The sequence below is a fragment of the Variovorax sp. Varisp41 genome, assembly GCF_047325085.1.
In the GTDB taxonomy this organism is placed as follows: domain Bacteria; phylum Pseudomonadota; class Gammaproteobacteria; order Burkholderiales; family Burkholderiaceae_C; genus Variovorax.
This window is the reverse complement of the sequence record NZ_CP168541.1, coordinates 1,778,853-1,833,702: the sequence shown is the minus strand read 5'-3', so window position 1 is coordinate 1,833,702 and position 54,850 is coordinate 1,778,853. Positions and strand designations below refer to the sequence as shown.

Below are 54,850 nucleotides of genomic sequence, written 5' to 3'. Positions count from 1 at the left end.
GGCATCGAGGCGCCCTGCGCGAAACGGTCGCGCACGCCCAGGCGCACCAGCCGCGTGCCGGCACCGGCCTCGGCCAGCACCTCGGCCACGGCCGAGCCCAGGCCGCCGACGATCGAGTGGTTCTCCACCGTCACGATCAGGCGCCGGCGGGCGAGCTGCCGCTGGATGAAGGCCTCGTCGAAAGGCTTGAGCGTGTGCGCGTTGGCCACGGCGACCGCGATGCCCTGCGCGCGCAGCGCGCGCGCCGCCGCCTTCGCGGGCTCGACCATCAGGCCGCTCGCGACGATCAGCGCCTCGCCATCGCCGTCGTCCAGCGGCTGGATGCGGCCGAGCTCGAGCGGCTCCCAGGGCGTGCCCTCGGGCAGGGCCGCGGACGCGCGCAGCAACCGCAGGTACACCGGTCCCTTGTGGTCGGCCGCGGCACGTACAGCGGCCGGCACCTGCGCCGGGCCCGAGGGTTCGATCACCGTCATGTTCGGCAGTGCCCGCATCAGCGCGATGTCGTCGATCGCCTGATGGCTCACGCCGAGGATGGTCGACAGGCCCGGCAGGAAGCCGACGATCTTGACGTCGGTGCGCGGATAGGCGACCTGCATCGCGATCTGGTCGAAAGGCCGGCGCGTGGCGAACACGCAGAAGGTATGGACCCAGGCCTGCAGCCCGCTGCGCGCGAGGCCGCCGGCCACGCCCACCATGTTGGCCTCGGCGATGCCGGGGTTCAGGAAGCGCTCGGGGAAGGTGTCGCGGAAGATGTCGGTCTCGGTCGACGAGGTGAGGTCGGCCGAGAGCGCGACGATGTTCCGGCGTTCGCGCGCAAGTGCGAGCAGCGCCTCGCCGTAGTAGCGCGGCACCGCCGATGCACCCGCCGACTGCGCGGCTGACATCGCGGTGTGGGCACCGCCCTGCGTGAAGTCCTCGACCTCGAGCGTGCGCGCCGGCGCCTTGATGTTCGCGTTCATGCCATCTCTCCCAGTTCACGCAGCGCCGCGTCGGCCACCTCGGCCGGCAGCTTCGCGTTGTGGCTGATCACGCCCTCGAGCAGGCTCACGCCCTTGCCGGGCACCGTGGTGGCGACGATCATGGTCGGCCGCGCGCTCTGCCCGCGCGCGGCGGCGAAGGCCGCGAGCAGCGCCTCGAGGTCGTGGCCGTCGAGCTCGATCACCTGCCAGTTGAAGGCGCGGAACTTGTCGGCGATGGGCGAGAGGCGCAGCACGCTGTCGGTATGGCCCTCGACCTGCATCCAGTTGAGGTCGAGCACCACGCAAAGGTTGTGCAGGCCCTCGGAGCCCGCGAGCATCGCGGCCTCCCAGACCTGACCCTCCTCGAGCTCGCCGTCGCCGAGCACCACGTTCACGCGGTAGTCGATGCCGCGGATGCGTGAGGCCAGCGCCATGCCGGCGGCCACCGACATGCCCTGGCCCAGCGAGCCGAAGGTGCCTTCGACCACGGGGCCGAGCCGCTCGGAGACGTTGATCTCGAGCGCCGAGCCGTCCTTGACGTAGTCGTCGAGCGAGGCCGAGGGGATCATGCCGCGCAGCGCGAGCGCCGCATGGAACAGCGCGGAGTTGTGCGCGGTCGAGAGGATGCAGCGGTCGCGCTCCTCCCAGCGTGCATCGGCGGGGTCGATGCGTGCCTCGTGGAAATAGAGGCTCGCGAAGATCTCGGCGGCGCCCAGGCCCTGCTGCACATAGCCCTGGCCATGGCGGCGCACGAGCTCGATGACCTGGCGGCGCAAGGTGTGCGCCACGCGCCGGAGTTCCGGCACGGGCAGCGCGAGGCGGTCGCGGCGTTGCCAGTCGGGAGGGAATGCCGTGGGATGCAGGGCGCTGCCGGGGTCCGTCATGTCGGGCTTTTCTTTCTGCTGGAAGGGGGTGGCTGGTTGCGCAGCGCGAGCAATTCCTCGGCGCGCGCGGGATTGGCGTCGATCTCACCGAGCACGCGCACGAAGTCGCGCCCGCCTTCGATCAGGTCGTCCTCGATGGCCTTGCGCACCATCGCCGTGTCGCGCAGCTGCAGGCCGCGCAGCACGTTCACGTGCTGGTGCTCGGCGTCGTAGGTCGGATGGCCGTGCGGGTAGAGGAAGTTCAGCATCGGTCCGACCTGCACCCAGATGCGGTCCAGCAGCTCGGTGAGCTGCGGCATGCCCGAGTGTCGGTAGATGCCGAAGTGGAAATCGAAGTTGTGCTGCAGGGCCGCGCGGTAGTCCTTGGTCTTCTCCGCGCGCACCAACAGGCGATGGCTTTCCGTCAGCTGCTTGATCGTGGCGTTATCGAGCAATGGCACCGCGCGCTCGGCGGCCAGTGGCTCGAGCGCGAAGCGGATGTCGCGCAGCTCGAGGTACTCGGCCAGCGTGAGCTGGCGCACGCGGATGAAGTAGCCCTCCTTCATCTCGAGCGCGCGGTCGCGCACGAGCTGGATCAGGGCTTCGCGCACCGGCGTCTCGCTGGTGCCCATGGTCTTGGCCAGGTCGCGGATCTTCAGGCGCTGGCCCGGCTGGAAAGTGGCCGACATCAGCTGCTCGCGCAGATGCTCGTAGATCTGGCTCGCGAGGTTGGTGCGTTCGACCACGTTGATGACGGGGGTTGCCATGGCTTCTCTCTCCTTGAGTGCGGGTGCGTGAATCGCGCGGCTATTGTGGCGTTCGCGTTTCGGGGACTCGCACGGGAGCGGCTCAGCGGAAGCGTTGGGCGACGGCGGCGAAGGCCGCGTCGGTGGCCTGCAGGGCTGTGTCGATGTCTTGCACGGTGTGTGCCAGCGACAGGAACATGTTGTGCCTGGGATGCAGGTAGACGCCGCGGCGCAGCGCCTCGACCGTGAACACCGCCCCCTTGTCGAAGCCCGGGTCTTCGTCGAACAGGATCAGCGGCAGCGCCGCCGGCCCCGTCTGGCGCACCGGCACGCCATGGCTCGCAGCCTGCGCGGCGATGCCGTCGCGGAAACGCTGGCCCATGGCTTGCACATGGCCCACCACGTCCTGCGCATCGGCCACTTCGATGGTCGCCAGGCCCGCGGCCATCGCCACGCCGCCCGACCAGAACGAGCCTGTGGTGTAGATGCGCGTCGCCGCTTCGCGCAACGCGTCGACCCCGGTCACGGCCGCAAGCGCGTAGCCGTTGGCGATCGACTTGCTCCAGGCGCTGAGGTCGGGGCGCACGCCCACGGTCTCCCAGCTGCCGCCCGCATGCACGCGAAAGCCCGCGCGCACCTCGTCGAGGATCAGCGCGGCACCGGCCCGGTCGCAGAGTTCGCGGGCACGGCGCGCGAACTCGGGCGTGGGCAGCTCCTGGTCGATGCCCAGGTCGTGCTTGAAGGCCGCGCAGACGATGGCCGCGAGGTCCGTGCCTGCCTGGGCCACGGCAGCCTCGAGGCTCGCGATGTCGTTGTAGGTGTAGTGGATCAGGTGCGCGCGGTCCTCGGGCGTGATGCCCTGCGGGATCGGCGTGCACCAGGGGTCTGCGCCGTGGTAGGCCTTGGTCGCGACCAGCACCTTGCGCTTGCCGGTGGCCGCGCGCGCCACCATCAGGCAGACGGTGGTGGCATCGGTGCCGTTCTTCTGGAACAGCACCCAGTCGGCATGGGCGCTGCGCGCGACGAAGCGCTCGGCCAGCTCGACGAAGCGCGCCGTGGGACCGTCGAGGCAGTCGCCCAGCGTCTGCTGCCTGCGCGCCGCTTCATCGACCACCGGATGGTGATGGCCCAGCAGGTTCGGGCCCCAGCTGCACATGAAGTCGATGTATTCGTTGCCGTCGACGTCCCAGACGCGGCAGCCCTGGCCGCGCTCGAAGAACTGCGGGTAGCCCGCGGGCAGCGAGGCCGCGTTCAGGTGCCCCGTCATGCCGCCGGGCACGACCTTGGCGGCGCGTTGCCGAAGCTGGAGATCGTGACGGTTCGACAGGGGAGACGAGGCGGCGGAAGACACGGACGGCATGCGGGATCCTTGGCTGCTTTTCTCGAAGTTTGACACATGATATATCATGTTTGATGTAGTACAAACCCCGGATTCGCAGCCCCGCTCAACGCCCTGGGCCGGCGCGCCCTCCCCTCGCGCCCGGCTCAGAAGGCGTGCCGCACGCCCATCACGCAGCCAGTCGAGGTCGCGGGCACATAGCCCGCGGTCGCCGTGAACGCGGGCGCCCCGCCGACGATCAACGCAGCTCCGTTGCGATTGCGCACCCGCGCCGCCGTGACATACAGCGCCGTGCGCTTCGAGAGGTTGTGCACATAGCCGATCGCGAGCTTCGACGCCGAGGGGTCGGCCGCGGGGAACGCCGCGTTCAGGTCGTAGCGCACCCGCGCATAGGACGCGCGGAACAGGCCCGGCCCGATCGGCACCTGCACGCCGAGCAGATAGCCCGAAAGCTCCGTGTCCGGCACCGCGCCCACGGCTGGCGGCTGCGCGTACCTGCGCACGCGCTCCACGCGCGAGAGCTCCGCCGTGAGCTTGGCCACCTCGAAGTCGTAGGCCACGCCGAGATTGGCCGTGCGCACGCTGTCCGTGGTTCCCGCATAGAAGCTGTCGGCCACGGTGTTGGTGCTGTAGGCCAGGGCGATGTCGAGCGGGCCGCTCGCATAGCCGAAGCGCCCGCCGAGATAGCGGCCGGCACGCACCGCCGGCACCGCGCCGGCGTTGAGCCGGCCGGAAGGCCCGATGCCCGGCGGCGTGCTGTCGCCCGGCGTGTAGCGCGTGTTCTCGTGAAAGCCGTACATCAGCTGCCCATAGAAGCCGCCGAGATCCTTCGGCAGGAAATAGCCCACCGAATTGCCGACGCGCGCGTAGTTGCCGTTGGCACCGAAGCCCGGCTCGCTCGTGCTGGCCGCGAGCAGCAGGTTCGTTCCCGGCCCGACCTGGCCGAAGGGGTCCATCACCGAGTCGTTCCAGAAGGTGGGCGTGTAGTCGCGGCCCAGGCGGATCTCGCCGAAGCCGCCCGACAGGCTGACGGTGGAGCGGCGCGAGAACGAGGCGATGCCGGTCTGGCCGTCGTCGTTCGAGATCGGTGCCTCGAGCCAGAAGCTCGCGGCCAGGCCGCCGCCGAGGTCTTCCGTGCCCCGAAAGCCGAAGCGGCTCGAGTTGTGGCCCGAGTTGATCATCGCGTTGCGGCGCAGGCCGATGGCGCCGCGCGCGGCCGCCGCGGGATCGCTGGCGAGCGTGCGCAAGGAAGGCTCGGCGCGGCTCGAGAACGTGCCGATGGCCGTGTCGACCACGCCGAACATGAGGATCGACGACTGCGCCGAAGCGGCGGAAGCGGCGCAGGCCGCAGCGACTGCCGCGGTCGCGGCAAGGCTTGGTTTCATGGGTTGTCTCCAGTGGTTCTTGTCTGCCTGCTCGCACCGCCGGTGCGAGGGCCACTGGAATTTAGAAAGAAGGGCGGCGGCGCGGTTTAGCTTCGAGGGCGGACGCCCTTCGCCGCTGGAGAAAGCCTCAGCCGGGCGGGCGCGCGGCCGCCTCGATGCAGTGCGCGAGAAAGGACTGCGCGGCTCCCGACAAGCCGTCGTCGCCCGAACGGATGCCGATCAGCAGCTGGCGCCGCGCCCAATCGTCCTCGAGCGCCACCAGCTCGACAGGCGTGGCCGACACGTAGTGCCGCACGATCAGGTAGGGACTCACGCCGATGCCCAGGCCCTCGGCCACCATGCGGCACAGCGCATCGCAACCGCGCACGTTGATGCGCACCTTGAGCTTGCCGCCGCTCGCCGCCATCAGGTGCTGCGCGATCGAGCTGCTCGGCGACAGGCCGATGAAGTCCTCGTCCAGCGTGTCGGCGAAGCGCACGCTGGGGCGCGCGGCCAGCGGGTGGCCCTTGGGCACCACCAGGCACAGCCGATCGGTGTGGTACGGATAGGTGGCGATCGCATCGTTGCCGCTGGGCCCGATGAAGATGCCCATGTCCACGCGTCCGTCGAGCACGGCGTCGACGATCTGCTCGCTCGTCCATTCCGACAGGTCGATGGCGATGTTCGGATGCAGGTCGCCGAAGCGCTTGAGCTCGCCCGGCAGGAATTGCGTGACCGCCGAACCCGTCGCCGCCACGCGCACCAGCCCCTTCGCGCCGAGCGCGTACTGGCTCAGGTCCATGTGCATGCGATCGACGCCGAACAGGATCTGCCTGGCGTGCTGCAGCAAGGCGCGCCCCGCGGGCGTGAGCGTCATGCCGCGCGCATGGCGATGGAAGAACTGGCTGCCCGTCGAGCTCTCGAGATCGCTGATGCGCTTGCTGACCGCCGCCACCGCGATATTGCTTTTCTCCGCGGCCGCCGAAAGGCTGCCCGCCTCCGCGACGGCGGCGAAGAGCCGGAGGGTGGTGAACTCGAGTTGCTTCATGGCGGCCGCCTCGTCGGCTGGGTGAAGGGTTCGCCGGTGGCGCATCGCAACCGGCGGCTGCCGGCCCTTCGGCGCGGGCGGCGCCTCAATTCTCGGGCTTCAGGCCGATGCGACGCGACAAGTCCGCATAGCGCGCGATGTCGCGCGAGATCAGCTTCGCGGCCTCCGTCGGCGAACTCGCCACCACCTGGCTGCCCTGCTCCTCGACGAAGCGCGAGACCTCCTTCGACTTCAGCACGCGGACGATCTCGGCGTTGAGCCGCTCGAGCGCCGGCGCCGGAATGCCGGCCGGCGCGATCATCGCCTGCCAGCCGCCGAGATCGAACCCGGGCAACCCGGCCTCGGCCATCGGCGGAACCTCGGGCAACAGCGCCAGCCGCCTCGGCGTGGTGAGCGCCAGCGCGCGCAGGCTGCCCTGCCTGATCAGCGGCATCGCGACGCCCGCCGCGATGAAGCCGGCATCGAGCTGCCCGCCGACGAGGTCGGTGGTGAAGTTGTTGTTGCCCTTGTAGGGCACATGCAGCAGCTTCACGTCGGCCGACGTCGCCATCAGCTCGCCCGCGAGATGGCCGACGGTGCCCACGCCCGCGCTGCCGAAGCTCAGCGACTTCTCGGCCGGCCGCGACTTCGCGAGCGCGATGAAATCCGCCAGCGTGCGGGCCGGCAGCGCGGGATGCGTGACCAGCACCATCGGCCCCGTCACCAGCAGCGACACCGGAACGATGTCCCTGGCGGGGTCGTAGGGCAGCCGATAGAGGCTGGGACCGATCGCATAGTTGTTGGCCACCATGCCGATGGTGTAGCCGTCGCGCGGCGCGCGCAGCATCTGGCTGATGCCGATCAGCCCGCCCGAGCCGGGCACGTTCTCGACCACGATCGACTGGCCGAGCGCGGTGCCGAGTCCGACCGCGAGCTGGCGCGCCATGTTGTCGACCGAGGAGCCCGGCGCATTGGGCAGGATCAGCCGGATCGGCTTCGTCGGATAGCCCTGCGCCCAGGCGAAGGGGACGGGCAGGAACGCGGCGGCACCGATGGCCAGCGCGCGACGGCGCCGCGGGTTGAAAGGGATGGTCGTCGTTGGCATGTCGTGTCTCCGGCAGGCCGCATCGGACGCGGCCTCTTGTCGTTGTTCGAAAGGCAGGTCGGCGCGCGCCTCAATCGCGCGCCAGCGATTCCTGCACGAGATGGGCCCACTGCGCGCCGTGCAGGTCGCGGTCCTCGAGCGAGCCCTGCACCACCGGCCTCGGCAGGCTGATCTTGATGACGTTGAGCGCCCCGATGCGAAACACCTTCACGCTGGCGGCATCGCCGCGCAGCAGCCGGGCGATCTCGTCGGCCTGCACCCGAGGCTCGTCGCACAGCGCCCGGAAGGCCCCGGCATCGTGGCAGAAGATGTCGATGGTGAGCCAGAACGGCCCGGCATTCTTGGAGCGTACGTCGTAGCTGGAAGGATCGGGACGGGTCACAGCGGTTCTCCGAAGGTGGCGTAGTCGAAACGGAACGGCGACAGCGGATCGGACACCGTCATCACGTGGTTGAGCACGAACTCGTAGACCACGCCCCGGTTCATCGAGGCGGGCGACAGCGGGAAGCAGTGCGTGGGCAGCTCCTCGTCGTCCGGCAGCGGGAAGTGCAGCATCGGCGAGTTCAGGATCGCCAGCAGTTCCCGGGTGCGCTCCTGCGTGGGCGAGGTGACGATCGCCATCACCCCGATCTCGGTCGGGTTGCCCGGGAGCGATTCCAGCGCCCCGAGCGTCGCGTCGCGGCCGATGGCGCGGAACTGCAGATGGTAGTCGCCGCTCTCCAGCTTGAGCTGCAGCGCGATCAGTTCGCGCGAGCGCCGCTCGAGATTCCCGATCCATTCGTCGAAGCGGTCCTTGTAGCGCGACGCGCGCAGCAGGCACATGATCAGCGCCTGATGTCCGGCCGGCGCGGCGCCCTCGAGCTTGACGGTGTAGGCATCGGCCGGCGTCCAGGTCGAGCCCTCGACACGCACGCGCTGGTCGTCGATCGATTCGTAGCGGGCCCGCTCGACCTCGAGCGTGCCGCCCGGCTCGACCAGCACGTGCGGGTTCGAGTTCTCGTAGAGCATGTGCGCCAGCACGGTCCGCGGCGTGGCGCGCGCGCCCTCGGCCAGGGCCTGCACGGTGAAGCCGGTCTGGTCGATGGTCGCCATCACGGCGCCGGCCATCGGCTTGGTGGTGCAGTGCGCGCCGCACTCCAGGATCTTGCCCGCATGCCAGGCGGCCCCGGCATGGACGCCGCGCATCAGCGGCACGGCCGCCATCAGCGCTGTGTCCGTCGCTCGCCCGGCGAGCACGATGTCCACGCCCTGCCCGAGCGCATGGATGATCGGCTCCACGCCCATGGCCGCGACGATATGCGAGCAGCGTTCGATCAGCGCGTCGTCGATCGGCAGCAGTGGCTGCAGACCGGAGATGCGGCCCTGCGCGAGCGCCGTCTTCACCGCCGCGGCCGATTGCTCGCTGTAGATGCAGGCCACGCGCACGGTCTGCCCGAGCTCGATCGCGATCTCGCGGCACAGATCGCGCATGAGGTTCACGCCCGCATCGGAGCCGCAGGTACCGCAACTGCCCACGATGAGCGGAATGCCGAGCTCGGCACGCGCGACCATCAGTTGCCGCAGCTCGTAGCGCAACGCGCCCACCGAGCACTTGGCCTGGCCCGATCCCAGGTAGTGCGGACCGGAATCGGTGGAGCCGCCGTCCACGGCGATCACGTCGGGACGCTCGCGCATGCCGCGCTCGAATGGCTGCTGCGATCGCGCGCCGGCGCCGATCGAGCCCGAGGGGACCAGGACTTTCACGCTTGTCTGCATCGTTCTTCTTTCATCGGGAGAGGTTGGGAGAGCGGCCATCGGCCAGAAGACATTCGGCGGCGGGCGTCTGACCATCGAGGACCTGCACCACGCAGCGCGCCGCGATCAGGTTCGTGCGTGCGAGGCTCTCGGCCGTCGACGCCCCCGCATGCGGCGTGGCGACCACCTGCGGAAGCCGCAGCAGCGCGTGCGTCACCGCCTGCAAGCCGGGATCGGCCTCGCTTTCGAACACGTCGAGCCCGGCGCCGCCGAGCCGCCCCTCCTCGAGCGCGGCCAGCAGCGCGGCATCGTCGACCAGGCCGCCACGCGCGGTGTTGACCAGGATGGCGCCGCGCTTCATGCGCGTGAGCGCCGCGGCGTCGATCAAGCTGTGGGTCGCCGGCGTCAGCGGCGCGTGCAGGCTGACGATGTCGGCGCAGGCCAGCAGTTCGTCGAGGCTGGCGAAGCGCGCGCCCTGCTCGGCGGCGAAGGCTTCGTCGCGCTCGGGCGTGGCGATCAGCACCCGGGCCTCGAAGCCGCGCAGGCGCCTCACCACGCCGCGGCCGATGCGCCCGAGCCCCACCACACCGACGGTCTTGCGGTAGAGCTCGGTGGCCAGCGGAATAGACCAGTCGCCGACGACGAGTTGTGCCCGCGCTTCGTGCAGGCGGCGGCCCACCGCCAGCATCAGCGCGATCGCATGGTCGGCCACCGCGGCGTCGTTGCCACCCGCTGCGATGGTCGCCACCTTGCCGTGGCGGCGCACCGCATCCTGGTCCACCCGCTCGTGCCCCACGCCGCGCCGCGCGATGACCCGCAGCGCGGGCAGCGCACGCAGCAACTCATCGTCGACGCGCGCATGGCCGACGATCCAGCCCTGCGCGCCCTCGAGATGGCGCCGCAGGACGTCGACGCCGAGATCCCCGTCGGCCACGCCAGCCGGAAGCTCGACCTCGCTCACCGTGCACCCGTGCTGTTCGAGAAAGGCGCGGGCCTGCGCATCGAAGAAGCGCTGCGTGACGACCACGCGCCGCGCCGACAAGAGCGTGCTCATGGCGCGGCAGCCTCCTCGGCCACGGCGCCCCGGCTCGCCGCCACTTCGGGCGCGGCACCGAGCTCGATGACCAGGTTGAAGTGCCGGTCGATGGAGAACACGCAATCGGGACCGAAGCTGCAGCTCGATTCGCGCTCCTCGACCACGGCCGGCCCCTGGAAACGGTCGCCGGGCTTGAGCGCATAGCGGTCATAGACCCGCGCCGGCAGGTCGCCGAATTCGGCGAAATTTACCACCCGCACGCCACGCAGCGGATCGCTTTGCACCGGTGCATGCGCGAGGCTGATGTCCTGCGCGGGCAGGCTCGCCGACAGGCGCCAGTTGATCGCCTCGATGCCGACGTCGCGCACCGTGCGGTCGAACCGCGCCGCGTAGGTGGCCACGAAAGCATCGCGGATCGCGCCGCGATCGGCCGCGCCCAGGGGGCCGCGCGGAATGTCCACGGTGATCTCGAAGCCCTGGCCCAGGTAGCGCATGTCCACCGACCAGCGCAGCGAGATCTGGCCCGCGTCGCCGCCGGCCCCCAGCAGCAGCGCGCTGGCCGAGGCCTCCATCTCGGCATAGATGCGGTTGACGTGGTCCCAGTCGACCTGCTCCAGGCTGGTCACGTAGCCACGCACCTCGTCGACCGCAGGTGCCGCCACCAGGAACCCGAGCGCCGAGATCACGCCGGCCCCCATCGGCACGATGATCCTGCGCATCTTCAGCAGCCGGGCGAGCGCATAGGCGTGGACCGGACCGGCGCCACCGAAGGCGAACAGCGTGTAGGCGCGCGGGTCCTTGCCCTTCTCGGCCAGGTGCATGCGCGTGGCCGCGGCCATGCTCTCGTCGACGATGCTGCGGATCCCGCGCGCCGCCTCCTCGCTGCCGATGCCCAGCGGGCCGGCCAGCTTCTCGCTCACGGCCGAGCGGACCTTGTCGATCGACAGCGCCATCTCGCCGCCGAGGAAGAACGCGGGGTCGAGGCAACCGAGCAGCAGGTCGGCGTCGGTCACCGTCGGCTCGGTGCCGCCGCGGTTGTAGCAGACCGGCCCTGGCACGGAGCTCGCGCTGCGCGGGCCGACCTTCATCAGGCCCACCGCGTCCACCGCGGCGATCGAGCCGCCGCCCGAGCCGATCTCGATCATGTCGATGACCGTGACCTTGAGCGGCAGGCCCGAACCCTGCTTGAACTTGCGCAGGCGCCCGGCCTCGAAGTCGTGCTTCAGGTGCGGCTGCCCCTGCTCGATGAGGCACATCTTGGCGGTGGTCCCGCCGACGTCGAACGACACCATGCGCGGCTCGCCGGCGGTGCGCGCCACGAAGGCAGCCGCCATCGCGCCAGCCGCCGGGCCCGACTCGATCAGGCGCACCGGATAGCGCTTGGCCTCGTCGACGGTGGTGATGCCGCCGCCGGACAGCATGATCCGCAGGTCGCCCTCGAAGCCCAGCGCCGCCAGGTCGGCGCCGAGCCGGTCGAGGTAGCCGTGCACGCGCGGCTGCACGTAGGCATTGACGCAGGCGGTGGTGGTGCGCTCGAACTCGCGAATCTCGGGCGCGACCTCGGCCGACAGGCTCACGAGCAGGCCGGGGTACAGCCCGTGCACGATCTGCCGCGCGCGCCGCTCGTGCGCTGGATTGCGGTAGGCATGGAAGAAGGCGATCGCCAGCGCTTCGATGCGATGTTCCTCCACCAGCGTGCGCACCGAACGCGCCACGCCCTCTTCGTCGAGCGGGGTGCGTTCGCTGCCGTCGGCGAGCAACCGGCCGCCCACGCCCAGGCGCAGCGAGCGCGGCACGATCAGCGGCGCCGGCTGCAGGAACAGGTCGTCGACGTCGTAGCGGCTCTCCCGCCCCATCTCGAGCACGTCGCGGAAGCCCTCGGTGGCCAGCAGCCCGACCTTGGCGCCGGTGCGCTCGAGCACGGTGTTGGTGATCAACGTCGTGCCATGCACGATGCTGGCGATCTGGCCGGCTCGCGTGCCGGTCTCGGCCAGCAGCCGCTCGATGCCCTCGACGATGGCCTGGCTCGGTTGCGCCGGCGTGGTCAGCCGCTTGCCGGTGCGCGTGATGCCGCGTGCCTCGTCGTGCAGCACGAAGTCGGTGAAGGTACCGCCGATGTCGACGCCGATGCGGGTGGTCTTTCTCATTGCATCGCTCCCTCGTCCTGCCCGTAGCTGGCCAGGGCCGCCGCCGGCGACACGAAGCCGTCCGACACATCGCGGCGCAAGCGCGCCGGATCGCGCTCTCGCGGCGGGCCGTAGCCTCCGCCGCCCGCGAACAGCAAGGTCACGCATTCGCCGGGCGGGAACTCGACCTTCGACTTCAGCGACAGCACCGCGCCGTTCGAGAGCAAGGCGGCCGTGGGCGCGCCGGGCTGGCCGCCGAGGATGCCGAGCGCGGGATGGCGCTCGCGGTCGGCGAGCAGCGCCAGCTGCATGGGCCGCCCGGTGATGTTCTCGACCTCGCAGCGCTGCCCCAGCCCGCCACGGTGCCGGCCCGCGCCGCCGGAGTCGGCCCGGTATTCCTTGCGGCGCACCAGCACCGGCGCCACCGCTTCGAGCGCCTCGATGCTGCCGGCGCCCGAGTTGGTGGGGAAGGCCGTGGTCGACAGCCCGTCGCCCCGCGCCGACGCCCCCATGCCGCCGCTGGCGAACAGAATCTGCGCGAAGCGCGAGCCCGAGCCGGTGGCGCCGCTGAAGCGCACCCGCATCGCCGGCGTGCCGCCGCTGTCGGCCAGCACCTGGTCCGGGATCACGCGCGCCAGCGCCTGGTAGATCGCGCAGCACAGCATGTGGCCGGTGAGGTGGCGCGCCGCCACCGCCGCCGGATGGCGCGCGTTGAGGATGCTGCCTTCGGGCGCCTTGACCAGGATCGGCCGGTACGAGCCCTCGTTCCTGCGCGTCGCGGGATCGAGCACGCACTTGATCGGATAGACCGAGTAGGCCTGCGTGTAGTTCATCGTGCAGTTGGTGCCGCGGTCCACCTGGGGCGAACTGCCTTCGTAGTCGACCGTCATGGAGTCGCCGCTGATGGTGATCGCGCACCGGATGTGCGTGGGCCGGTGGGCGAAGCCGTCGGCATCGATGGCGGATTCGTAGCGGCCGTCCGGGATCGCTGCGATCGCCTTGCGCACCGCCATCTCCGAGCGCTCGTGCACCGCCTCCGAGAGGGCGTCGAGCGAGCGCAGCCCGGCGTCGGTCATGAAGTCCACGGTGCGGCGGCGGCACACCTCGTTGGCCGTGACCTGCGCTTCGATGTCGCCGAGCACCTGCTCGGGCAGGCGCACGTTGTTGAGGAACAGCTTGAGCATGTCGTCGTTGCGACGCCCGGCGCGGTAGAGGTGCATCGGCGGGATGCACACGCCCTCCTCGTAGAGCTCCTGCGCCCCGGCGCCCGGATTGCCGCCGATGTCGGGCGCGTGGGCCACCGATCCCGCGAAGCCGGCCAACTCGCCCGCGAAGAAGATCGGCGTGACGATCGCGATGTCGGGCAGGTGGCCGGTCGCCAGCCAGGGGTTGTTGGTGATCAGGCAATCGCCCTCGCGCCAGCCGGACGCGGGGTAGGTTTCGAGCATCGCCTTGGTGGTGCGCGGCACGATGCCGGCGAAGGCGGGAATCCCGCCGGTGCTCTCGGCGATCGACTGGCCATGCCGGTTCATCAGCACCGTGGCGAAGTCGTTCGATTCGCGCACGATGGTCGAGAAGGCGGTGCGAAGCAGCGCGGTGGCCGCCTCGTCGGCGATGGCGACGAGCCGGCTCCACCAGATTTCGAGGGTGATCGGGTCGATGGTTTCTTTGTCTCGGGAAGGCATCTTTTTCCTGTTCGCGGCCATCGGCTGTGGCCCGTGGCGCAACTTTAGGAACGCGAGCCCGCGCTTGGTTTAGCTTCGAGGCGCGTAGCTTTCGCGGCGAGCGAAAGCGCAGCGCGGCAGGCGCCGTGCCGGCAGCTACCGAAAACCAGGGATGGCCGCCCATGCCGGCTGAGCAACAATCGATGCTTTTGCGGTGGATCACCTCAGGCGAATGCGCGCTCCCTCCCTCTCGGTCCGGCTCCTGCTGGTGGCCTCGGCGGCCCTGCTGCCGCTCGCCGTCGTCTGCGGCTTCGCGCTCAACGGGCTGCTGCAGGCCCAGCGCGCGCAGACCCAGACCTCCACCACGGGCGTGGCGCGCGCGCTCGCCACCTCGGTCGACAGCGAGCTGCGGCTCACGATCTCCGCGCTGCAGGCGCTGGCGCTGGCCGAACCGCTGGGCGCCAGCGAGGACAGCGGCCTGATCGACGCACTGGTGCTCGCCAAGGCGCTGCGCGCCACCCATCCCGAATGGCGCGGCGTGCTGCTGATCGCGCCCTCGGGCAAAGTGGTCTTCAGCAGCGAGGGCTCGGTGGCCGGGGCCGACGGCGAGGTGGTCGAGGCCGCCAGCCTGGCCGAGGTGATCCGCACGCGCCAGCCCGGCATCGGCGTGCTGGCGCCGGGGCCGCGCGGCAACCTGGCCTTCGCGGTGCGGGTGCCGGTGGTGCGCGACGACACGGTGCGCTACGTGCTCACCGCCATCGTGCGCCCCGAGGCGATCGGTGCCGTGCTGGCGCGCCAGCGCGTGCCCGAGGGCTGGGCGGTCTCGGTCTTCGATTCGGCGCTGACGCGCGTGGCGCGCTCGCGCGATGACGAGCGCTTCCGCGGCCGGCCGCCCAGCGACAGCCTGCGCGCGCTGCTGCAGACGATGAAGGACCGGCGCGAGTACGTCGGCACCACGCACAACGTCGACGGCACCGAGGTGCAGACGGCGGTGGCGCGCATCGATGTCGCACCCTGGATCGTCGCGCTCGGCGCGCCCACCGCGGTGGCCGACGACGCACTGCGCCGCACCCTGCTCGCCTATGGCGGCGGCCTGCTGGTGTCGCTGCTGCTCGGCGCGCTCGTGGCCTGGTGGATGTCGCGCTCGATCACGCGGCCGATGGCGCGCCTGCGCCGCAGTGCCGACGCGCTCGGGCACGGCCTGCCGGTCTCGACCCATGCCTCGGGCATCGCCGAGATCGACGCCGTGGCACATGCGCTGGCCGATGCCGCCACGCAGCGCACCGAGCACGAAGCCGAGCGCGACAGCCTGCTGAACGCAGAGCGCGAGGCCCGCACCGTGGCGCAGGCGGCGCAGACCCAGCTCGAGCGGCTGGTGAGCGCGAGCGCGGTGCTGTCGCGCTCGCTCGAGGAAGAATCGACCCTGCAGGCCATCGCCGGCATCATCGTGCCGCATGTGGCCGACCTCTGCCGCATCGACCTGCTCGACGAGCACGACGTGCTCGAGCGCAAGCTCACCCACCATGCCGACCCCGCGCGCAGCGCCGAGATCGCGCGGTTCGTGGACAACAGCGCCGCGCCGACCACCGGCCCTGGCTCGTTCCCCTGGGCCATCGCCAGCGGCCAGACCTTCATCGGCAACCTCGACAGCCCCGGCGACTTCGAGCTGCTCGACCCGCAGCTGCGCGCCTTCGTGCAGATGCTGGGCATCACGGCCGGCTGCGTGGTGCCGCTGGTGGCGCGCGGGCGCACCATCGGCGCGATGGCGATCCTGCAGGACCGCTCGAAGCGGCGCTTCTCGCCGGCCGACGGCGCCCTGATCGGCGAGCTCGCGCAGCGCGCCGCGCTGGCCCTGGACAACGTGCGCCTGCTCGCGCGCGCCCGCAAGGCGCAGACCCAGGCCGAGGTGGCGAGCCAGGCCAAGGACGAGTTCCTCGCCATGCTGGGCCACGAGCTGCGCAATCCGCTGGCGCCGATCTCGCTCGCGCTCACGCTGATCGAACGGAAGGACGAAAAAGCCTTCCCGCGCGAGCGCCAGATCATCGAGCGGCAGGTGCGCCACCTCTCACGGCTGGTCGACGACCTGCTCGACATCTCGCGCATCGTGTCGGGCAAGATCGTGCTGCGGCCCGAGCCCGTCGACCTGCGCGACGTGGCCGCCAAGGCGATCGAGCTCACGCAGCCCGCGCTGCAGCCGCGCGCGCGCATGCCGCGCCTGGGCCTGCCCGATCAGCCGGTGCCGGTGCTCGGCGATCCGCTGCGGCTGGTGCAGATCGTGTGCAACCTGCTGAACAACGCCGCCAAGTTCACCCAGCCCACCGACGAGATCGTGCTGGACCTGCGCATGGCCGATGGCCAGGCCGAGCTGTCGATCAGCGACGAGGGAATCGGCATCGCGCCCGAGCTGCTGCCGCATGTGTTCGACCGCTTCGTGCAGGGTGCGCAGCAGCTGCAGCGCGCGGCCGGCGGCCTGGGCCTGGGCCTGGCCATCGCGCAAAGCCTCGCGAAGCTGCATGGCGGGTTGATCGAGGCACAGAGCGCCGGCGAAGGACAGGGCAGCCGCTTCATCGTGCGCCTGCCGCTGGCCGGTGCCGCGGCCACCGAAGCCGAGGCGCCCGCCGATGCGGCCGCCATCGGCGCGCCCACGCTGCGCCTGCTGCTGGTGGACGACAACCTCGATGCGCTCGATGTGCTCGCCGAGTGGTTCGCGCTCGAAGGGCACGATGTCCGCAAGGCCGGCAGCGCCGAGGAGGCGCTGCAGCTGCTCGAGGCCGGGCCGGTGGACGCGGGCATCTTCGACATCGGCCTGCCCGGCATGAGCGGGCATGAACTCGCGCGGCGCGTGCGCGAGCGTGAGCGCGAATCGGGCACGCGGCGGATCGCCCTGCTCGCGCTGACCGGCTATGGCCAGGAATCGGATCGGCGCCAGGCGCTGGAGGCCGGTTTCGATGCGCACTTCTCGAAGCCGGCCGACCTCGGCAAGCTGCGCGAGGCGCTGCGCCAGCTCACGGACGATGCGCCGGTTACCGCGTGAGGGCGGTGGGTCTCAATCCAGCTTCTGCTGCTGCGGCAGCGAGGTGATGAAGAAGCGGATCGGCACCTCGCGCCAGACCACGGTGCCGTCGTCGGGCGTGGGCTTGAACTGCCACTTCCACACCGTCTCGACCGCCGAGCGGTCCAGCCGCGGATAACCGCTCGACTTCTGCACCTCGATCGCGGCCGGCTTGCCCGCCGGCGTGGTGCGCACGCGCAGCATCACCATGCCCTGCTCGCCATTCGTGCGCGACTCGGCGGGATACGGCGCATTGGGATTGGGCGGGTTGGGCTTCCATTCGCCGGGGTCGGCGGGTGGGTTCGAGGCGCAGGCGGCCAGCAGGGCGAGGATCGCGCTCGCCACGAGTGTGCGGGCAAGAGAGGAACGGAGGTTCATGAGGCTGTTGTCGTGGTTGTGGTCGCTGGCGACGGGGGCATTCTGCATCGCCCTCTCCTGCTGGCGGCTGCGCGTCATCCCGGATACAGGCGCGCGCTCAGGCTCGCACTCGCCTTCTGCAGCGCCGGCAGGAAGGCCTCGCGAAACTCCGCCAGCGTCATGCGCTCTGTTCGCACCGCGATGCTCATCGCCGCCACCACCTGCTGCGCGCGGTCGCGCACCGGCACGGCCATGGAGCGCACGCCGAGTTCGAGCTCGCCGTCGTTGCTGGCATAGCCCTCGCGCCGGCAGCGCGCGACGATGGCCAGCACCTCGGCCGCGTCGGTGACGGTGCGCGGCGAGAGCCGTGGCCGCAGCATGGCGCGGATGCGGCGCTCGGCCTCCTCGGGCGGCAGGCTCGCGAGCAGCACGCGGCCCAGCGCCGCGCAGTAGGCCGGCAGGCGCGAGCCGATGCCCAGGCCGGTGCTGAGGCTGCGCCGCGCGGTGGAGCGCGCGATGATGATCGCGTCGTCGTCCTGCAGCAGCGCGAGCGAAGCCGATTCGCGCGTGCGTTCCGACAGCGCGTCGAGCAGCGGCTGCGCCACCGAAGGCTCGGGCCGCGACGCCAGATAGGCATGCGCCACCAGCAGCGCCTTCGGCAGCAGCCAGAAGCGCTTGCCGTCGCTGTCGAGATAGCCGAGCGCGCGCAAGGTCAGCAGCGAGCGCCGCGCCGAGGCCGGCGTGCTGCGCGTGAGCCGCGCGACCTCCGACAAGTTGAGCCGGCTGTGCTGGCGACCGAAGCAGGTCAGCACGGCCAGCCCCTTCTCGAGCGAGGCGACGAAGTTCTTGTCGGGAGCGGGCTCTTCCTCGCTCGGGGCGTCGGTCCGGGTTTTGCGCATAGCGCAAATCTAGCTTGTTTGCGCACCGGCCCGCAAGGACACTGAAAACCCCTCGATGCACGAACAAGACGGAGACACACGATGTTCCACAGACTCGCCGCGCGCACGCTCGGCCTGGCGGCCCTGGCCGCGCTGATGTTGCCCGCGCTGCCGCCCGCCGCGCGGGCGCAGACCGCCAACGACAAGGTCGCGCGCATGATCGTGCCCTTCCCCGCTGGCGGCACCGCCGACATCCTGCCGCGCGTGGTGGCCGACAAGCTGCGCGACCAGTTCCCCGGCGGCCTGGTGATCGAGAACCGCACGGGCGCCGGCGGCAACATCGGCGCCGACGTGGTCTACCGCGCCGAGCCCGACGGCAAGACCCTGCTGGCCTCGCCACCCGCGCCGATCGCGATCAACCAGCACCTCTACAAGAAGCTGGGCTTCGATCCCACGCGCTGGGTGCCGGTGACGGTGCTCGCGACGGTGCCCAACGTGCTGGTGGTGAACCCGAAGCTGCCGGTGCACAACGTGGCCGAGTTCATCGCCTACCTCAAGGCCAACCCCGGCAAGGTGAGCTTCGCCTCGCAGGGCAACGGCACCACCTCGCACCTCACGGCCAGCCTGTTCATGCAGCTCACGGGCACCGAGATGACGCATGTGCCGTACAAGGGCACGGCGCCCGCGCTGGTGGACCTGATCGGCGGCCAGGTCGACGTGTTCTTCGACAACATCTCCTCCTCGCTGCAGTTCGCGCGCACCGGCAAGGTCCGCATCCTCGCGGTGGCCGACGAGCACCGCAGTCCCGCGCTGCCCGAGGCGCCGACCTTCGCCGAGCAGAAGTTGCCCGCGATGAATGCCGTGACCTGGTTCGCGGTGGTCGCGCCGCCGGGCACGCCGGCACCGGTCGTGGCCTCGACGCAGAAGGCCATCGCCACCGCGCTCGCGCTGCCCGACGTGAAGCAGAAGTTCGCCGAGCAGGGCGCCGAGCCGCGCGGCTGGGACAGTGCCCGCACCGGCCAGTTCATCCAGGCCGAGTCCGCCAAGTGGCACAAGGTCATCCAGAGCGCCAACGTCACCCTCGAATAAGCCCGCCATGTCCATCGCTTCATCCACCGCGTCCGCGCAACCGGTCCACTGGTCCGGGCCCGGCCTCACGCGCATTCCCTTCGGCGTCTACAGCGACGCGCAACTGGCCGCCGACGAGCAGGCGCGCATCTTCCGCGGCCAGACCTGGAACTACCTGTGCCTCGAGGCCGAGCTGCCCGAAGGCGGCAGCTACCGCACCACCTTCGCGGGCGAGACGCCGGTGGTGGTGGTGCGCGACGACGACGACGAGATCTACGCCTTCGAGAACCGCTGCGCACACCGCGGCGCGCTGATCGCGCTCGAGAAGTCGGGCCGCAGCGAGAACTTCCAGTGCGTCTACCACGCCTGGAGCTACAACCGCCAGGGCGACCTCACGGGCGTGGCCTTCGAGAAGGGCGTGAAGGGCCAGGGCGGCATGCCCGCGAGCTTCTGCAAGGAGGCGCACGGGCCGCGCAAGCTGCGCATCGCGCGCTTCTGCGGCCTGGTGTTCGGCAGCTTCTCGGACGACGTGCCCTCGATCGAGGAATACCTCGGCGACGAGATCTGCGCGCGCATCGAGCGCGTGCTGCACAAGCCGGTGGAGGTGATCGGCCGCTTCACGCAGGCGCTGCCCAACAACTGGAAGCTCTACGTCGAGAACGTGAAGGACAGCTACCACGCGAGCCTGCTGCACCTGTTCTTCACCACCTTCGAGCTCAACCGCCTGTCGCAGAAAGGCGGCGTGATCGTCGACGAGAGCGGCGGCCACCACGTGAGCTACTCGATGATCGACGCGGCCGCGGAAAAGGATGCCTCGTACAAGGAGCAGGCGCTGCGTTCCGACAACGACCGCTATCGCCTCAAGGACCCGAGCGTGCTCGCGGGCTTTGCGGAGTACGACGACGGCGTGACCTTGCAGATCCTCTCGGTGTTCCCTGGCTTCGTGCTGCAGCAGATCCAGAACTGCCTCGCGGTGCGCCAGGTGCTGCCCAAGGGCAGCGCGCGCACCGAGCTCAACTGGACCTACATCGGCTACGTCGACGACACGCCCGCGCAGCGCCGCGTGCGGCTCAAGCAGTCGAACCTGGTCGGTCCCGCGGGCTTCATCTCGATGGAGGACGGCGCGGTCGGCGGCTTCGTGCAGCGCGGCATCGCGGGCGCGGCCGACCACGAGGCCATCGTCGAGATGGGCGGCGACGGCGCCGTCTCGAGCGAGGGCCGCGCCACCGAGGCCTCGGTGCGCGGCTTCTGGAAGGCCTATCGGCAGCACATGGGCGCTTGAGCACCCGACGAGGAAAGAACACCCATGATCGACCTGCTGGCGCTGTGCGCCTTCAACGCGGCCTATGCCGATGCCATCGACAGCGATGCGCTCGAGCGCTGGCCCGATTTCTTCGCCGACGACTGCCACTACCGCATCACCCACGTCGAGAACGAGCGCGAGGGACTGCCTGCGGGCATCGTCTACGCCGACTCGCGCGCGATGCTCGAGGACCGCATCGCCGCGCTGCGCGAGGCCAACATCTACGAGCGGCAGCGCTACCGCCACCTGCTGGGCATGCCGCTGCTGCTCGAGGCCGAGGACGACACGGCACGCGCGCGCACGCCCTTCATGGTGGCGCGCATCATGGCCACGGGACAGACCGAGATGTTCGCCACCGGCAGCTACGAGGACCGCTTCGTGCAGCGCGAGGGCCGCCTGCTGCTGCAGTCGCGCGTGGCCGTGTGCGACAGCACGGTGACCGATACCCTGCTCGCGCTGCCGCTGTGAACGCCGAGTCTTCTCTTCGAACGCCACGCCGGCTCGCGCTCACGGCGGGCGATCCCAACGGCATCGGGCCCGAGATCGCGCTGAAGGCCCTGGCCGCGCTGCCGCGCGAAGACCGCGAACGCATCGTGTTGTACGGACCGTCCAACGTGTTCGAACGCACGGAGGCGCAGCTCGGCCTCGACGCGCTGCTGCGCGATGCGGCGCTGGTCGCCACCGGCGACCTCGAAGCGCAACCCGGACGTATCGACGCCGCAGCGGGCGCCTCCGCCGTCGCATCGGCCACGGCCGCGCTGCAGGCCTGCCGACGCGGCGAAGTCGATGCGGTGGTCGCCTGCCCGCATCACGAGACCGCGATCCACCGCGCCGGCATCGCCTTCAGCGGCTATCCCTCGCTGGTGGCGCGCGTGTGCGGCATGGCCGAGGAGCGCGTGTTCCTGCTGCTCGTGGGCGGCGGGCTGCGCATCGTGCATGCGACGCTGCACGAGAGCGTGCGCATCGCGCTCGAGCGCATGACGCCCGCGCTGGTGGCCGAGGCGATCCGTGCCGGCGCGCGGGCCTGCGCGCTGCTGGGCGTGGACCGGCCCTCGATCGGCGTATTCGGCATCAACCCGCATGCCTCCGAGGGCGGGCTGTTCGGGCCCGAGGATGCGACGATCGTCGCCCCGGCGGTCGAGGCCGCGCGCGCCGAGGGCCTGCGCGTGGACGGCCCCGTCGGTGCCGACCTGCTGCTCGCGGAGCGCACGCACGATCTCTACGTGGCGATGTTCCACGACCAGGGCCACATCCCCGTCAAGCTGCTGGCGCCGCGCGCGGCGAGCGCCCTGAGCATCGGCGCCGATGCGCTGCTGTCGAGCGTGGGCCATGGCAGCGCGATGGACATCGCGGGCCGCGGCATCGCGAGCCCCGAGGCCGTGCTGCGCACCATCGCGCTGTTGTCGGGTCTGCCGAACGTGTCCGGCGAGGTGGTGCCATGAGCCACCGCATCGCCATCGCCGACAGCGACCTGGCCTTCGACGGCAACGACGGCGAGACCGTGCTCGACGCCGCATTGCGCGCCGGCATCGAGCTGCCCCACTCGTGCCGCAAGGGCGTGTGCGGCAACTGCGCGGGCACGGTCGCGCACGGCGAGGTCGCACCCGCGGGCCGCGGCCCGATGGTCAACGAGACCTGCCTGCCGGGCCAGGTGCTGTTGTGCATGTGCATGGCCGCGAGCCCCGCGCTCGAGATCCGGCCGGTGTCGTGGCGGCGCATTGATCCGGCGGCACGCAAGCGCTTCGCTGCCAAGGTGTTTCGCCACCAGCTCGTCGCGCCCGACGTCTCGCTGCTGCAGCTTCGGCTGCCCGCGGGCCAGCGCGCGCGCTTCCAGGCCGGCCAGTACCTGCAGCTCAAGCTCGACGACGGCAGCACGCGCTGCTATTCGATGGCCAATCCGCCCCACGAGAGCGACACGCTGACGCTGCATGTGCGCCATGTGCCCGGCGGCGCGTTTAGCGCGCGCGTGCCGCGGCTCGAAAGCGGCGAGCTGCTCGAGGTGGAACTGCCCTTCGGCGCCTTCTCGCTGGCCGGTGAAGCCGACGACACCGCGCCGCTGGTCTTCGTGGTCGGCGGCACCGGCTTCGCGCCGGTCAAGTCCATCCTCGACGACCTGATGAAGCGCCGCGCCGATCGGCCGATCACGCTGCTGTGGGGCGCGCGCCGCGCACAGGACATCTATCTGCCCGCGGCGGTCGCGCGCTGGCAGCGGCAGTGGCCGTCGCTGCGCTTCGTCGCGGCCTTGAGCGACGAGGAAGCGACAGTGGACGAAAGCCTGCGCGCCGAGTACATCCGCGGCCGGGCCGACGAGGCGCTGGCACGGGCCTGCCCCGACCTGCGCGGGCACGCGCTGTACTGCTGCGGCTCGCCAGCGATGGTGGCGGCGGTGCGCGAGGCCGCGCTCGCGCGTTGCGGCCTCGACGCCGCCGACTTCCACTCCGACGTGTTCGTGGAGGGCCCGGCCGCCTAGGCGCTCGCGCTCAGCCGTGGCGCTGGTTGATCAGCGCGATCAGCGCATGCGGCTGCAGCGGCTTGCCCAGGTGCGCGTCGAAGCCGGCCTCGGTCGCTTTGCTGTGGTCCTGCGGCCGGGTGAAGGCCGTGTGGGCGATCGCGAAGATCCGCGGCTTGCCGCGCGCGACCTCGAGCTGGCGCAGTTCGCGGATCAGGTCGTAGCCGTCGCGCCCCGGCAGGCCGATGTCGCTCACCAGCACGTCGGGCCACTTCTGGTCGAGCAGCTGCAGCGCGCCGTCGAAGTCGGGCGCGATGCGCACCAGCGCGCCCGCGTCGGAAAGCACCACGGCGAGGATCTCGCTGGCATCCACGTTGTCCTCGACCACCAGCACCTCGAGCCCCGCGAGCAGATGGTCGGAAAGCGAATCGCCAGCGGCCTGGCGCGCATCGAGCAGGATGATCCCGCCGTCGCCGTCGGGCACCACGCCGAGCGACACGCGCAGGGTCGCGCCCTTGCCCTCGCCTTCGCTGTGCGCCGAGACCTGCCCGCCATGCAGTTCGGCGAGGTTCTTCACGATCGACAGCCCGAGGCCGAGGCCGCCATGGAAACGGTTGTCGGGCGAATCGCTCTGCGAGAAGCGGTCGAACAGGTGCGGCACGAAATCGCTCGCGATACCGCGGCCGAAGTCCTGCACCGACAGGTGCAGCCGGTCGCCGCTGCGCACCAGGTCGACCACGATGCGCCCGCCCTCGTCGGAGAACTTGATGGCATTCGACAGCAGGTTCCACACGATCTGCTGGAAGCGCGTGCCGTCGAGCCAGGCCGCCTGCTCGGCGCCTTCCTGGTTGAAGCGGATCGCCAGTTTCTTCGCGGCCGCGGCGGCGTTCGAAGCCTCGATCGAGGCGGTCACCAGCGCGGCCGGGTCCACCCATTCGCGGTGCAGCCGCAGCTTGCCCGAGCTGATGCGCGAGACGTCGAGGATGTCGGAGATCAGGCGCGCCTGCGCCTTCACGCTGCGGTCGATGGCGTTGAGGCCCTTCTCCATCTGCTCGGGCGCGCGGTTGCCGACCTTCAGCAGGTGCACCCAGCCACCGATGGCATTGAGCGGGTTGCGCAGCTCGTGCGAGAGCACGGCCACGAAGTCGTCCTTGGTGCGGCTCAGGCGCTCGGCCGAGGCGCGCGCCGCCTGTTCGCGCTCGAGCACCTCGCTGCGGCGCGCCTCGAGTTCGAAGCGCTCGGAGACGTCGAGCGCGATGCCCACGCGCAGGCCGGGTTCGATCGGCGTCGACAGGGTCCATTCGAGGCGGACCCATGTGCCGTCCTGCCGCAGCAGCGGGAACTCGCCGGTCCAGGTCGCCGCCGGCTGCAGCGGGTCGCCGCTCTCCGCGGTGTGTTGGTGCACGAACTCGGTCCAGTCCGGCGGGGCGAAGGCGCTGACCGCCTGGCCGACCAGCATCTCGCGAGCGCGGCCGAGCATGCCGACCATCGCGGGATTGACGTCGGCGATGCGCCCCCGCGCATCGACCAGCGCGATGCCCAGCGGCGCCTGGTCGTAGATGGCGCGAAAGCGCGCCTCGCTCGCGCGCTGCCGCTCCTCGGCCATGCGCGCGCGGATCAGCGCCTGCAGCGTGGCGATCAGCACCGGCGGCTCGACCGGATGCACCAGGTAGGCATCGGCGCCCGCGTTGAGTCCGGCCACCTTGTGCTCGTTGCGCACGAAGGTCGCCGACAGGTGCACCACCGGCAGGGTCGAGGTCTCGGGGCGCAGCCGCAGTTGCTGGCAGACCTCGAAACCGCTGAAATCGGGCAGGTGCACGTCGAGCACGACGGCCGAGATGTTCTTCGGCGCCAGCCGCACGGCCTCGCCGCCGGTGCCCGCTTCCTGGGTCTGGAAGCCGGCCGCGCGCACCACGCGCGCGGTGGCGTAGCGGGTGGTGGGGTTGTCGTCGACCACCAGCACCGTGTGCTGCGAGCGGTCGATGGTGATGTTGATGACGGGGTCGATGTTCATGCCTGCCCCGCGTGCTGTTCGTTCGCGGCGCCGCCCGCCCCGTTCCAGCCCCAGTCGCGCTCCCCGTCCTGCGCCTCGGCGCCAGACTGGCGCCGCAGTTGCACCGGCAGCGTAACCGAGAAGGTCGAGCCCTTGCCGAGTTCGCTCTCGAGTTCGACATGGCCACCAAGCAGCGTGGCGAGCTGCTTGCTCAGCGACAGGCCCAGGCCGGTGCCGCGCAGCCGCTTCTGCACCGGCGAGTCGACCTGCGAGTAGTCGTCGAACACGGCCGCATGGTGCTCGGGCGCGATGCCGATGCCGGTGTCGGCCACCGAGAAGCGCACGCGATCCTCGCCCACGCGCATCGCGGTCACGCGCACCTCACCCTCGGGCGTGAACTTGAGCGCGTTCGAGATGAAGTTGCGCAGGATCTGCGACAGCTTGCGGTCGTCGGTGTAGAGCTTGGGCAGGCCCTCGGGCTCCTCGAAGATCAACGCGGTGGCCGGGTTGCCGAGCACCGGGCGGAACATGCCGCGCAGCGCCGAGAACAGGTCGACCATCTCGAACCAGGCCGGCGAGATCTCCACGCGGCCGGCCTCGATCTTGGCCAGGTCGAGCAGGTCGTCGACCATCTCGGCGAGTTCCGAGGCCATGGTCTCGACGAAACCGACCTGCTTCTCCTGCTCGGGCGTGAGCGGGCCGTCCATGCGGTCGTTGAGGATGCGCGTAATGCTGCGGATCGCATTGATCGGCGTGCGGAACTCGTGGCTCATGTAGGCGAGGAAGCGGCTCTTGAGTTCGGTCGCCTTCTTGAGCTGCTCGGCCTGCGCATCGAGCTCGGCATAGAGCGCCACCACGCCGCGGTTGGTTTCCTCGAGTTCGGCGCGCAGCTCGTCGCTCTCCTGGCGGCTCTCGGCCAGCTGGCGCGCTAGCGCCGAGGCCTCGGTGTCGTGCGCGGTGTCGAGTTCGCTGCTGCTCATCGCCATTCCTTTCGCCGCAGAACCACGACCGTCGCATCGTCGCGGTGACGCGTATGGTCGCGCAAAAGCACGGCCGCCACCAGCGTGGGGTCCTTTTGCAGCAATGGCCGGATGCGGTCGGCCTGCCAGCGCGTCTCGATGCCGTCGCTGTGCAGCACCACCAGCGCATGCGGCGGAAGTTCCATGGTGGCGGCCTCGGGCTTGCGGATCTGCATGCCGGCGGTGCCGTGCTGGGTCAGGATGCCCTTGTCGAAGATGCCCGAGAGCACGCGCCCGACGATATTGCCGGCGCCCGACCAGGCGATGGACTCGCCCTCGGTATCGAGCTTCAGCACGCACACGGCCGCGCCGCGCGTGGTCTGCAGGCGCTGGTGCAGTTGCTGCACCGCGTCGCGGACCTCGCGCCCGGGCGCCTCGGCGAAAGCCTCGGTCGCGGCCTGCGCGGCCTTGGCCGCCTCGGGCCCGTGGCCCAGCCCGTCGACGAGCAGTAGGTTGAAGTGGTCACCCTCGGGCGACACCGAAGCCGCCCACGCGTCGCCGCTGACGGATTCGTAGGGCGCCGGAAGGCACAGCGCACCGATCTGCACCCGCTGCGCGCCCGGTACCTCGGCCGCGCCGCGGCCGCGCGCCTCGCGCACGCGCGCCACGCAGACCGTGCCCTCGGGCACCGACGAATGGATGTCGAACTCGTCGGCCAGCCGCCGCACCGCACCCAGGCCGGTGCCGGGCGTGCTGCCCGAGGAATGGCCGTCCTGCATCGACAGCGCGAGGTTCTCGATGCCCGGTCCCTCGTCGATCGAGACGATCTCGAGCTCGTGCATCTGCGGCCGCGAAGCGATCAGCAGCCGGCCCTTGCGCGCATGCCGCAGCAGGTTGGTGCCGAGCTCGGTGATCACCAGCGCGACCCGGCCCGCGTCGACTTCGTTCCAGGCCATCTCGGCCACGGCCAGTGCCGCATGGCGCCGGGCCTCGCCGATGCGGCTGGCATCGTCGATCGGAAACGCTCGATGGGTCCAGCCCGCGATCACTTCCACTTGGTGATGCTCACGCGCGTGCCGGCACCGGGTGCCGACTGGATCTCGAAGTCGTTCACCAGCCGCTTGCTGCCCGGCAGGCCCAGGCCCATGCCGCTGCCGCTGGTCCAGCCGTCGGTCAGCGCCAAGGCGATGTCCTCGATGCCGCGGCCTTCGTCCTCGAAGTGCAGCTGCAGCCCGCGCCGGCCGTTGCGCTCGACGAACTCCCAGCGCATGCGCCCGCCGCCGCCGTGGATCAGCGCGTTGCGCGACAACTCGCTGGCGGCCGTGATCATCTTGGTCTGGTCGACCAGCGACAGCTTGAGCTCCTGGCACAGCGTGCGCACCATCTGGCGGCTGGCCACGATGTTCTGCTCCGAGAGCAGCGGCAGCGTGCCCGTGGGGTCAGCGGCCAAGGGTGTTCTCCAGGCGCGCGCGGCGCAGCATTTCCATGCCGCGCTCGACATTGAGCGCCGTCTTCACGCCCTCAAGCGAGAGCCCGAGCTCGACCAGGGTGATCGCCACCGCCGGCTGCATGCCCACCACCACCGTGGTGGCCGAGAGGATGCGGGCGATGCCCGAGATGCTGGTCAGCATGCGGCCGACGAAGGAGTCGACGATCTCGAGCGCCGAGATGTCGATCATCACGCCCGAGGCGCCGGTCTTGGCGATCTGGCCGGCCAGGTCGTCCTGCAGCTGCAACGCGGTCTGGTCCTGCATGTCGACCTGGATCGTCACCAGAAGGATGTCGCCCATGCGCAGGATGGGAATGCGGTCCATGGCGGCTCCGCTCAGGCCATGCGCTCGATGCGCCAGCCGGTCTGCCTCAGGGCCAGCGCGAGCGCATCGGCCAGCGTGGCCTTGGTCTGCACGCCCTGCAGGTCGATGCCCAGGTGCACGATGGTCTGGGCGATCTGCGGCCGGATGCCACTGATGATGCAGTCGGCGCCCATCAGGCGGATCGCGGTCACGGTCTTGAGCAGATGCTGGGCGACCAGGGTGTCGACCGTGGGCACGCCCGTGATGTCGATGATCGCGATGCCGGAGCCGGTCTCGACGATGCGCTGCAGCAGCGCCTCCATCACCATCTGCGTGCGGCCGCTGTCGAGCACGCCGATCATCGGCACGGCCAGCACGCCTTCCCACAGCTTCACGACCGGGGTCGAGAGTTCGAGCAGTTCCTCCTGCTGGCGGCGGATGATGTCCTCGCGAGCCTGCTGGAAAGTGGTCACCGTGTGCTGCGCGAGCTTGTCGACCGAGGCCGACAGGGTCCACAGCGCGCTGGCCAGCGCGGCGGGATCCTTCGCCAGCCGGCGCTGCAGCGCATCGAACAGCGGCTTCTTGAGCGCCAGCACGAACAGGCTGGTGTCGCCGGCCGACTCGCCCTTGGCCGCGCGCGTACGCGAGAGGTTGGCCAGCGTGTCGCGCAGCGGTGCCCATTCGGCCGCCTCGAAGCGCGCGGCGTCGCCGCCCGCGGCCAGAACGCCGTCGAGCTGGCGCAGCAGCTCGCCGCCCTCGGCCTTGGCGGAGCGACGCGCCCCCGGTTCGCTCACGCGGGCTTCGTCCAGCCAGCCCTCGAGGACGTCGTTCTCTTCCTCGCGCAGCGTCGCGCGCAACGCTTCATGGTCGTTCTTCATGGATTTCCTCTCGGTATTTGCACGGTTCGCGGTCCCACCACCGACCGCCCGTGCATTCGATCATGCACGCGGCGGCTCCCTTCCCTAATTTGAGTATTTGGTTCGCGTCGGGGATCGTAGCCGTCGGCGGACCGCGCCGACGAAGCTGCATCAGTCAAGCGATGCCGCATCCTCGTGTAGGTCGTATCCCACATATAGGATGGGTGAGGCGATCTTCGACTGGGCCCGGTTTCGCGCCGGCGCGCAATGTCTTTTGACATAGCGGCGGGCTTCTTGTTGCCACGGTGTGGGATCCAGGCCGCGCTGCGTATCCATTCGTACGCCGACGTACTGCTTGCGCCTACATGAGCGACGCCCGGGCACGAGACAATCGCGCCATGGTGGAGATCAGCAACATGGACATGGATGCACTGGCCGCAGAGGCTGCGGAATGGCGCCGTCGCGCCCTGCGCGGCGACGCGCGCGCACGCGGCATGGCGCATGAACTCGAGCGCACGTTGCGCCGTCACCTGCCCTCGATGCCGGTGGCGGGCCTGGAGCTCGACACCCGCCCGCTCGAACTCCGCAAGCCGCCACCGCGCTGGTGGAAGCTCTGGTAGGCAGGGCGCGCGCCCTGCCGTCCATCGGGCTCCTTCAGTTCTTTCCCAGGGCCGCGACCACCGCGTCGCCCATTTCCTCGGTGCCCACGCGCGTGCTGCCAGCCTGGTAGATGTCGCCGGTGCGCAGGCCATCGGCCAGCACGCGGCGCACCGCCTGCTCCACGCGATCGGCGTTCGCCGCCTGGCCGAACGAGAAGCGCAGCATCATCGCCATCGACAGGATCGCGGCCAGCGGGTTCGCGAGGTTGCGCCCGGCGATGTCGGGCGCGGTGCCGTGCACCGGCTCGTACAGGCCGAAGCTGCCGGCCGCCATCGAGGCCGAGGGCAGCATGCCGATCGAGCCCGTGAGCATCGCGGCCGCGTCGGACAGGATGTCGCCGAAGATGTTGCCGGTGACGATCACGTCGAACTGCCTGGGCGCGCGCATCAGCTGCATGGCCGCCGCGTCGACGAACAGGTGCGTGAGCTCCACGTCGGGATACTCGGCGCCCACGCGCGTGACCACCTCGCGCCACAACTGCATCACCTCGAGCACGTTGGCCTTGTCGACCGAGCACAGCCGGCCCTTGCGCGCGCGCGCCGTGCGGAAGGCCACGTGCGCGATGCGCTCGACCTCGGGCTCGGAATAGCGCATGGTGTTGAAGGCCTCGCGCTCGCCCGCGGCATTGACGCCGCTGCCGCGCGGCTCGCCGAAGTACACGTCGCCCGTGAGCTCGCGCAGGATCAGGATATCGAGCCCCTCGACCACCTCGGGCTTGAGCGTGGAGGCGCCGATCAGTTCGGGGAACAGGAAGGCCGGCCTGAAGTTCGCGAACAGGCCCAGTTCCTTGCGCAGGCGCAGCAGGCTCGCGCCGGGCCGCATCATGAACGGGATGGCCTCGTCGCCGGGCATGCCGGCCGAGCCGAACAGGATGGCGTCGGCCTTGCGCGCGATCTCGCTGGTGGCCGCGGGCAGCGGGTCGCCCGCGCTGTCGATGCCGGCCTGGCCAATGGCGGCATGCGCGAGTTCCAGCGGCTGGCCCGTGCCCACCACGGCCTTCAGCACCTTCAATGCCTGGGCGGTCACCTCGGGGCCAATGCCGTCGCCCGGCATCACTGCGATCTTCATGTCTGGGAACCTTTTCTAGCTGTTCAGAGGGAGGAATGGGACAGCGCGGCCTCGGCGGCGCGGCGCCGCTCGAAGTCCTCGATGCGCGCGCGCTGGGTCAGCGTGTAGTCGATCTCGTCGAGGCCCTCGAGCAGGCAATGCCGCGCGAAGGGATCGACGGCGAAGGACTCGACCTCTCCACCGGGCCGCGTGACGGTCTGCGCGCGCAGGTCCACGCGCAGGCGCGCGCCGGGCGCTGCGGCGAGTTCGGCCAGCATCGACTGCACCGTGTCTTCGGGCAGGCGCACGGGCAACAGGCCGTTCTTGAGCGCGTTCGAGAAGAAGATGTCGCCGAAGCTCGGCGCGATCACGGTGCGAAAGCCGCCGTCGTGCAACGCCCACACCGCATGCTCGCGCGAGGAACCGCAGCCGAAGTTGCGGCCCGCGACCAGGATGCGCGCCCGCGCGTACACCGGATCGTTGAGCACGAAGTCGCCGCGGCGCGCGCCCGCGGCATCGTGGCGCACGTCGTGGAACAGGTAGTCGCCGAAGTCGTCCGAGCGCGGCTTCTGCAGGTAGAGCGCGGGCACGATCTGGTCGGTGTCGACATTGATGCGCGCGAGCGGCGCGGCGACCGCGTCGAGGGAGGTGAAGGCTTCCATGGGTTCGGGGCGTGGGTTCGTGGCAGCGGCGCTTCAGCGCGCCGGCGGGATCGCGCGCACGTCGGTCAGCCGGCCGGTGATGGCGGCGGCCGCGGCCATCGCCGGGCTCATCAGGTGGGTGCGCGAGCCCGGCCCCTGGCGGCCGACGAAGTTGCGGTTCGAGGTCGAGGCGCAGCGCTGGCCCGCGGCCACCTGGTCGCCATTGGTGCCCAGGCACATCGAGCAACCGGCATGGCGCCATTGCAGGCCGGCGTCGCGGAACACCGCGTCGAGCCCCTCGGCCTCGGCCTGCTGCTTGACGAGCCCCGAACCGGGCACGACCCAGGCTTCGACGCCTTCGGCCACGCGCCGGCCGCGCACCACCTCGGCGGCGCTGCGCATGTCCTCGATGCGGCCGTTGGTGCACGAGCCGATGAAGACCCGGTCGACCGCGAGATCGGTCAGCGCCTGGCCCGGTGCCAAGCCCATGTAGGCGAGCGTGCGCTGCATCGCCTCGCGCCGTTCGGCGCTGGCCGCCTGCGCGGGATCGGGCACGCGGCCGGTGATCGGCAACGCGTCCTCGGGGCTGTTGCCCCAGGTGACCATGGGGGCGATGTCGGCCGCCGACAGGCGCACCTCGCTGTCGAAGGCCGCGCCCTCGTCGCTCGGCAGCCGGCGCCAGGCGGCCAATGCCGCGTCCCAGGCAGCACCGCGCGGCGCCTCGGGACGGCCGGCCAGCCATTCGAAGGTGGTGTCGTCGGGCGCGACCATGCCCGCGCGCGCGCCGGCCTCGATCGACATGTTGCACACCGTCATGCGGCCCGCCATCGAGAGCGCGCGGATCGCCTCGCCCGCGTACTCGATCACGTGGCCGGTACCGCCGGCGGCGCCGATGCGCGCGATCACGGCCAGGATGACGTCCTTGGCCGACATGCCTTCGCCGAGCCGGCCGTCGATGCTCACGCGCAGCGTGCGCGGCCTGCGCTGCCACAGCGTCTGCGTGGCCAACACGTGCGCCACTTCCGAGGCGCCGATGCCGAAGGCCAGCGCGCCGAGCGCCCCGTGCGTGGCCGTGTGGCTGTCGCCGCAGACGATCACGCTGCCCGGCAGGCTCAGGCCTTGCTCCGGGCCGACCACGTGCACGATGCCCTGGCGGATGTCTTCGAGGCCGAAGAAGCGGATGCCCGCGGCCGCGCTGTCGTCGTGCAGCGCCTGCGCCATCGCGCGCTTCTCGGCATCGGCGATGTCGGCCAGCACGCGCGAGCCGGTGGGCACGTAGTGGTCGGGCGTGGCGAAGGCGCGCTCGGGCCGGCGCACCGGCAGCTGCCGCTGGCGCAGCATCTCGAAGGCCGGCGCGGAGCCGTCCTGCACCAGGTGGCGGTCGACGTACAGCAGGCTCTGGCCGTCGTCGCGCTGCATCACGACATGCGGCTCCCAGATCTTGTCGAACAGGGTGCGGGGAGCGGAGGAAGCGGACATGGGATCGTCGGAAGGGTGGGAAGAAGAGAGGACAGGGCCAGGGTTCAATCGAGCTTCACGCCCGAGATGCGCACGATCTCGGCATACCGCCTGGTCTCGCTGGCCATGAAGCGGCCGTACTCCTCGGGCGTGCCGCCGCCGACCTCGGCGCCGAAGGCCAGCATGCGCTTCTGGAACTCGGGCGACTTGAGCACCGCGTTGGCCTCGGCATTGAGCTTGGCGATGATGGCCTTGGGCGTGCCGGCCGGCGCCGACAGGCCATACCACGAGGAGGCATAGACGCCGGGCAGCCCCACCTCGTCGAAGGTGGGCACGTCGGGCAGCGCGGGGTTGCGCTTCTTCGAGGCCACCGCGAGCGCGCGCATCTTGCCGCTGGCGACGAAGGGCAGGCAGGTGGTGGTGTCGAGCATCAGCGAGACATGGCCCGCCGCGAGGTCGGCCTCGGCCGGCGCCGTGCCCTTGTAGGGCACGTGCACGATGTCGATCTTGGCCGCGCTGGCGAACTGCACCGCCGCCAGGTGCTGCGAGGAACCGATGCCGCCCGAGGCGTAGTTGAGCTTGCCGGGATTGGCGCGCGCGGCGTCGATCACGTCCTTGGCGGTCTTGAACGGCGAGTCGCCGGGCACCACCAGGATGTTCGGCACCGCCGACACGTAGATCACCGGTTCGAAGTCCTTGACCGGATCGAAACCGAGCTTGCTGTAGAGGCTGGCATTGACCGCGTTCGGGCTGATCGAGGACATCAGCAGGTTGTAGCCATCGGGTTTCTGCCGCGCCGCGAGCTCGGTGCCGATGTTGCCGCCGGCGCCCGCGCGGTTGTCGATCACGAAGGGATGGCCGAGCCGGTGGCCGAGCATGTCGGACACGATGCGTGCCGTGGTGTCGACGCCGCCGCCCGCGGGCCAGGGCACCATGAGCTTGATCGGCTGGCTGGGGTAGTTGGCGGCCGCGTCCTGGGCCGGCGCCAGCGTGGGGCCGAAACCCGCGAACAGCACCGCGGCCATCGTGCAGGCATGCAGTTTCTTCATCATTGCGCGTCTCCTGTCTTGTAGTGGCCGCATCCTAGGCCCGCAGAGGAAGGCGCCGCAATCACAATTAACGCATGCAGGCATGAGCTAAAGTCAGACCCCATGACACGCCGCCTGCCACCGCTCAATGCCTTGCGCGCCTTCGAGGCCGCCGCGCGCTGCGGCAACTTCACGCGCGCCGCGCACGAGCTCTGCGTGACCCAGGGCGCGGTGAGCCGGCACATCGCCACGCTGGAGGACTGGCTCAAGGTGCAGCTGTTCGAGCGCGGGCGCCACGGCATCCGGCTCACGCCCGCGGGCCAGAGCTACCACGCGAGCATGCGGGTGGCCTTCGACCAGATCGAGCTCGGCACGCGGCAGCTTCAGCAGAGCCCCGACGAATGGCTGCTGCGCATCAAGCTGCCGCCCACCTTCGCGATCCGCTGGCTGATTCCGCGGCTGGCGCGCTTCCACGCCAGGCATCCGCGCATCGACGTGCAGATCACCACCTCGCACAAGCCCACCGACTTCGAGCGCGACGACGTGGACGTGAGCATCCACTCCGAGCCCAGCCCGCCCGAGGGGCCGGGCTACCGGCTGCTGTTTCGCGAGACGCTGCTGCCGGTGTGCGCGCCGGCTCTGCTGCAGCGCGATCCGCCGCTGGCGCAACCGGCCGACCTCGCGCAGCACGCGCTGCTGAGTTCGCTGAACCGGCCGCAGGACTGGCCGGCCTGGCTCGAGGCCGCGGGCCTGAGCGGCGTCGATACCCACCGCGGCCTCAAGTTCGAGAACGCCGCAATGGCCTACCAGGCGGCGGCCGAGGGGCTGGGCGTGATGATGGGTCTGCTGGCCTTCGTGCGCGACGACCTCGCGAGCGGCCGGCTGGTGGCGCCGCTCGCGCTGCGGCTGCCGACCGAGGGCGGCTACTTCATGGCCTGGCGCGCCGACCGGCCGGTGCCGCAGCGGGTGCGCGACTTCGAGCACTGGATGGCCGAGGAAGTGGCGGCCGCCGAAGGCTGAAACAAGGGTTCCGACCGGGCCGCGGGCTTTCCCCGATGCGCCGCGGCGGCCATGCGGCCAAAAATGACTACGTATTCATGAATACGTACCCAAAGACGACTCCACCATGACACTACACATCCAGAAACTCCCTTCGGTGCTGGGCGCCGAGGTGACCGGCATCAGCCTGCGCACCCTGACCGACCCCGACACGCTCGCGCAGCTGCGCGCCGGCATGGACGAACACGCGGTGCTGGTCTTTCGCGACCAGCCGCTCGAGAACGAGGAGCAGCTCGCCTTCGCCGAGCGCTTCGACGGCACGCTGCACAGCAAGACCTCGGTCGCCGTGCTCGCCAAGAACCGCTTCGGCAACGAGGCCCTGACCGACATCTCCAACGTCGGCGCCGACGGCCAGATCCTGCCGGCCGACCACCGGCTGCGCATGAGCACCATCAGCAATCGGCTGTGGCACACCGACGCCTCGTTCGAGAACCCGCCCGGGCGCTACTCGATGCTGTCGGCGCGCGTGGTGCCGCCGGTGCGGGCCGACACCGAGTTCGCCGACATGCGCGCCGCCTACGACGCGCTCGACGACGCGACGAAGGCCGCCATCGAAGGGCTGCAGGTCTTCCATTCGATCGCCTACTCGCGCCAGATCATGGGCTTCGAGTTCTCCGAGGAAGAGAAGCAGCGGCTCAAGGGCGCGGTGCATCCGCTGGCGCGCACCCTGCCGCGCACCGGGCGACGCTCGCTCTACCTCGCCTCGCATGCCTCGCACATCGTCGACATGGCCGTGCCCGAGGGCCGGCTGATCCTGCGCGACCTCAGCGAGCATGCGACGCAACCGCAGTTCATCTACCGACACGAATGGCGGGTGCACGACTTCGTGATCTGGGACAACCGCACCACCATGCACCGCGCGCGGCCCTTCGACGACAAGAAGTACCGGCGCGAGCTGCGGCGCACCACGACGCTGGACCTGCCGCTGCCCGCGGCCTCGCCCTCGGCGGTGGCCGCATGAAGGCCCGCTCCCTGTGGCGCGCCGCGGGCCTGTGCGTGGCCTCGCTCGCGTTCTCGGCCGCCGCGCTGGCCCAGGCCTGGCCGGCCAAGCAGCCCGTGCGCTTCGTCGTGCCCTACCCGCCCGGCGGCGCCTCCGACGTGACCGCGCGCCTGCTCAGCGTGAAGCTCACCGAGGCGCTGGGCCAGGCCTTCGTGGTCGAGAACCGGCCCGGTGCCAACGGCCTGATCGCGCTCGAGTACGTCGCCAAGTCGGCGCCCGACGGCTACACCATCCTGATGGCCAACCTCGGACCCAACGCGATCAACCCGGCCGTCTACCGCAAGCTGCCCTACGACGCGATCAAGGACTTCACGCCGATCACGCTGACCTCGGTGGTGCCGCTGGTGGTGCTGGTGCAGCCCTCGATGCCGGTGAACTCGATGAAGGAGCTGATCGCCTATGCCAAGGCGCATCCCGACAAGCTGACCTATGCCTCGGCCGGCAACGGATCGGCCAACCATCTCGCGGGCGAGATGATGAAGTCGATGGCGAACTTCAAGATGGTCCACGTGCCCTACAAGGGCGATGCGCCCGGCCTGCAAGACACCATCGCGGGCAACGTGAGCGTGATCTTCCCGACCGTGATCGGCGGCATGTCGCAGATCAAGAGCGGGCTGCTCAAGCCGATCGCGGTGACCGGCGCCAAGCGCTCGTCGGCGCTGAGCTCCGTGCCCACGGTGGCCGAAGGCGGCATCCCGAACTTCGAGGCCAACTCGTGGGGCGGCGTGATGGGTCCGGCCAACCTGCCGCCCGAGATCGTCGCGCGGCTCAACACCGAGATCGTGAAGATCCTCAAGCAGCCCGAGACGGCCGCCAAGCTCACGTCGATGGGCGCCGACATCGTCGGCTCGACGCCCGAGGAGTTCGCGAGCTACCTGAAGAACGAGGTCGCGAAGTGGGGCAAGGTGGCCCACGAGAACAACATCACGTTGGACTGAGCCGCGAGGCGTCGATCAGCCGGCCGTGCCCCGCACGATGAACGCGTGCGGCAGCACCACGCGTGCTGGCTCCATCTGCTGGTTGTCGAGCCGCGCGCACAGCCGCGCGACGGCGGCCTCCACCATCGCCTCGCGCGACTGCGAGACCGTCGTGAGCGCGATGCTGTCCCAGGCGGCCATCGGCACGTCGTCGTGGCCCACCACCCAGACGTCGCGCGGCACCGCGAGCCCCCGCGAGCGCACGCCGTCGAGCGCGCCGATCGCCACGATGTCGTTGACGCCGAAGATCGCATCGACGCGGCCCGACTGCAGGATCGCACGCGCCGCATCCTGGCCCGCGGCATAGGAGAACTTCGGCACCCGCGCCACCGCGCCCGGGCTCAACGCGACGCCGCGCCGCGCGAGCTCCTCGACGAAGCCCTGCTCGCGCTCGCGCAAGGTGCTCGGCAGGTCGTGGCCCGAGATCAGGCCGATACGCGTGCGCCCATGGTCCACGAAGAAGCCCGCGGTCGAGGCGCCGCTCGCGCGGTTGTCGCTCGAGAACTGGTCGAAGGCATCCGAGCCCACGGTGCGGTGCAGCAGCACCAGCGGCACCTTCTGCGCGATGCGCTCGAGCAGCGGCAGCGAGGCCTCGGTGGCCGTGGTGGTGATGACGCCGTCCACGCCGCTCTCGACCATCACGCGCATGGTCGCGTCGCTGAAGTCTTCTTCCTCGTAGACCGAGGCCGAGAGGCCGCGCTTGCGCAGCGCCGCCGAGAGCAGCTGCAGCATCGCCGGGTAGAGCGGATTGACCGCGAGATTGGCGACCACCAGCGCGATGATGCCGGTGCGCCTGGTGCGCATCCAGCGCGCGGCCGCGTTGGGCGCATAGCCCGATTGCGCGATCGCATCGAGCACCGCCTGGCGCGTGGCCGGCTGCACCAGCGGCGAGTTCTGCAGCACGCGCGACACCGTCGCCTGCGACACCCCCGCGAGCCGCGCGACGTCCCTGCTGGTGGGCCTGCCGCCGGAACCGATCATGAAGAAGCCGCTGGAGATGCCATGCGGCGATTCTAGGATGGCGTGCCGACGCGCCGCCCCTCGCAGCCCGGCCCGCGACGGCCTCAGAGATCGAGCGTCAACACCTCGCCGAGCGCGCGCGAACAGCACGGCAGGAACTGGTCGTGCAGCGCCTGCTCCTGCGCCGTGAGAAAGGCATCGCGGTGCTCGACCCGGCCGTCGAGCACCGGTGTGAGGCAGCTTCCGCAGACTCCTTGCTCGCAGGACGATGCGATCTCGATGCCCTCGCGCCGCAGCGCCTGCAGCGCCGTCTCGTTGGCCGCGACCGCGATGCGCCTGCCGCTGCGCGCCGCGACCAGTTCGAAGCCGCGATCGCCTTGGGCCGCTGCCACCGGTTGGAAGGACTCGTGGTGCAACCTGCGCTCGTCCCAGCCCGCGGCCTTCGCGGTGCGCAGCACATGGTCCATGAAGCCCTGCGGGCCGCAGACATAGAGCCGCGCGTCGCCGGGCCGGCCGGCCAGCACCCGCGCGGCATCGAACGCCCTCTCGTCGTCCGCATGCAAGTGCACTGCGCGCGCGAACGGCGAGCGCAGCAGCTCGTCGACGAAAGCCATGGCGCCGCGCGAGCGCGCGCAGTAGTGCAGCTCGAATGGCGAGCCGGCCGCATGCAGTGCCGCCGCCATGCTCAGCAGCGGCGTGATGCCGATGCCGCCCGCGACGAGCAGCGACCATGGGCTTTGCGGCTGCAGCGGGAACAGGTTCCTCGGTACCGAGATCCGCAGCGCGCTGCCCGCCTGCAGCCGGGCGTGCACCGCCTCGGAGCCGCCGCGCGAGGCGGCGGTCTTCAGCACCGCGATGCGATAGCGCGCGGGCGCCGCGCACGGCGCGCCGAGCAGCGAGTACTGCCGCACGAAGCCATCGACATGCACGTCGATGTGGGCCCCGGCATCGAAGGCCGGCAGCGGCGTGCCGTCGCGCGCCTCGATCTCGAGGGCACAGATGTCCGGCGCCACGCTCGCGCGCGCGGCGATGCGCGCCTCGATCGGCCGCGTGCCGGTCATTCGGCTTGCACGGCGTTCGACAGGATGCCCACGCCCTCCACCTCGATCTCCACCACGTCGCCCGCGCGCAGGTACAGCGGCGGCTGGCGCTTGAAGCCCACGCCGCCGGGCGTGCCGGTCACGATCACGTCGCCCGGCTCGAGCGCGGTGAAGGTCGAGATGTAGGCGATCAGGGTGGGCATCGGGAAGATCAGCTGCGCGGTCGTCGCCTGCTGCACCACCTCGCCGTTGAGCCGCGTGGCCAGTCCCAGTTCCTGCCCGTCGGCGATCTCGCCGCGCGTGACCATCCAGGGCCCGAAGCCTCCCGTGGCGGGAAAGTTCTTGCCCGGCGTCCACTGCGTGGTGTGGGCCTGCCAGTCGCGCACCGAGGCATCGTTGTAGGGCGCATAGCCGGCCACGTGCGTCCAGGCATCCTGCTCGCGGATGCGCCGGCCGCCGCGGCCGATGACGATCGCGATCTCGCCCTCGTAGTCGAGGCAGGTGGATTCGCGCGGCAGCACGATCGGCTGGCCGTGGCCGACCTGGGAGGACGCCACGCGCAGGAACACGGTCGGCTGGCCGGTCTTCTCGCGCCGCGCCTCGACGCGATGCTCCTCGTAGTTGAGGCCGATGCAGAAGATGCGCGGCGCGTCGGGCACGACCGGCAGCAGCGTCACCTCGCCGAGCGCGACGCCGGGGACGGCGCTCCTGGCCAAGGCCTCGATCGCGGGCAGGTCCAGTTGGGCGAGCGCGCTGCGCAGCGTGGGGCAGCGCCCCTGCGATGCGGCCTGCAGGTCGACGATGCGTTCATCGACGAGCGCGCCCCAGCGCGCCCGTCCCTGGTGGGAATAGCTCAGAAGTTTCATGACGGAAGACGGCCCCCTGACGAGGGGCGGGTGGAAGAAAAACGGAAGAGGCGCCGCGCTCAGTCGGCCGTGACGCCGGCCGACTTCACGATGCGGCCCCACTTGTCGTACTCGGCCAGGAAGTAGCTCCTGAACTGCTCGGGCGTGCCGCCGCGCACGCTCGCGCCCTGCGAGGCCAGCGTCTCCTGCAGCTCCTTCTCGCCGAGCGCCGCGTTGACCGCGGCCGAGAGCTTGTCGATGACGGGCCGCGGCGTGCCGGCCGGCGCCAGCAGCCCGAACCAGGTGCCGGCCTCGAAGCCCGCGACCCCGGCCTGCTGCATGGTCGGCACCTGCGGGAACTGCGGCGAGCGCTCGGTGGAAGTGATCGCGAGCGCGCGCAGCTTGCCGGCCTTGACCAGCGGCGCCGAGGTGCTGAAGACGTCGAACATCAGGTCGATCTGCCCCGCCACCAGGTCGACCAGCGCGGGCCCGCTGCCCTTGTAGGGCACGTGCACCATGTCCACGCCGGCCAGCGTCTTGAAGTATTCGCCGGCCAGGTGCGCGGCACTGCCGTTGCCGAAGGATCCGTACGACAGCTTGCCGGGGTTGGCCTTGGCCTGCGCGATCAACTCGGCCACGCTGTCGGCCTTGAGGCCCGGCTTCACGGCCAGCAGCAGCGGTTGTGTGGCCACCAGCGCGATCGGCTCGAAGGACTTGACCGGGTCGTAGCTCAGCTTCGCATAGGTGTGCGGCGTCACCGTGAGCGGACCCGCGGCGCTGAACAGCAGCGTGTAGCCATCGGCCGATGCCTTGGCCACGAAGTCCTGGCCCAGGGTGCCCCCGGCGCCCGCGCGGTTCTCGACCACCACGGCCTGCCCGAGCCGTTCGGACAGCGACTTGGCCATGAGCCGCCCCGTCTGGTCGGTCGAGCCGCCGACCGCGTAGGGAATGATCAGCTTGATGGGTTTGGACGGGTAGTTGCTCGCATGGACGGTGGCGGCACCGACCAGCGCGCAGGCCGCGAACGCCAGCGCGGCGGACCAGCGGAACTTCTTCAGGGGGTTCATCGTGTCTTGTCTCCAGGATTTCTTGTCGGGAACGGGGAAGCGGAAAAAGCTAGCGAGCGCTGGCGGCCTCCTCGGCGCTCGATGCGCCCGGCGCCGCCGCGATGCGGCCGACGGTGTCGCCGAAGCGCTCGAGCATCACCTGCTCGAAGGACACGCCCTCGGAAGCGAACCAGCTTCCCGAGCGCAGCCGGTAGGCCTCGTGCCGCAGCGGCGCCTTGGGCTCGATGCCGCGCGCCAGTGCCTTCGCACCCGTGAGCACGGTGCGGCGAAAGCGCACCACGGCGGCATCGGAGGCCGAGAGGTGCTCCTGCGTGCGATCCGCGATGCGGCCCTGGCTGTCCTGGATCATCGCGTCCTGCTCGGCCACGCCGCGCACGCCGGTAAAGCTGATGTGCTTCTGGTGGACGCGATCGATCAGGTATTCGTTGGAGCGGTTGCGGATCGGAATGAAGTCCGCGTCCACCTCCGCGATCACGCCGTGGCCTTCCTTGAACTTCGCGACCTCCTCCTCGCCGAGCGGGCGATCCGGGTTCCACGCATAGGTGTAGATCCAGCAGTTCTCGTCGTCGATCGGCACCCAGGTGTAGCCGAAGTGGGTCTCGCCGGGCAGCGTGGAGGGCGTGGTGCTGTGCGAGGGCAGCGCGAACTGCGCGCTGCGCCAGTAGCGCACGCCATCGTCGGCGCGGCGCGCGCCACCCACGACGAAGCCGACCTCGTGCTCGAGGATCGAGAACAGCGGCAACGGATCCTCGCGGATCCAGCGCAGGCGCTTCTCGTCGGCCGGCGCATCGGGGTTCGCGTTCGAGGGCACGCCCGGCGCCGGCATGTGCAGGAACGAGAAGTGCGAGGTATCGAGCGCGCCCTCGATCGATTGCGCCCAATTGCATTCCTGCAGCTTCTTGGTGACGTAGCGGTGCGACTCCGGCAAGGCCGCGAACTCGAGCTGCGGCAGTTCGGGCAGTTCGCGCTCCCAAGGATCGGGTCCCATGTAGGCCCAGACCACGCCGCCGTGCTCGCGCGTCGGGTAGGCCTTGAGCCGCAGCGTCTGGTGGTAGCTCGCGCCGGGCGGCACGTTGGGCAGCTCCACCGGGCGCCCCTGCAGGTCGAACTGCCAGCCATGGAACACGCAGCGGATCGCGCAGTTCTCGTTGCGTCCGAAGTACAAGTCCGCGCCGCGGTGCGGGCAGCGTGCGTCGACCAGTCCGACCACGCCCTCGCTGTTGCGGAAGGCCACCAGCCTCTCGCCCATGATGTTCACGCGCATCGGCGCGCCGTCGCGCTCCGGCAGTTCGCGCGACAGCGCCACGGGCTGCCAGAAGCGGCGGAAGAACTGGCCCATCGGTGTCTGGGCCCCGGTGCGGGTGAGCATGTCGTTGTCGGCGGCGCTGAGCATCGCGGTCGTCTCCTCGTGGTTGTGTTCAGTGCGCGGCCGCTGGCGTGCGCGGATCGCGGATGCCGTGATCGGCGGCCCATTGCAGCGTGTCGAGCGTGTGGCCCGAAGGCGCGTACTCGCAGCCGATCCATCCCTCCCAACCCATCTGCTCGATCAGTTCGAACAGGTAGGGGAAACGGATCTCGCCGGTGCCCGGTTGGTTGCGGCCCGGCACGCTGCCGACCTGGATGTGACCGATGTGAGGCCATGCGGCCTTCAGACGTTCGGCGATGGCACCTTGCTCCGTCTGGATGTGGAAGGTGTCGAAGCACAGCTTCACGTTCCCGCGGCCCAGCGCCTCGACCACCGCCACGCCCTCCTCGATGCGGTGATAGAGGAAGTCGGGAAAGCGCGCGCGGCAGCAGGGCTCGAGGATCAGCGTGAGCCCGCTGGCGCGGGCCTGGTCGGCGGCCCAGGCGATGTTCTCCTCGAACAGGTCCATGCAGCGGGCGCGGTCCATGTCCGGCCCGATGTTGCCGGGCATCACGTGGATCATCGGACCGCCCACCTGCGCCGCGTAGTCGATCGCGGTGTGGATGCTCTGCCGGAAGCGCGCCTCGAGTCCCGGCAGCGCCGCGTAGCCGCGCTCGCCGGCGTCCCAGTCGAAGGGCGAGAGGATCTGCACCAGCGCAAGCCCGTTGGCCTCGAGCCGGGCCGCGACCTCGCGTGCCGGGTACTCGTAGGGAAAGGCCACCTCCACGCCGCGGAAGCCGGCCCTGGCGGCTGCCTCGTAACGCTCGAGCATCGGGTATTCGGTGAACAGCCACCGCAGGTTGGGATCGAATCGCAGCATCGTGGAATCGCTTCGTGTTGGTCTCGGATGAAGGGCATCGTAGGTAGCGGGTATTGCTAAGACAAGCTAGACTTTTTTAGGCCCTGTTGAGCTTGTCTTATGAATATCGGAAACGTGTCCCTGCGCCAGTTGCGCGCCTTCGTCGCCATCGCCGATGCCGGCAGCTTTGCCGCGGCGGCGCGCCGGCTCCATCTCACGCCTTCTGCGCTGAGCCTCTTGATCCGCGATCTCGAACGCAACGTGGGGGTGCGACTGTTCGACCGCACGACGCGGTCGACCGCCCTCGCGCTGGCGGGCAGCGAGTTCTATCCGCTCGCGCGGCAGGTGCTCGACGATCTCTCGCGCGCGCTCGAGAGCACGCAGGACCTCGAGCAGAAGAAGCGCGGCACAGTGCGCATCGCCTGCACGCCGCTCTATGCGGCGACGACGCTGCCCGAAATGATCCATCGCTACCGCCGCCGGTATCCCGCGATCGCGGTCTACGTGCTCGATTCGCTGAACCAGCAGGCGACCGCGCGGGTCGTGAGCGGCGAGGCCGACCTCTGCATCGCGCCGCAGCGCCCGACGCCGCCCGAATTGCTGCAGCAAAGCCTGATGCGCGATCGCATCCGGCTGGTGTGCCCGGGCGACCATGCGCTGGCCGCGCGCGCCCGCGTGAGCTGGGCGCAGGCGCTGCAGCATCCGTTCGTGAGCCTCACGCCCGACTTCACGAACCGGCTGCAGGCCGATCTGTTCAAGCACTCGGATGCGCTGGCGCTGCATCCGGCGCACGAGGTGTCGTTCATCACCACCGCGCTCGGCATGGTGCGCGGCGGCTTCGGCATCACGGCCCAGCCCAGCCGCGTGCTGCCGATGCTCGAATCCTTCGGCCTGGTGTCGCGGCCGCTGACCTCACCGACGGTGGATCGCCACCTGTCGCTGTTCTGCGCGCGGGCCCGCGCACTGTCGCCGGCGGCCGAGAGCTTCAGGGACTTCCTGGTCGGCGAGCTGTCCGATTCACCGGCCGAACTGCGCCCCGGCGCGGGATGAGTCCCGCGCTCAGCGCTCGAGGTAACCGTAGGCCGACAAACAAGCCTTCAGCGGCGCGCTCGCGCCCGTGCCGTACTCGAGCCGCTGCGGCGTGGTCGACTGCCGGTTCTTCTCGTCCTGTTCCGCCAGCGTCTTGCCCACGCGGTACTGGCACAGCAGCATCAGGTTCTCGGGCACCGACACGCCCGCCGCGTTGGTGAAGGACTTGGGCCGGTCCGAGTGGTAGGTCTCGCTAGGTGCCGCGGCCTTCGGCGCATCCTTGGACGGGCCGGACTTCGGCCACAGGCTGCAGCCCGACAGCGCCACGACGATGGCCACGAGGCCGCAAAACTTTGGATGCACTTCGATCTCCTGAGGGGTTGCGAGACGCAACGGCTTGCGCTCCCGCCGGCCACGATGGGGCCGGCGGAATATAGCGGACGCACGGGTCGCGCGCTCGATCGCCCCTTCAGTCCGACAGCGCCCGCATCCGCGCGTACAGGCCGGCCTTGCCCTCGAAGCCGATGCCCGGCAGCGGCGGCAGCGTGACGTGGCCGTTCTCCACCTGCACGCCGTCGGGAAAGCCGCCAAAGGGCTGGAACAGGTCGGGGTAGGACTCGTTGCCGCCGAGCCCCAGGCCGGCCGCGATGTTGAGCGACATCTGGTGGCCGCCATGCGGGATGCAGCGGCTCGCGGACCAGCCGTGCTGCTTGAGCATGTCGAGCGTGCGCAGGTACTCGACCAGGCCGTAGCTGAGCGCGCAGTCGAACTGCAGCCAGTCGCGGTCGGGCCGCATGCCGCCGTGGCGGATCAGGTTGCGCGCGTCCTGCATCGAGAACAGGTTCTCGCCCGTGGCCATCGGCTTGGCGTAGTAGTTGCGCAGCGTGGCCTGCAGCTCGAAGTCGAGCGGATCGCCGGCTTCCTCGTACCAGAACAGGTCGTATTGCGACAGCGCCTTGGCATAAGCGATCGCCGTGTCGAGGTCGAAGCGGCCGTTCGCGTCCACGCACAGCTTCTGGCCGTCCTGCAGCACGCTCAAGATCGAGTCGATGCGGCGCAGGTCCTCGTCGAGCGAGTCGCCGCCGATCTTCTTCTTGACCACGGTGTAGCCGCGGTCGATGTAGCTGCGCATCTCGTCCTTGAGCTTGCCGTGGTCCTGGCCCGGGTAGTAGTAGCCGCCGGCCGCATAGACGAAGACCTTCGGGTTCGGCGTGCCGTTGCCGTAGCGCTCGGCCAGCAGCTGGAACAGCGGCTTGCCCTCGATCTTCGCCACCGCGTCCCACACCGCCATGTCGATGGTGCCGATGGCGACCGAGCGCTCGCCATGGCCGCCGGGCTTCTCGTTCTTGAACATCGCGTCCCACACCTTGTGCGGATCGAGGTTGCGGCCGCTCGCGTCGAGCAGCGTGTCGGGCTCGGCTTCGAGGATGCGCGGAATGAAGCGCTCGCGCATCAGCGTGCCCTGGCCGTAGCGGCCATTGGAATTGAAGCCGTAGCCGACCACCGGCTTGCCGTCGCGGACCACGTCGGTGATCACCGCCACGAGGCTCAGGGTCATCTTGCTAAAGTCGATGTACGCATTGCGGATGGGCGAACTGATCGGAAGGGTCTGTTCGCGGATCTCGACGATCTTCACGGGAGGTCTCCAGGAGCTGAGGAAGACCCGATGGTGGCCGCGCGGCGCCGATCCGGCCAATGCCCTTTTTCTAGACTTCGATGCCTTGAAAGCACCGCCATGAATTTCCTCTGGCTCGACGACTTCCTGGTGCTGGCCGAAACGGGCAACTTCTCGCGCGCGGCCGAGGAGCGCCACCTGACCCAGCCGGCCTTCAGCCGCCGCGTGCGCGCGCTCGAGGAATGGCTGGGCACCGAGCTGTTCGACCGCAGCGGCCAGCCCGCCACGCTCACGCCCGCGGGCGAATGGTTCGGCACGGTCGCGCGTGAACTGCGCGCGCGAGTCGACCGCATTCCCGCCGATGCGCGCGCCGTCAACGAAGCCGATGCCGCGACCCTGCGGCTCGCCGCCACGCATGCGCTCTCGTTCACCTTCCTGCCGCGCTGGCTGCGCACGCTCGAATCGCGCGTGGCACTGGGCCCGGTGCAGCTCATGTCGGACCTGTTGCCGCGCTGCGAGCTGCTGCTGTCGCAGGGCAAGGTGCAGTTCGTGCTGAGCCATGCGCATCCCGAGGCCGCGAACTCTCTCGATAACTCGGGAGCGCTGTCGACGCAGGTTGGCGCCGATGCGCTGGTGCCAGTAAGCGCGCGCGGTGCCAGGGGCCGCGCGCGGCATGTGCTGGGCAAGAGCGCCGCCGCGCCCGTGCCGCTGCTCGCCTACAGCCAGGAATCGGGGCTGGGGCGCATCGCGCAGGCCGTGCTGGGCCGCAGGCTCGATGCGCTGGCACCGAAGGTGGTGTTCACCGCGCACCTGGCCTCGGTGCTGCGGACCATGGCGCTCGATGGGCGGGGGATTGCGTGGCTGCCGAGGACATTGATCGACGAGGACATCGCGGCGGGAACGCTGGTGCCGGCCGGTGGCGAGGAATGGGTCGTGCCGCTGCAGGTGCGGCTGTACCGCGGGCGCGAGCCGATGGGCACGGCAGTCGAGGCGTTCTGGAAGGCGGCGCATCCCTCCTCGATCACGAGCCTCCACACCGGACACCATCAAGGTCCCGCCACTCCCAAACCACCCACACCAGCAAGGAGACCCGCATGAGAAAGCTCAAGATCATGGAGCACGTATCGCTGGACGGCGTGATCCAGTCCTCCAGCGAGGACGGCTTCCCGCACGGCGACTGGACCGCGCCCTACCGCACGCCCGAGGGCCGCGATCAAGTCCTCACCGCGCATGGCGAACGCTTCGACCTGCTGCTGGGCCGTCGCACCTACGACCTGTGGTCGGACTACTGGCCCAAGGCGCCGGGCGGGCCGATGGCGGACGGCCTGAATGCGGCGACCAAGTACGTCGTGACGCATCGCCCCGACAGCCTGGCCTGGGGTCCGTTCGAAGGCCTCGGGCCGGACATCGCCGAGAGCGTCGGCCGCCTCAAGTCGAGCGCCGGCCCGGACCTCGTGCTCTGGGGCAGCTCCACGCTGACATCGACGCTGCTCGAGCACGGGCTGGTCGACGAGATGATGCTGATCGTCTATCCGGTGCTGCTGGGCACAGGCAAGCGCCTGTTCGCGCAGGGATTGCCGGCGCGCGCCTTCGAGCTGGTCAGAAGCAAGACGACGCCGTCGGGGCTGGTGCTCGGCAGCTACAGGTTCGCTGGTGCTTTGAAGACTTGATGGTCAAGCGGCGCGGCGTTCCGATCGACAAGGACGGCCAAACTTCGAGGGCTCACGAAAAGAGGCCTTGTCCTTGGTTGTCTCCAGCCAGATCAGCGAACACTTCGTCAGCATCGCGAAACCGCCCTTGCTCGATCTCGCGATGTCCCAATGCCAGGAGCTTCAGCAACGCGATCGTCTTTTCGCGTTCCTCATAGCTGCGGACATCCATCACCACGAGCTTCGCTTCCCCGTCTTGCGTGATCAGCAGCGGTTCGCGACTCTCCGAGATGTCCTTGACGATATCCGTTGCGTGGTCCTTGAGATAGCTGATGGGTTTGACTTGGGTCGAGAACTTCATCGGAGTGGCCCTTCCGCGAACACGAAGGATCCATTCTGAACTGAATGAAGTCTCTCGACCCTGTCTCTCAAACGACGCCTTGCGCCAGCATCGCATCCGCCACCTTGACGAAGCCCGCCACGTTCGCCCCGTCGACATAGCTCACGCGGCCGTCCTCGCGGCGCCCGTGGGCCAGGCAGGCCTCGTGGATGCTGCGCATGATCTGCAGCAGGCGCGCATCGACCTCCTCGCGCGGCCATGACAGGCGCGCTGCGTTCTGGCTCATCTCCAGGCCCGAGGTGGCCACGCCGCCGGCGTTGCTGGCCTTGCCCGGCGCATACAGCACGTTGGCCGCCTCGAACACCTTGACCGCCTCGATGGTGGACGGCATGTTCGCGCCCTCGGCCACGCAGACCACGCCGTTCTTCACCAGCGTCTTCGCGTCCTCGACGTCAAGCTCGTTCTGGGTCGCGCTGGGCAGCGCCACGTCCACCGGCACGTGCCACGGCGTGGCACCGGCAACGAACTTCGCGCCGACGCGCTCGGCGTAGTCGCTCACGCGGCCGTAGTGGTGGTTCTTCACGTCCATCAGCACCGCGAGCTTCTCGGCGGTGAAGCCCGATTCGTCGACCACGGTGCCGCTGGAGTCGGACACCGTGACCACCTTGGCCCCGAGCGCCATGGCCTTCTCGATCGTGTACTGGGCGACGTTGCCCGCGCCCGAGACCGACACGCGCAGCCCCTCGAAGCCGAGCCCGCGCGTCTGCAGCATCTCCTGCGCGAAATAGACGTTGCCGTAGCCCGTGGCCTCGGGCCGGATCAGCGAGCCGCCGAACGAGAGGCCCTTGCCGGTGAACACGCAGTCGGCGCGGTTGGTGAGCTTCTTGACCATGCCGGTGAGGTAGCCCACCTCGCGGCCGCCCACGCCGATGTCGCCCGCGGGCACGTCGGTGTAGGCGCCCACGTGGCGGAACAGCTCGGTGGCGAAGGCCTGGCAGAAGCGCATGACCTCGCCCTGGCTGCGGCCCTTGGGATCGAAGTCGGAACCGCCCTTGCCGCCGCCCATCGGCAGCGTGGTCAGCGCGTTCTTGAAGGTCTGCTCGAAGGCCAGGAACTTGAGGATCGACAGGTTCACCGACGGATGGAAACGCAGGCCGCCCTTGTACGGGCCGATGGCCAGGCTGTGCTGGATGCGGTAGCCGCGGTTGACCTGCACGTCGCCGTGATCGTCAGTCCAGCAGACACGGAAGGTGATCACGCGCTCGGGCTCCACCAGCCGCTCCAGCAGCGCCTGCGTCTGGTAGCGCGGATGCTGAGCGATGAAGGGCCACAGGCTCTGGATGACCTCCGTCACGGCCTGCAGGTATTCGGGCTGCCCGGGATTGCGCTGGGCCACATTGGCCAGGAAGTCTTGGGCGCTGGCGTGCTTCATTCCTCTATCTCCAAAAAGGTGCGGTATGACCAAAATCGTGCATTCTCATGCACGAATGGCTCAAAGTTATGCACCAAAGTAATGAAATTCGTAGGGATAAGGTTCGAATCTGCACCAACTTGGATTGAAAAGGAATTCGCCGCCAGCGGAAGTCTGTCCGGTGGCGGCGAAGCTGGAGCGGCGCGCCGCACGACGCGGCCCGCCGGTTCGGCCCGTCAGGGCTGCACGTACGACTTGGTGCTGTACAGCGCCCCGTCGAGCTTGCGCAGCTGCGGCAGCCCCGTTCCGGCGTCCTTGGCCTGACGGTCGATGTAGGTCTGGAACACGTCCGCGTCGAGCACGCCAATGTCGAGACGGCGCGCCGCGGGAATGGCCGCCAGGGTCTTGTAGCCATCGCCGCCCGTGGCATTGAAGCTCAGCACGAAGAGCTTGTAGGTCTTCGTCAGGTCCAGCGGGCCCCAGGTGTTGGCGGCGGCATTGCGCACCTCGATGTTGGTGACGCGGCTGCCCTCGGCCCTGGTCGCGTTCACGTCGAAGCGGAGGTTGCCGGTGTAGGGATACGGGCCGGTCGAACCGTTGGGACCGTAGACCGCCTGCATGCCGTCCTCGAGCATGTTCTTGACCTCCTGGCCGGTAACGTCGAGGCGGAACAGCATGTTGCCGAAGGGCAGCACCTCGATCACGTTCGCCGCGGTCACGCGGCCGTTGAGCGGCACGCGCACGCCGCCGCCGCTCTGCAGCGAGATGTCGGCGCCGCCGTACTCGGCATTGGCCACGTCGACATAGGCCTGGGCCACCAGCTGCTGGATGTCGCCGCCGCGCAGGCTGACCTCGCCCAGTGCATTGCAGGCCGCGCTCGAGCGGCTGTAGTCGGTGCTGCCGACGCCACCCGGCACGCGGCGCGAGCAGAGCTCGACCGGCACCGTGGCCACCTCGCTCTTCGTGAACGCATCCACCTTGTCCTTGAAGGGCTTGAGCACCGCCGTGGCCGCCACGCTGGGCGTGGTCATGCGCAGGAAGCCGCTCGCCGCGATGTCGGCTAGGATCGCGGTCTTCTGTTCGGGCGTGGCCAGCGGCGGCGGCGTGGAGGTGGACGAAGTGCCGACCCTGAACTCGTCGCCGATCAGTACGTGCGGCGTGCCGGCGCAGTTCGTCACGTTGCCCTGGGCGTCGAAGGACACCTTGAGCTCGCCCACCACCTGGCTGTATTCCCAGGCCTGCACCAGGCAGACGGGCTTGCCGTCCTTGTCGGTCGCACGCGTGGGATAGGCGCCCGCGGGCGAACCCACGCCATAGGCCGTCAGCCCGGCCGGGCCGACCAGCGTGTGCGAGTCGCCGCCGACCACGACGTCCACGCCGCTGAGCTTGGCGATCACGGTCTTGTCGTACTCGTAGCCGATGTGGCTCATCACGATGATCTTGTTCACGCCGCGCGCCTTCAGCGCATCGATCTCGCGCTGGGCCGCGACGGCTTCGTCCTCGAAGGTGGTGTCGGGGTCGGGGCTCGACGAGGCCTTGGTCTTGGCCGCGATCGTCAGGCCCACGAGGCCGATCGACTGGCCGCCGCGCTGCACGACGATGGACTTGTCGACGTAGCCCGGCGCCTTCGAGGGATGGAGCGCGGATTTCGCACCGAAGTTGACGTTGGCGCTCAGCACCGGCGTCTTGCACGCGCCCTTGTGGAGGAAGTCGATGAACTTCTTCAGGCCGCTGTCGCCCTTGTCGAACTCGTGGTTGCCGAGCGTGAAGGCGTCGAAGCAGACGGTGTTCATCAGCGCGGCATCGGCCTCGCCGTCGGCGCCCGCGCGGTTGAAGTAGAGCGTGCCGGTCTGGGCGTCGCCCGCATGCAGCTTGAGCACGTTGGTGGACTTCGCGGCCAGCGCCTCGATGGCGGCCGTGACGCGCGGGAAGCCGCCCGCATCGACCTGCACCGGGCCGGGCGCGCCGCCGCTGGCGCTGCGCAGCTGCAAGGTCTTGGTCTTGCTGTCGAGGTTCGAGTGGTGGTCGTTGATGTGCAGGATCGTCAGATCCATCGGCTGGGCCGTGGGCGTACCCGGCGTATCGCCGCCACCGCCCGATGCGGGTGGCGGAATGAAGGCCACCGACGAACCATCACCGCCGCCGCAGGCAGCGAGCAACATCGCGGCCGCCAACGCGGACGCGCTCAGAATGCGTTTCAAGACTGATCCCCTCTTGTGAAAAACGGGATCGTGTGAAGCTCGGATGAAGCCGGGATGACAGCCTTGCGGCGCACGGGCCATGCCTGCGCGGCCCGCGTCATCGATGCGAGGATGCGCGGTGGTGCCGGTGTCCGGGAAACGGACGCCCGCTGTCCCCGAATCATCCGGATGTCGCCGCAACGGCGGTCTCAAGTCGTTGATTTCAAAGGATTCCGGTGCTGGCACGTTGCGCGCTACTGCGAAAGGCGGCAGCGCGTACCGCATCTGCCGCGCCCGATGGTGCGACCAGCCTCCTGAAAGAGCTGCCAGCACCTTTCCCACGACACAAGAGCTTCGAGAACCTCCAAATGCCACACCATCATCCCGCCGAGCACGATGACATCTGGTCCGTGGAGGGCCGCTTCCAGCACCTGCTTTACAGCCCCAAAGGCGGCATCGAAGGGCTGTTGATAGACACGGAAGGCATCGTCACGCAGTTCGTGGTCGATCCCCACGACAGCTCGAGCGTCACCCTGTTGCTGAGCCTTCGTCGCGACCAGGCGCTGGTCGTCGAAGGCCGCGAAACCGGACCTTCGCCGAAGGGCGACGGCGAACACTTCGTCTACCACTTCGAGCGATTGGCGGCCGTCGACGGTCGCGCGACCAGAACGGCCGAACCGCAAACGCAGGTGCATGGGAAGGTCGTGCGCCTGAACTTTGCCAAGCATGGCGCCGCCAATGGCGTTGTTCTGGACAGCGGCGATTTCGTTCACCTCCGTCCGCAGGGAATGGAGCGCCTGCAACTGAAGCCCGGAGATCAGGTACAGGCGCAAGGCCCGGCCTCTCCGCTCGCCACGGACAGTGGGTGGGCGATCGAAGCGCACAGCGTCAACGGCGAATTGCTTTGACCCTGCGACGTGGCCTCGCAGCCGTGCTTTCCTGCTGCCGGGCATCGACTTGCATGGCCTTCTTCGCGGCAGGTGCGCGCAATGGCTCGGGTCCGTTGCTCGCAGCATGCATGCACGAGAGCCATGCAACGCAAGAAACCATGTCACGCAGCTTTTTGCGCCCACCGGACGGGCAAACAGCCCCGCGCGGTACCGCTGTCCTACTCCCGGTGCTCTTCCTTCCTGGGCTGCTCGACATGCTCGGGCGAAGCCGCCGGGCGCCCCGCCTGGACGTGCGGAGGAGATGCCGGATGCTCTCTGGGCGTCGACTCACGCATGCGCAAGGCCTGTTGCTCATCCGATCGGCGCGATGCATTGACCTGGCGCGCGCTCTCGATCGATGCGGGGGCAACAGACTGCGGGCGCTGCTGTCCGCCGATCACGGGTTCCGCCCTTCGCGGTGCTTCAGGTGCCAGCCGAGCGGAGGCCGCGGCCGGCACCGCGGGCTCGGCCGCCTTGGCCGCAACAGGGGGTGGCGCGACCCGAGGATGCGCCTCAACGGGCGCAGCGGGAATCTGCGGCGGCACCGCGACTGTCTGTCGCGCGGGCTCGACAGGCCGGGCCGCGGCGGGCGGATGACCAGGCACAAGTGCCGCGACCGGCTTCGCGCTCTCCGGGACGGGGGCCACCGCATGCACCACCGAGGGCAACGCGGCGGCCAGATGGGCACTTGCCGGAACTGCTGCTTCAAAGGAGCGGCCACTGGCCGTTGCGCTGGCGGGCGCCACCACTGTGACCGTGCGCGTGTTGTTGATGTTCGTGACATTGGTGACGTTCGTCGTCGTGTTCGTCACGTTGTAGATGGTCGTGTTCTGCACGCGCATGCCGACGTTGGTCACCGGCGGCGCGCTGACGACCACCGCGGGTGGAGTTCCCACGGGTGCCGGCACGATCAAGCCGAGCCGCGAGCCGGGCGGTGCGGGAACGAATACGCCCTGCGGTCCGATGGGTGCGAGCCCGGCCACCACGCCTGCCGCCGCGGCTGAAACCACCAGACTGACACCCGGCGGCGGCGGAATGAACGCGACGCCCGGTCCCGACCAGTGGCCGGTGATGAAGACCACGACTCCATCGCGATGCTCGTAGTACGGCTGTACCCAGGCATAGCCTGGTTCGGGCGGCATGGCCCAACGTCCCGCGGCCCATACCCAGTTGCCCTGCCATGTCCAATAGCCGCCAGTCCAGACCGCTCCCGCGAAGGGAGGTGACGGCGGTCTCTCCACCAACATGGGCGGCGGGGCCCATGCCACCGCAATCGGCGGGGGCTGATACAGCGGCGGATCGACATACACGCTCACGACACGCGGAGCAACGGCGGCGACAGGCACGGGTTGGACCGTCGCATGGGACACCAGCGGTGGCTGCACGACACAACCTGCGGCCAGGAGTGCCAACGTCATCGCCGAAATTTCGACAACGAAGAATGAAGATCTCTTGCTCATTGCTCTTCCGGATCTGCGTGCGCCGCAGCACAGGAAGAACCTAACGGGCACCGAGAAATCGGCGCTGACAGCAGCGAAGAGAATTTCTCGCCAACGCGGTTCTTTCCTTCTCCGCCGCGAACCGTCAGGTGGCACTCAGGCTAACGGCACCCGCGTCGCAACGATTTGCGCAAAGCATCTGCACGAAGGGCGGACCAACTTGTGGTCATTCGAGACCCGACCTGGCGCCAAAACAACCTGTCGGGCCTACGCACCTAGATCCGCCCGCCGTCCGTCAGCACCGTGCGCCCCGTCACCCAGCGCGCATCGTTCGACGCGAGGAACGCCACCACGTCGGCGATGTCCTCGGGCTCGGCCAGCCGGCCCAGCGGCGTGAGCGCGGTCTCCTCGCGCAGGTGATCGGCCGGGATGCCCGAGGTCATGTCGGTGCGCGTGATGGCGGGCGCCACCGCGTTGACGCGGATGTTGCGCGCGCCGAGCTCCATCGCGAAGCCCTTGGTGAGCACTTCGACCGCGCCCTTGGCCGCGGAATACAGCGCGGTGCCGCCACCGGGGATGTGGACCAGGTCGGTCGACACGTTGACGATGGCGCCGCCCGCCTTCGGGATGTGCGGCAGCACGGCCTGCGTCAGAACGATGGTGCTCCACGCATGGGTGTCCATCTGCTCGACGAACATGGCGCGCGTGAGCTCGCCCACCGGCGCCGCGACGAAGGTGCCGGCCGCATGCACGAGGATGTCGATGTGGCCGTAGGTCTCGACAATGGCGGCCACGGCGGCGTTCGCCGCGGCCTCGTCGGTGACGTCGGCCTGGAACGCGGATGCGCGGCCGCCCTCGGCGACGATGCCGCGCACCACGGCCTCGGCCGCGGCGGCATTGCTCCGGTGCAGCAGCGCGACGGTGATGCCGTCGCGCGCGAGGCGGCGCGCCACGGCGGCGCCGATGCCGCGCGAGCCGCCGGAGACGACGGCGATCTTCTGGTTCTGTGTGTTCATGAGGAAGCTTCTTTCTTCGCGAAGAGGGATGACAAGGAAGCTTCGAAGGTAGGGCCGCGCGGCGCGTTGCACGAGCCATGCGGACGCAACGGGGCGTTGCCGCCGCTGCAACGCCAGCGGCGGCGCGCGCCCTCTCAGGCCGCGCCGGGCGGCTCGAGTTCGCGGTACTTCTGCTCGAGCAAGGCCAGCACCGCGCGCACCGCGGAGCTCATGCCCTTGCGGCTCGGGTACAGCACGTAGGCCTGCGTGGCCAGCGAGGGCCAGGCCGGCAGCACGCGGCGCAGCCGGCCATCGGCCAGCGCATCGCGGCAGGCCTCGAGCGGCAGTTGCACCAGGCCCGCGCCGCGCAATGCGGCCTCGCGCAGGGCCTGGTAGTTGTCGCTAATCAAGAGCGGCTGCGGATGGTGCAGCAGCGCCTGGCCGTCGGCATCGACCAGCGCCCAGGGCCGCACGCTGTCGGGCCCGCCGCCCTGGCCCAGCGCCGGAAAGCGATGCAGGTCGGCCGGCTCGGTGGGTTCGCCATGCGCCGCCAGCAGCGAGGGCGCGCCCACCAGCTCCATGCGCCCCACGCCGATCGGCCGCGC

Annotated in this window: 52 protein-coding genes (2 of these 52 only partly in view); 14 read left to right on the top strand and 38 right to left on the bottom strand. The window is 69.8% G+C overall.

Features of this window, described 5'->3' with window-relative positions:
- From ACEN9J_RS39875 to ACEN9J_RS39820, 12 genes are all read right to left on the bottom strand, one after another.
- On the bottom strand, positions 1 to 959 hold the 5' portion of the coding sequence (locus ACEN9J_RS39875) for a transketolase family protein (protein ID WP_261217376.1). It extends 88 nt beyond the left edge of the window; 959 of the gene's 1,047 nt are visible here — the first part of the coding sequence; it begins with the start codon at positions 957 to 959; the stop codon falls past the left edge of the window.
- Positions 956 to 1,843 (bottom strand): transketolase, encoded by an 888-nt coding sequence (locus tag ACEN9J_RS39870; RefSeq protein WP_261217378.1) that lies wholly within the window; start codon positions 1,841 to 1,843, stop codon positions 956 to 958. Before ACEN9J_RS39870 ends, ACEN9J_RS39875 begins: the two co-directional genes overlap by 4 nt.
- A complete protein-coding gene (locus ACEN9J_RS39865; RefSeq protein WP_261217384.1) occupies positions 1,840 to 2,589 on the bottom strand; it encodes a GntR family transcriptional regulator in 750 nt (249 codons plus the stop codon). The genes ACEN9J_RS39870 and ACEN9J_RS39865 overlap by 4 nt, the downstream gene beginning before the upstream one ends.
- An 82-nt stretch (positions 2,590 to 2,671) precedes the next feature.
- Entirely contained in the window at positions 2,672 to 3,928 is a 1,257-nt protein-coding gene (locus ACEN9J_RS39860; RefSeq protein ID WP_296736875.1) for an aminotransferase class III-fold pyridoxal phosphate-dependent enzyme, read from the bottom strand.
- A 125-nt stretch (positions 3,929 to 4,053) separates the two neighbouring features.
- Entirely contained in the window at positions 4,054 to 5,292 is a 1,239-nt protein-coding gene (locus ACEN9J_RS39855; RefSeq protein ID WP_413765204.1) for a porin, read from the bottom strand.
- 127 nt (positions 5,293 to 5,419) lie between these two features.
- Positions 5,420 to 6,319 (bottom strand): LysR family transcriptional regulator, encoded by a 900-nt coding sequence (locus tag ACEN9J_RS39850; protein ID WP_261216824.1) that lies wholly within the window; start codon positions 6,317 to 6,319, stop codon positions 5,420 to 5,422.
- Positions 6,320 to 6,404: 85 nt separating this feature from the next.
- Positions 6,405 to 7,403, bottom strand: a complete 999-nt coding sequence (locus ACEN9J_RS39845) for a Bug family tripartite tricarboxylate transporter substrate binding protein (RefSeq protein WP_261216826.1) — start codon at positions 7,401 to 7,403, stop codon at positions 6,405 to 6,407.
- A 70-nt stretch (positions 7,404 to 7,473) separates the two neighbouring features.
- Positions 7,474 to 7,785, bottom strand: a complete 312-nt coding sequence (locus ACEN9J_RS39840) for a DUF4387 domain-containing protein (protein ID WP_261216828.1) — start codon at positions 7,783 to 7,785, stop codon at positions 7,474 to 7,476.
- Complete coding sequence (locus ACEN9J_RS39835) at positions 7,782 to 9,146, bottom strand: DUF1446 domain-containing protein (RefSeq protein ID WP_261216832.1); 1,365 nt, start codon at positions 9,144 to 9,146, stop codon at positions 7,782 to 7,784. Before ACEN9J_RS39835 ends, ACEN9J_RS39840 begins: the two co-directional genes overlap by 4 nt.
- A gap of 22 nt (positions 9,147 to 9,168) precedes the next feature.
- Complete coding sequence (locus ACEN9J_RS39830; protein ID WP_261216840.1) at positions 9,169 to 10,191, bottom strand: phosphoglycerate dehydrogenase; 1,023 nt, start codon at positions 10,189 to 10,191, stop codon at positions 9,169 to 9,171.
- The gene (locus ACEN9J_RS39825) at positions 10,188 to 12,320 is read right to left on the bottom strand and encodes a hydantoinase/oxoprolinase family protein (RefSeq protein WP_261216842.1); all 2,133 of its coding nucleotides are present in this window, start codon (positions 12,318 to 12,320) and stop codon (positions 10,188 to 10,190) included. The genes ACEN9J_RS39830 and ACEN9J_RS39825 overlap by 4 nt, the downstream gene beginning before the upstream one ends.
- Positions 12,317 to 13,984, bottom strand: a complete 1,668-nt coding sequence (locus tag ACEN9J_RS39820; protein WP_261216844.1) for a hydantoinase B/oxoprolinase family protein — start codon at positions 13,982 to 13,984, stop codon at positions 12,317 to 12,319. The genes ACEN9J_RS39825 and ACEN9J_RS39820 overlap by 4 nt, the downstream gene beginning before the upstream one ends.
- A gap of 211 nt (positions 13,985 to 14,195) precedes the next feature.
- Here ACEN9J_RS39820 and ACEN9J_RS39815 point away from each other — a divergent pair, with 211 nt between their 5' ends.
- Positions 14,196 to 16,997 carry an ATP-binding protein gene (locus tag ACEN9J_RS39815; protein ID WP_261216846.1) on the top strand — a complete coding sequence of 934 codons (2,802 nt, stop codon included), beginning with the start codon at positions 14,196 to 14,198 and terminating at the stop codon, positions 16,995 to 16,997.
- Between the two features lie 12 nt (positions 16,998 to 17,009).
- On the opposite strand, the gene ACEN9J_RS39810 is transcribed toward ACEN9J_RS39815, so the two are convergent.
- Together ACEN9J_RS39810 and ACEN9J_RS39805 are read right to left on the bottom strand one after the other, a co-directional pair.
- The gene (locus ACEN9J_RS39810; RefSeq protein ID WP_261216848.1) at positions 17,010 to 17,441 is read right to left on the bottom strand and encodes an energy transducer TonB; all 432 of its coding nucleotides are present in this window, start codon (positions 17,439 to 17,441) and stop codon (positions 17,010 to 17,012) included.
- A 26-nt stretch (positions 17,442 to 17,467) separates the two neighbouring features.
- Entirely contained in the window at positions 17,468 to 18,271 is an 804-nt protein-coding gene (locus ACEN9J_RS39805; RefSeq protein WP_261216850.1) for an IclR family transcriptional regulator C-terminal domain-containing protein, read from the bottom strand.
- Between the two features lie 81 nt (positions 18,272 to 18,352).
- On the opposite strand from ACEN9J_RS39805, the gene ACEN9J_RS39800 reads away from it, so the two are divergent.
- Genes ACEN9J_RS39800 through ACEN9J_RS39780 form a run of 5 tightly spaced genes read left to right on the top strand, consistent with a single transcriptional unit; the run spans position 18,353 to position 23,091 of the window.
- Positions 18,353 to 19,339 carry a Bug family tripartite tricarboxylate transporter substrate binding protein gene (locus ACEN9J_RS39800; protein ID WP_261216852.1) on the top strand — a complete coding sequence of 329 codons (987 nt, stop codon included), beginning with the start codon at positions 18,353 to 18,355 and terminating at the stop codon, positions 19,337 to 19,339.
- A gap of 7 nt (positions 19,340 to 19,346) precedes the next feature.
- The gene (locus ACEN9J_RS39795; protein ID WP_413765203.1) at positions 19,347 to 20,600 is read left to right on the top strand and encodes an aromatic ring-hydroxylating dioxygenase subunit alpha; all 1,254 of its coding nucleotides are present in this window, start codon (positions 19,347 to 19,349) and stop codon (positions 20,598 to 20,600) included.
- 24 nt (positions 20,601 to 20,624) lie between these two features.
- Entirely contained in the window at positions 20,625 to 21,089 is a 465-nt protein-coding gene (locus tag ACEN9J_RS39790; protein ID WP_261216855.1) for an aromatic-ring-hydroxylating dioxygenase subunit beta, read from the top strand.
- Positions 21,086 to 22,063, top strand: coding sequence for a PdxA family protein (locus ACEN9J_RS39785; RefSeq protein ID WP_261216858.1), 978 nt, complete (start codon positions 21,086 to 21,088; stop codon positions 22,061 to 22,063). Before ACEN9J_RS39790 ends, ACEN9J_RS39785 begins: the two co-directional genes overlap by 4 nt.
- The gene (locus tag ACEN9J_RS39780; protein ID WP_261216860.1) at positions 22,060 to 23,091 is read left to right on the top strand and encodes a 2Fe-2S iron-sulfur cluster-binding protein; all 1,032 of its coding nucleotides are present in this window, start codon (positions 22,060 to 22,062) and stop codon (positions 23,089 to 23,091) included. The genes ACEN9J_RS39785 and ACEN9J_RS39780 overlap by 4 nt, the downstream gene beginning before the upstream one ends.
- Positions 23,092 to 23,101: 10 nt before the next feature.
- On the opposite strand, the gene ACEN9J_RS39775 is transcribed toward ACEN9J_RS39780, so the two are convergent.
- From ACEN9J_RS39775 to ACEN9J_RS39750, 6 genes are read right to left on the bottom strand one after another with little or no spacing between them, the layout of a single operon-like run.
- The gene (locus ACEN9J_RS39775; protein ID WP_413765202.1) at positions 23,102 to 25,084 is read right to left on the bottom strand and encodes a response regulator; all 1,983 of its coding nucleotides are present in this window, start codon (positions 25,082 to 25,084) and stop codon (positions 23,102 to 23,104) included.
- The gene (locus ACEN9J_RS39770; protein WP_082321685.1) at positions 25,081 to 26,043 is read right to left on the bottom strand and encodes a sensor histidine kinase; all 963 of its coding nucleotides are present in this window, start codon (positions 26,041 to 26,043) and stop codon (positions 25,081 to 25,083) included. Before ACEN9J_RS39770 ends, ACEN9J_RS39775 begins: the two co-directional genes overlap by 4 nt.
- A complete protein-coding gene (locus tag ACEN9J_RS39765) occupies positions 26,040 to 27,077 on the bottom strand; it encodes an ATP-binding SpoIIE family protein phosphatase (protein WP_057593894.1) in 1,038 nt (345 codons plus the stop codon). Before ACEN9J_RS39765 ends, ACEN9J_RS39770 begins: the two co-directional genes overlap by 4 nt.
- Positions 27,068 to 27,472, bottom strand: a complete 405-nt coding sequence (locus ACEN9J_RS39760; RefSeq protein ID WP_057593893.1) for an anti-sigma regulatory factor — start codon at positions 27,470 to 27,472, stop codon at positions 27,068 to 27,070. The genes ACEN9J_RS39765 and ACEN9J_RS39760 overlap by 10 nt, the downstream gene beginning before the upstream one ends.
- Positions 27,462 to 27,836: an STAS domain-containing protein gene (locus ACEN9J_RS39755; protein ID WP_057593892.1), complete on the bottom strand. Its 375-nt coding sequence runs from the start codon at positions 27,834 to 27,836 to the stop codon at positions 27,462 to 27,464. Before ACEN9J_RS39755 ends, ACEN9J_RS39760 begins: the two co-directional genes overlap by 11 nt.
- An 11-nt stretch (positions 27,837 to 27,847) precedes the next feature.
- Positions 27,848 to 28,693 (bottom strand): STAS domain-containing protein, encoded by an 846-nt coding sequence (locus ACEN9J_RS39750; RefSeq protein ID WP_057593891.1) that lies wholly within the window; start codon positions 28,691 to 28,693, stop codon positions 27,848 to 27,850.
- Positions 28,694 to 29,070: 377 nt separating this feature from the next.
- On the opposite strand from ACEN9J_RS39750, the gene ACEN9J_RS39745 reads away from it, so the two are divergent.
- Positions 29,071 to 29,292, top strand: a complete 222-nt coding sequence (locus ACEN9J_RS39745; protein ID WP_208513274.1) for a hypothetical protein — start codon at positions 29,071 to 29,073, stop codon at positions 29,290 to 29,292.
- 34 nt (positions 29,293 to 29,326) lie between these two features.
- Here the strand turns inward: ACEN9J_RS39745 and leuB are convergent, their stop codons facing one another.
- From leuB to ACEN9J_RS39725, 4 genes are read right to left on the bottom strand one after another with little or no spacing between them, the layout of a single operon-like run.
- Positions 29,327 to 30,400 carry a 3-isopropylmalate dehydrogenase gene (gene leuB, locus ACEN9J_RS39740; RefSeq protein WP_261216867.1) on the bottom strand — a complete coding sequence of 358 codons (1,074 nt, stop codon included), beginning with the start codon at positions 30,398 to 30,400 and terminating at the stop codon, positions 29,327 to 29,329.
- Between the two features lie 23 nt (positions 30,401 to 30,423).
- The gene (gene leuD, locus ACEN9J_RS39735) at positions 30,424 to 31,041 is read right to left on the bottom strand and encodes a 3-isopropylmalate dehydratase small subunit (RefSeq protein ID WP_261216875.1); all 618 of its coding nucleotides are present in this window, start codon (positions 31,039 to 31,041) and stop codon (positions 30,424 to 30,426) included.
- A gap of 33 nt (positions 31,042 to 31,074) precedes the next feature.
- A complete protein-coding gene (leuC, locus tag ACEN9J_RS39730; protein WP_057593887.1) occupies positions 31,075 to 32,499 on the bottom strand; it encodes a 3-isopropylmalate dehydratase large subunit in 1,425 nt (474 codons plus the stop codon).
- A 44-nt stretch (positions 32,500 to 32,543) separates the two neighbouring features.
- Positions 32,544 to 33,530, bottom strand: coding sequence for a Bug family tripartite tricarboxylate transporter substrate binding protein (locus ACEN9J_RS39725; protein WP_057593886.1), 987 nt, complete (start codon positions 33,528 to 33,530; stop codon positions 32,544 to 32,546).
- A gap of 99 nt (positions 33,531 to 33,629) precedes the next feature.
- On the opposite strand from ACEN9J_RS39725, the gene gcvA reads away from it, so the two are divergent.
- The 3 genes from gcvA (at position 33,630) to ACEN9J_RS39710 (ending at position 36,503) form a co-directional block, all read left to right on the top strand.
- Positions 33,630 to 34,526, top strand: a complete 897-nt coding sequence (gene gcvA, locus ACEN9J_RS39720) for a transcriptional regulator GcvA (protein ID WP_261216887.1) — start codon at positions 33,630 to 33,632, stop codon at positions 34,524 to 34,526.
- A gap of 106 nt (positions 34,527 to 34,632) precedes the next feature.
- A complete protein-coding gene (locus tag ACEN9J_RS39715; RefSeq protein WP_261216888.1) occupies positions 34,633 to 35,526 on the top strand; it encodes a TauD/TfdA dioxygenase family protein in 894 nt (297 codons plus the stop codon).
- Positions 35,523 to 36,503: a tripartite tricarboxylate transporter substrate binding protein gene (locus ACEN9J_RS39710; protein ID WP_261216890.1), complete on the top strand. Its 981-nt coding sequence runs from the start codon at positions 35,523 to 35,525 to the stop codon at positions 36,501 to 36,503. The genes ACEN9J_RS39715 and ACEN9J_RS39710 overlap by 4 nt, the downstream gene beginning before the upstream one ends.
- A gap of 15 nt (positions 36,504 to 36,518) precedes the next feature.
- On the opposite strand, the gene ACEN9J_RS39705 is transcribed toward ACEN9J_RS39710, so the two are convergent.
- The 6 genes from ACEN9J_RS39705 to ACEN9J_RS39680 form a co-directional block, all read right to left on the bottom strand.
- Positions 36,519 to 37,523, bottom strand: coding sequence for a LacI family DNA-binding transcriptional regulator (locus ACEN9J_RS39705; RefSeq protein ID WP_261216891.1), 1,005 nt, complete (start codon positions 37,521 to 37,523; stop codon positions 36,519 to 36,521).
- An 83-nt stretch (positions 37,524 to 37,606) separates the two neighbouring features.
- Positions 37,607 to 38,563, bottom strand: coding sequence for a PDR/VanB family oxidoreductase (locus tag ACEN9J_RS39700; protein ID WP_413765201.1), 957 nt, complete (start codon positions 38,561 to 38,563; stop codon positions 37,607 to 37,609).
- Positions 38,560 to 39,408 carry a fumarylacetoacetate hydrolase family protein gene (locus ACEN9J_RS39695; RefSeq protein WP_413765200.1) on the bottom strand — a complete coding sequence of 283 codons (849 nt, stop codon included), beginning with the start codon at positions 39,406 to 39,408 and terminating at the stop codon, positions 38,560 to 38,562. The genes ACEN9J_RS39700 and ACEN9J_RS39695 overlap by 4 nt, the downstream gene beginning before the upstream one ends.
- Positions 39,409 to 39,467: 59 nt before the next feature.
- Entirely contained in the window at positions 39,468 to 40,454 is a 987-nt protein-coding gene (locus tag ACEN9J_RS39690) for a Bug family tripartite tricarboxylate transporter substrate binding protein (protein WP_413765199.1), read from the bottom strand.
- A gap of 49 nt (positions 40,455 to 40,503) precedes the next feature.
- Positions 40,504 to 41,847: a Rieske 2Fe-2S domain-containing protein gene (locus ACEN9J_RS39685; RefSeq protein ID WP_261216899.1), complete on the bottom strand. Its 1,344-nt coding sequence runs from the start codon at positions 41,845 to 41,847 to the stop codon at positions 40,504 to 40,506.
- Between the two features lie 25 nt (positions 41,848 to 41,872).
- The gene (locus ACEN9J_RS39680; protein ID WP_413765198.1) at positions 41,873 to 42,679 is read right to left on the bottom strand and encodes a hydroxypyruvate isomerase family protein; all 807 of its coding nucleotides are present in this window, start codon (positions 42,677 to 42,679) and stop codon (positions 41,873 to 41,875) included.
- Positions 42,680 to 42,778: 99 nt separating this feature from the next.
- On the opposite strand from ACEN9J_RS39680, the gene ACEN9J_RS39675 reads away from it, so the two are divergent.
- Entirely contained in the window at positions 42,779 to 43,708 is a 930-nt protein-coding gene (locus ACEN9J_RS39675; protein ID WP_261216901.1) for a LysR family transcriptional regulator, read from the top strand.
- Between the two features lie 9 nt (positions 43,709 to 43,717).
- Here the strand turns inward: ACEN9J_RS39675 and ACEN9J_RS39670 are convergent, their stop codons facing one another.
- Together ACEN9J_RS39670 and ACEN9J_RS39665 are read right to left on the bottom strand one after the other, a co-directional pair.
- Positions 43,718 to 44,050, bottom strand: a complete 333-nt coding sequence (locus ACEN9J_RS39670) for a hypothetical protein (RefSeq protein WP_261216902.1) — start codon at positions 44,048 to 44,050, stop codon at positions 43,718 to 43,720.
- A gap of 106 nt (positions 44,051 to 44,156) precedes the next feature.
- Positions 44,157 to 45,323: a mandelate racemase/muconate lactonizing enzyme family protein gene (locus tag ACEN9J_RS39665; protein WP_261216903.1), complete on the bottom strand. Its 1,167-nt coding sequence runs from the start codon at positions 45,321 to 45,323 to the stop codon at positions 44,157 to 44,159.
- Between the two features lie 99 nt (positions 45,324 to 45,422).
- Here ACEN9J_RS39665 and ACEN9J_RS39660 point away from each other — a divergent pair, with 99 nt between their 5' ends.
- Both ACEN9J_RS39660 and ACEN9J_RS39655 read left to right on the top strand, forming a co-directional pair.
- Entirely contained in the window at positions 45,423 to 46,400 is a 978-nt protein-coding gene (locus ACEN9J_RS39660) for a LysR family transcriptional regulator (RefSeq protein ID WP_064262195.1), read from the top strand.
- On the top strand, positions 46,397 to 46,972 hold the full coding sequence (locus tag ACEN9J_RS39655; protein ID WP_057593873.1) for a dihydrofolate reductase family protein: 576 nt from the start codon (positions 46,397 to 46,399) through the stop codon (positions 46,970 to 46,972). Before ACEN9J_RS39660 ends, ACEN9J_RS39655 begins: the two co-directional genes overlap by 4 nt.
- Positions 46,973 to 47,024: 52 nt before the next feature.
- Here ACEN9J_RS39655 and ACEN9J_RS39650 read toward each other — a convergent pair whose 3' ends face one another.
- The 3 genes from ACEN9J_RS39650 to ACEN9J_RS39640 all read right to left on the bottom strand — a co-directional run bounded on the left by ACEN9J_RS39650 (position 47,025) and on the right by ACEN9J_RS39640 (position 50,864).
- Complete coding sequence (locus tag ACEN9J_RS39650) at positions 47,025 to 47,312, bottom strand: type II toxin-antitoxin system Phd/YefM family antitoxin (RefSeq protein WP_413765197.1); 288 nt, start codon at positions 47,310 to 47,312, stop codon at positions 47,025 to 47,027.
- 67 nt (positions 47,313 to 47,379) lie between these two features.
- Entirely contained in the window at positions 47,380 to 48,723 is a 1,344-nt protein-coding gene (gene gdhA, locus ACEN9J_RS39645; protein WP_413765196.1) for an NADP-specific glutamate dehydrogenase, read from the bottom strand.
- A 215-nt stretch (positions 48,724 to 48,938) separates the two neighbouring features.
- Positions 48,939 to 50,864, bottom strand: a complete 1,926-nt coding sequence (locus tag ACEN9J_RS39640) for a bifunctional metallophosphatase/5'-nucleotidase (RefSeq protein ID WP_413765719.1) — start codon at positions 50,862 to 50,864, stop codon at positions 48,939 to 48,941.
- A gap of 386 nt (positions 50,865 to 51,250) precedes the next feature.
- Here ACEN9J_RS39640 and ACEN9J_RS39635 point away from each other — a divergent pair, with 386 nt between their 5' ends.
- Positions 51,251 to 51,790, top strand: coding sequence for a hypothetical protein (locus ACEN9J_RS39635; RefSeq protein WP_296736772.1), 540 nt, complete (start codon positions 51,251 to 51,253; stop codon positions 51,788 to 51,790).
- 200 nt (positions 51,791 to 51,990) lie between these two features.
- Here ACEN9J_RS39635 and ACEN9J_RS39630 read toward each other — a convergent pair whose 3' ends face one another.
- From ACEN9J_RS39630 to ACEN9J_RS39620, 3 genes are all read right to left on the bottom strand, one after another.
- Complete coding sequence (locus ACEN9J_RS39630; protein ID WP_413765195.1) at positions 51,991 to 53,271, bottom strand: hypothetical protein; 1,281 nt, start codon at positions 53,269 to 53,271, stop codon at positions 51,991 to 51,993.
- A 254-nt stretch (positions 53,272 to 53,525) separates the two neighbouring features.
- A complete protein-coding gene (locus ACEN9J_RS39625; protein WP_413765194.1) occupies positions 53,526 to 54,266 on the bottom strand; it encodes an SDR family NAD(P)-dependent oxidoreductase in 741 nt (246 codons plus the stop codon).
- A 134-nt stretch (positions 54,267 to 54,400) separates the two neighbouring features.
- Positions 54,401 to 54,850, bottom strand: the 3' end of a protein-coding gene (locus ACEN9J_RS39620) for a LysR substrate-binding domain-containing protein (RefSeq protein ID WP_365958331.1). It continues 471 nt past the right edge of the window; only the last 450 of its 921 coding nucleotides appear in the window; its start codon lies beyond the right edge, outside the window — the gene reads right to left on this strand; its stop codon occupies positions 54,401 to 54,403.

What these genes read in the sequence shown, in the direction of transcription:
- ACEN9J_RS39870 (WP_261217378.1), bottom strand. Translation starts at nt 1,843, where the DNA reads ATGACGGACCCCGGCAGCGCCCTGCATCCCACGGCATTCCCTCCCGAC.
- ACEN9J_RS39865 (WP_261217384.1), bottom strand. Translation starts at nt 2,589, where the DNA reads ATGGCAACCCCCGTCATCAACGTGGTCGAACGCACCAACCTCGCGAGC.
- ACEN9J_RS39860 (WP_296736875.1), bottom strand. Translation starts at nt 3,928, where the DNA reads ATGCCGTCCGTGTCTTCCGCCGCCTCGTCTCCCCTGTCGAACCGTCAC.
- ACEN9J_RS39855 (WP_413765204.1), bottom strand. Translation starts at nt 5,292, where the DNA reads ATGAAACCAAGCCTTGCCGCGACCGCGGCAGTCGCTGCGGCCTGCGCC.
- ACEN9J_RS39850 (WP_261216824.1), bottom strand. Translation starts at nt 6,319, where the DNA reads ATGAAGCAACTCGAGTTCACCACCCTCCGGCTCTTCGCCGCCGTCGCG.
- ACEN9J_RS39845 (WP_261216826.1), bottom strand. Translation starts at nt 7,403, where the DNA reads ATGCCAACGACGACCATCCCTTTCAACCCGCGGCGCCGTCGCGCGCTG.
- ACEN9J_RS39830 (WP_261216840.1), bottom strand. Translation starts at nt 10,191, where the DNA reads ATGAGCACGCTCTTGTCGGCGCGGCGCGTGGTCGTCACGCAGCGCTTC.
- ACEN9J_RS39825 (WP_261216842.1), bottom strand. Translation starts at nt 12,320, where the DNA reads ATGAGAAAGACCACCCGCATCGGCGTCGACATCGGCGGTACCTTCACC.
- ACEN9J_RS39820 (WP_261216844.1), bottom strand. Translation starts at nt 13,984, where the DNA reads ATGCCTTCCCGAGACAAAGAAACCATCGACCCGATCACCCTCGAAATC.
- ACEN9J_RS39815 (WP_261216846.1), top strand. Translation starts at nt 14,196, where the DNA reads ATGCGCGCTCCCTCCCTCTCGGTCCGGCTCCTGCTGGTGGCCTCGGCG.
- ACEN9J_RS39810 (WP_261216848.1), bottom strand. Translation starts at nt 17,441, where the DNA reads ATGCAGAATGCCCCCGTCGCCAGCGACCACAACCACGACAACAGCCTC.
- ACEN9J_RS39805 (WP_261216850.1), bottom strand. Translation starts at nt 18,271, where the DNA reads ATGCGCAAAACCCGGACCGACGCCCCGAGCGAGGAAGAGCCCGCTCCC.
- ACEN9J_RS39800 (WP_261216852.1), top strand. Translation starts at nt 18,353, where the DNA reads ATGTTCCACAGACTCGCCGCGCGCACGCTCGGCCTGGCGGCCCTGGCC.
- ACEN9J_RS39795 (WP_413765203.1), top strand. Translation starts at nt 19,347, where the DNA reads ATGTCCATCGCTTCATCCACCGCGTCCGCGCAACCGGTCCACTGGTCC.
- ACEN9J_RS39790 (WP_261216855.1), top strand. Translation starts at nt 20,625, where the DNA reads ATGATCGACCTGCTGGCGCTGTGCGCCTTCAACGCGGCCTATGCCGAT.
- ACEN9J_RS39780 (WP_261216860.1), top strand. Translation starts at nt 22,060, where the DNA reads ATGAGCCACCGCATCGCCATCGCCGACAGCGACCTGGCCTTCGACGGC.
- ACEN9J_RS39775 (WP_413765202.1), bottom strand. Translation starts at nt 25,084, where the DNA reads ATGAACATCGACCCCGTCATCAACATCACCATCGACCGCTCGCAGCAC.
- ACEN9J_RS39770 (WP_082321685.1), bottom strand. Translation starts at nt 26,043, where the DNA reads ATGAGCAGCAGCGAACTCGACACCGCGCACGACACCGAGGCCTCGGCG.
- ACEN9J_RS39755 (WP_057593892.1), bottom strand. Translation starts at nt 27,836, where the DNA reads ATGGACCGCATTCCCATCCTGCGCATGGGCGACATCCTTCTGGTGACG.
- ACEN9J_RS39750 (WP_057593891.1), bottom strand. Translation starts at nt 28,693, where the DNA reads ATGAAGAACGACCATGAAGCGTTGCGCGCGACGCTGCGCGAGGAAGAG.
- ACEN9J_RS39745 (WP_208513274.1), top strand. Translation starts at nt 29,071, where the DNA reads ATGGTGGAGATCAGCAACATGGACATGGATGCACTGGCCGCAGAGGCT.
- leuB (WP_261216867.1), bottom strand. Translation starts at nt 30,400, where the DNA reads ATGAAGATCGCAGTGATGCCGGGCGACGGCATTGGCCCCGAGGTGACC.
- leuD (WP_261216875.1), bottom strand. Translation starts at nt 31,041, where the DNA reads ATGGAAGCCTTCACCTCCCTCGACGCGGTCGCCGCGCCGCTCGCGCGC.
- leuC (WP_057593887.1), bottom strand. Translation starts at nt 32,499, where the DNA reads ATGTCCGCTTCCTCCGCTCCCCGCACCCTGTTCGACAAGATCTGGGAG.
- ACEN9J_RS39725 (WP_057593886.1), bottom strand. Translation starts at nt 33,530, where the DNA reads ATGATGAAGAAACTGCATGCCTGCACGATGGCCGCGGTGCTGTTCGCG.
- gcvA (WP_261216887.1), top strand. Translation starts at nt 33,630, where the DNA reads ATGACACGCCGCCTGCCACCGCTCAATGCCTTGCGCGCCTTCGAGGCC.
- ACEN9J_RS39715 (WP_261216888.1), top strand. Translation starts at nt 34,633, where the DNA reads ATGACACTACACATCCAGAAACTCCCTTCGGTGCTGGGCGCCGAGGTG.
- ACEN9J_RS39710 (WP_261216890.1), top strand. Translation starts at nt 35,523, where the DNA reads ATGAAGGCCCGCTCCCTGTGGCGCGCCGCGGGCCTGTGCGTGGCCTCG.
- ACEN9J_RS39705 (WP_261216891.1), bottom strand. Translation starts at nt 37,523, where the DNA reads ATGATCGGTTCCGGCGGCAGGCCCACCAGCAGGGACGTCGCGCGGCTC.
- ACEN9J_RS39700 (WP_413765201.1), bottom strand. Translation starts at nt 38,563, where the DNA reads ATGACCGGCACGCGGCCGATCGAGGCGCGCATCGCCGCGCGCGCGAGC.
- ACEN9J_RS39695 (WP_413765200.1), bottom strand. Translation starts at nt 39,408, where the DNA reads ATGAAACTTCTGAGCTATTCCCACCAGGGACGGGCGCGCTGGGGCGCG.
- ACEN9J_RS39690 (WP_413765199.1), bottom strand. Translation starts at nt 40,454, where the DNA reads ATGAACCCCCTGAAGAAGTTCCGCTGGTCCGCCGCGCTGGCGTTCGCG.
- ACEN9J_RS39685 (WP_261216899.1), bottom strand. Translation starts at nt 41,847, where the DNA reads ATGCTCAGCGCCGCCGACAACGACATGCTCACCCGCACCGGGGCCCAG.
- ACEN9J_RS39680 (WP_413765198.1), bottom strand. Translation starts at nt 42,679, where the DNA reads ATGCTGCGATTCGATCCCAACCTGCGGTGGCTGTTCACCGAATACCCG.
- ACEN9J_RS39675 (WP_261216901.1), top strand. Translation starts at nt 42,779, where the DNA reads ATGAATATCGGAAACGTGTCCCTGCGCCAGTTGCGCGCCTTCGTCGCC.
- ACEN9J_RS39660 (WP_064262195.1), top strand. Translation starts at nt 45,423, where the DNA reads ATGAATTTCCTCTGGCTCGACGACTTCCTGGTGCTGGCCGAAACGGGC.
- ACEN9J_RS39655 (WP_057593873.1), top strand. Translation starts at nt 46,397, where the DNA reads ATGAGAAAGCTCAAGATCATGGAGCACGTATCGCTGGACGGCGTGATC.
- ACEN9J_RS39650 (WP_413765197.1), bottom strand. Translation starts at nt 47,312, where the DNA reads ATGAAGTTCTCGACCCAAGTCAAACCCATCAGCTATCTCAAGGACCAC.
- gdhA (WP_413765196.1), bottom strand. Translation starts at nt 48,723, where the DNA reads ATGAAGCACGCCAGCGCCCAAGACTTCCTGGCCAATGTGGCCCAGCGC.
- ACEN9J_RS39640 (WP_413765719.1), bottom strand. Translation starts at nt 50,864, where the DNA reads ATGTTGCTCGCTGCCTGCGGCGGCGGTGATGGTTCGTCGGTGGCCTTC.
- ACEN9J_RS39635 (WP_296736772.1), top strand. Translation starts at nt 51,251, where the DNA reads ATGCCACACCATCATCCCGCCGAGCACGATGACATCTGGTCCGTGGAG.
- ACEN9J_RS39630 (WP_413765195.1), bottom strand. Translation starts at nt 53,271, where the DNA reads ATGAGCAAGAGATCTTCATTCTTCGTTGTCGAAATTTCGGCGATGACG.
- ACEN9J_RS39625 (WP_413765194.1), bottom strand. Translation starts at nt 54,266, where the DNA reads ATGAACACACAGAACCAGAAGATCGCCGTCGTCTCCGGCGGCTCGCGC.